General features: G+C 60.0%; 45 protein-coding genes, 1 tRNA gene and 1 pseudogene (2 of these 47 only partly in view). 31 read left to right on the top strand and 16 right to left on the bottom strand.

Going from position 1 to position 57,671, the window contains the following annotated elements; all coding sequences use genetic code 11:
• From P5689_RS06830 to P5689_RS15535, 5 genes and pseudogenes are all read left to right on the top strand, one after another.
• On the top strand, positions 1–261 hold the 3' portion of the coding sequence (locus P5689_RS06830) for a UDP-glucose/GDP-mannose dehydrogenase family protein (protein ID WP_023979898.1). Its footprint begins 1,074 nt before the window's first position; 261 of the gene's 1,335 nt are visible here — the last part of the coding sequence; the start codon falls outside the window, past its left edge; it ends in the stop codon at positions 259–261.
• 68 nt (positions 262–329) lie between these two features.
• The gene (locus P5689_RS06835) at positions 330–3,752 is read left to right on the top strand and encodes a glycosyltransferase (RefSeq protein ID WP_285532598.1); all 3,423 of its coding nucleotides are present in this window, start codon (positions 330–332) and stop codon (positions 3,750–3,752) included.
• 2 nt (positions 3,753–3,754) lie between these two features.
• Positions 3,755–4,651, top strand: coding sequence for a hypothetical protein (locus P5689_RS06840; protein WP_285532600.1), 897 nt, complete (start codon positions 3,755–3,757; stop codon positions 4,649–4,651).
• Between the two features lie 286 nt (positions 4,652–4,937).
• Positions 4,938–5,183 (top strand): annotated as a pseudogene (locus tag P5689_RS15530) (hypothetical protein); the annotation flags it as partial.
• 79 nt (positions 5,184–5,262) lie between these two features.
• Positions 5,263–5,895, top strand: a complete 633-nt coding sequence (locus P5689_RS15535) for a GNAT family N-acetyltransferase (RefSeq protein WP_352230621.1) — start codon at positions 5,263–5,265, stop codon at positions 5,893–5,895.
• Between the two features lie 63 nt (positions 5,896–5,958).
• Here the strand turns inward: P5689_RS15535 and P5689_RS06860 are convergent, their stop codons facing one another.
• From P5689_RS06860 to P5689_RS06895, 8 genes are all read right to left on the bottom strand, one after another.
• Positions 5,959–6,741, bottom strand: a complete 783-nt coding sequence (locus P5689_RS06860) for a DUF1460 domain-containing protein (protein ID WP_285532601.1) — start codon at positions 6,739–6,741, stop codon at positions 5,959–5,961.
• A 135-nt stretch (positions 6,742–6,876) separates the two neighbouring features.
• Positions 6,877–8,388 (bottom strand): sugar porter family MFS transporter, encoded by a 1,512-nt coding sequence (locus P5689_RS06865; RefSeq protein WP_285532602.1) that lies wholly within the window; start codon positions 8,386–8,388, stop codon positions 6,877–6,879.
• Positions 8,389–8,625: 237 nt separating this feature from the next.
• Positions 8,626–9,423 (bottom strand): L-iditol 2-dehydrogenase, encoded by a 798-nt coding sequence (locus P5689_RS06870; protein ID WP_285532605.1) that lies wholly within the window; start codon positions 9,421–9,423, stop codon positions 8,626–8,628.
• Positions 9,424–9,547: 124 nt separating this feature from the next.
• Positions 9,548–10,798 (bottom strand): D-tagatose-bisphosphate aldolase, class II, non-catalytic subunit, encoded by a 1,251-nt coding sequence (locus P5689_RS06875; RefSeq protein WP_285532606.1) that lies wholly within the window; start codon positions 10,796–10,798, stop codon positions 9,548–9,550.
• A complete protein-coding gene (locus P5689_RS06880; RefSeq protein WP_285532608.1) occupies positions 10,795–11,787 on the bottom strand; it encodes a sugar kinase in 993 nt (330 codons plus the stop codon). The genes P5689_RS06875 and P5689_RS06880 overlap by 4 nt, the downstream gene beginning before the upstream one ends.
• A gap of 58 nt (positions 11,788–11,845) precedes the next feature.
• On the bottom strand, positions 11,846–12,616 hold the full coding sequence (locus P5689_RS06885; RefSeq protein ID WP_285532609.1) for a DeoR/GlpR family DNA-binding transcription regulator: 771 nt from the start codon (positions 12,614–12,616) through the stop codon (positions 11,846–11,848).
• A gap of 152 nt (positions 12,617–12,768) precedes the next feature.
• The gene (locus P5689_RS06890) at positions 12,769–13,428 is read right to left on the bottom strand and encodes an NUDIX domain-containing protein (RefSeq protein WP_285532610.1); all 660 of its coding nucleotides are present in this window, start codon (positions 13,426–13,428) and stop codon (positions 12,769–12,771) included.
• A 211-nt stretch (positions 13,429–13,639) separates the two neighbouring features.
• Positions 13,640–14,179: a phosphate-starvation-inducible PsiE family protein gene (locus P5689_RS06895; protein WP_023979910.1), complete on the bottom strand. Its 540-nt coding sequence runs from the start codon at positions 14,177–14,179 to the stop codon at positions 13,640–13,642.
• Positions 14,180–14,596: 417 nt separating this feature from the next.
• On the opposite strand from P5689_RS06895, the gene P5689_RS06900 reads away from it, so the two are divergent.
• The 3 genes from P5689_RS06900 to P5689_RS06910 all read left to right on the top strand — a co-directional run bounded on the left by P5689_RS06900 (position 14,597) and on the right by P5689_RS06910 (position 18,216).
• Complete coding sequence (locus P5689_RS06900) at positions 14,597–15,547, top strand: bile acid:sodium symporter family protein (RefSeq protein WP_285532611.1); 951 nt, start codon at positions 14,597–14,599, stop codon at positions 15,545–15,547.
• 216 nt (positions 15,548–15,763) lie between these two features.
• The gene (locus P5689_RS06905; protein ID WP_285532612.1) at positions 15,764–16,954 is read left to right on the top strand and encodes a mechanosensitive ion channel family protein; all 1,191 of its coding nucleotides are present in this window, start codon (positions 15,764–15,766) and stop codon (positions 16,952–16,954) included.
• 362 nt (positions 16,955–17,316) lie between these two features.
• Positions 17,317–18,216: a sugar phosphate isomerase/epimerase family protein gene (locus P5689_RS06910; protein WP_023979913.1), complete on the top strand. Its 900-nt coding sequence runs from the start codon at positions 17,317–17,319 to the stop codon at positions 18,214–18,216.
• A gap of 45 nt (positions 18,217–18,261) precedes the next feature.
• Here P5689_RS06910 and P5689_RS06915 read toward each other — a convergent pair whose 3' ends face one another.
• Positions 18,262–19,944 carry a Na+/H+ antiporter gene (locus P5689_RS06915; RefSeq protein WP_285532614.1) on the bottom strand — a complete coding sequence of 561 codons (1,683 nt, stop codon included), beginning with the start codon at positions 19,942–19,944 and terminating at the stop codon, positions 18,262–18,264.
• A 95-nt stretch (positions 19,945–20,039) separates the two neighbouring features.
• On the opposite strand from P5689_RS06915, the gene P5689_RS06920 reads away from it, so the two are divergent.
• The 6 genes from P5689_RS06920 to P5689_RS06945 all read left to right on the top strand — a co-directional run bounded on the left by P5689_RS06920 (position 20,040) and on the right by P5689_RS06945 (position 32,249).
• Positions 20,040–21,386 (top strand): DNA repair exonuclease, encoded by a 1,347-nt coding sequence (locus tag P5689_RS06920; RefSeq protein ID WP_023979915.1) that lies wholly within the window; start codon positions 20,040–20,042, stop codon positions 21,384–21,386.
• Positions 21,383–24,826 (top strand): YhaN family protein, encoded by a 3,444-nt coding sequence (locus P5689_RS06925; protein WP_023979916.1) that lies wholly within the window; start codon positions 21,383–21,385, stop codon positions 24,824–24,826. The genes P5689_RS06920 and P5689_RS06925 overlap by 4 nt, the downstream gene beginning before the upstream one ends.
• A 10-nt stretch (positions 24,827–24,836) precedes the next feature.
• Positions 24,837–25,709, top strand: coding sequence for an SDR family oxidoreductase (locus tag P5689_RS06930; protein WP_285532615.1), 873 nt, complete (start codon positions 24,837–24,839; stop codon positions 25,707–25,709).
• 148 nt (positions 25,710–25,857) lie between these two features.
• Positions 25,858–29,166 carry an efflux RND transporter permease subunit gene (locus tag P5689_RS06935; protein ID WP_285532616.1) on the top strand — a complete coding sequence of 1,103 codons (3,309 nt, stop codon included), beginning with the start codon at positions 25,858–25,860 and terminating at the stop codon, positions 29,164–29,166.
• Positions 29,167–29,174: 8 nt separating this feature from the next.
• Positions 29,175–31,178 (top strand): S9 family peptidase, encoded by a 2,004-nt coding sequence (locus P5689_RS06940; RefSeq protein ID WP_285532617.1) that lies wholly within the window; start codon positions 29,175–29,177, stop codon positions 31,176–31,178.
• 66 nt (positions 31,179–31,244) lie between these two features.
• Positions 31,245–32,249: a L,D-transpeptidase gene (locus P5689_RS06945; RefSeq protein ID WP_285532618.1), complete on the top strand. Its 1,005-nt coding sequence runs from the start codon at positions 31,245–31,247 to the stop codon at positions 32,247–32,249.
• Positions 32,250–32,260: 11 nt separating this feature from the next.
• Here the strand turns inward: P5689_RS06945 and P5689_RS06950 are convergent, their stop codons facing one another.
• Entirely contained in the window at positions 32,261–33,181 is a 921-nt protein-coding gene (locus P5689_RS06950) for a LysR family transcriptional regulator (RefSeq protein ID WP_285532619.1), read from the bottom strand.
• Positions 33,182–33,291: 110 nt separating this feature from the next.
• On the opposite strand from P5689_RS06950, the gene P5689_RS06955 reads away from it, so the two are divergent.
• A complete protein-coding gene (locus tag P5689_RS06955) occupies positions 33,292–34,332 on the top strand; it encodes an aromatic ring-hydroxylating dioxygenase subunit alpha (protein ID WP_285532620.1) in 1,041 nt (346 codons plus the stop codon).
• A gap of 186 nt (positions 34,333–34,518) precedes the next feature.
• A complete protein-coding gene (locus P5689_RS06960) occupies positions 34,519–35,922 on the top strand; it encodes an aspartate ammonia-lyase (protein ID WP_369794259.1) in 1,404 nt (467 codons plus the stop codon).
• A 233-nt stretch (positions 35,923–36,155) separates the two neighbouring features.
• Here the strand turns inward: P5689_RS06960 and P5689_RS06965 are convergent, their stop codons facing one another.
• Positions 36,156–36,875, bottom strand: coding sequence for an MgtC/SapB family protein (locus P5689_RS06965; protein ID WP_023979924.1), 720 nt, complete (start codon positions 36,873–36,875; stop codon positions 36,156–36,158).
• Between the two features lie 236 nt (positions 36,876–37,111).
• Here P5689_RS06965 and P5689_RS06970 point away from each other — a divergent pair, with 236 nt between their 5' ends.
• Positions 37,112–38,611 (top strand): replicative DNA helicase, encoded by a 1,500-nt coding sequence (locus P5689_RS06970; protein WP_031241669.1) that lies wholly within the window; start codon positions 37,112–37,114, stop codon positions 38,609–38,611.
• A 556-nt stretch (positions 38,612–39,167) separates the two neighbouring features.
• Here P5689_RS06970 and P5689_RS06975 read toward each other — a convergent pair.
• Positions 39,168–40,037 carry an aldo/keto reductase gene (locus P5689_RS06975; protein WP_023979926.1) on the bottom strand — a complete coding sequence of 290 codons (870 nt, stop codon included), beginning with the start codon at positions 40,035–40,037 and terminating at the stop codon, positions 39,168–39,170.
• 240 nt (positions 40,038–40,277) lie between these two features.
• On the opposite strand from P5689_RS06975, the gene hisG reads away from it, so the two are divergent.
• The 10 genes from hisG (at position 40,278) to P5689_RS07025 (ending at position 47,943) form a co-directional block, all read left to right on the top strand.
• Entirely contained in the window at positions 40,278–41,012 is a 735-nt protein-coding gene (hisG, locus tag P5689_RS06980) for an ATP phosphoribosyltransferase (RefSeq protein WP_023979928.1), read from the top strand.
• Positions 41,009–42,304, top strand: a complete 1,296-nt coding sequence (gene hisD / locus P5689_RS06985) for a histidinol dehydrogenase (RefSeq protein ID WP_285532622.1) — start codon at positions 41,009–41,011, stop codon at positions 42,302–42,304. The genes hisG and hisD overlap by 4 nt, the downstream gene beginning before the upstream one ends.
• A gap of 237 nt (positions 42,305–42,541) precedes the next feature.
• Positions 42,542–42,760 (top strand): translation initiation factor IF-1, encoded by a 219-nt coding sequence (gene infA, locus P5689_RS06990; RefSeq protein WP_023979930.1) that lies wholly within the window; start codon positions 42,542–42,544, stop codon positions 42,758–42,760.
• A gap of 10 nt (positions 42,761–42,770) precedes the next feature.
• A complete protein-coding gene (locus P5689_RS06995; protein WP_023979931.1) occupies positions 42,771–43,379 on the top strand; it encodes a nucleoside triphosphate pyrophosphatase in 609 nt (202 codons plus the stop codon).
• The gene (locus tag P5689_RS07000; protein WP_285532624.1) at positions 43,376–44,464 is read left to right on the top strand and encodes a ribonuclease E/G; all 1,089 of its coding nucleotides are present in this window, start codon (positions 43,376–43,378) and stop codon (positions 44,462–44,464) included. The genes P5689_RS06995 and P5689_RS07000 overlap by 4 nt, the downstream gene beginning before the upstream one ends.
• Positions 44,461–44,646, top strand: a complete 186-nt coding sequence (locus P5689_RS07005) for a DNA gyrase inhibitor YacG (RefSeq protein ID WP_062165496.1) — start codon at positions 44,461–44,463, stop codon at positions 44,644–44,646. Before P5689_RS07000 ends, P5689_RS07005 begins: the two co-directional genes overlap by 4 nt.
• Before the next feature lie 28 nt (positions 44,647–44,674).
• Positions 44,675–44,750: transfer RNA gene (locus P5689_RS07010), tRNA-Phe, on the top strand.
• Between the two features lie 471 nt (positions 44,751–45,221).
• Complete coding sequence (locus P5689_RS07015) at positions 45,222–45,596, top strand: phosphatase (protein WP_023979934.1); 375 nt, start codon at positions 45,222–45,224, stop codon at positions 45,594–45,596.
• Entirely contained in the window at positions 45,593–47,215 is a 1,623-nt protein-coding gene (locus tag P5689_RS07020; RefSeq protein WP_023979935.1) for a hypothetical protein, read from the top strand. Before P5689_RS07015 ends, P5689_RS07020 begins: the two co-directional genes overlap by 4 nt.
• Positions 47,215–47,943: a glycosyltransferase family 2 protein gene (locus P5689_RS07025; protein ID WP_023979936.1), complete on the top strand. Its 729-nt coding sequence runs from the start codon at positions 47,215–47,217 to the stop codon at positions 47,941–47,943. The genes P5689_RS07020 and P5689_RS07025 overlap by 1 nt, the downstream gene beginning before the upstream one ends.
• A 53-nt stretch (positions 47,944–47,996) precedes the next feature.
• Here the strand turns inward: P5689_RS07025 and P5689_RS07030 are convergent, their stop codons facing one another.
• Positions 47,997–48,728 carry an SDR family NAD(P)-dependent oxidoreductase gene (locus P5689_RS07030; RefSeq protein WP_023979937.1) on the bottom strand — a complete coding sequence of 244 codons (732 nt, stop codon included), beginning with the start codon at positions 48,726–48,728 and terminating at the stop codon, positions 47,997–47,999.
• Between the two features lie 92 nt (positions 48,729–48,820).
• Positions 48,821–49,021 (bottom strand): hypothetical protein, encoded by a 201-nt coding sequence (locus P5689_RS07035; RefSeq protein WP_285532625.1) that lies wholly within the window; start codon positions 49,019–49,021, stop codon positions 48,821–48,823.
• A 145-nt stretch (positions 49,022–49,166) separates the two neighbouring features.
• On the opposite strand from P5689_RS07035, the gene P5689_RS07040 reads away from it, so the two are divergent.
• The gene (locus P5689_RS07040; RefSeq protein WP_285532626.1) at positions 49,167–50,105 is read left to right on the top strand and encodes an AraC family transcriptional regulator; all 939 of its coding nucleotides are present in this window, start codon (positions 49,167–49,169) and stop codon (positions 50,103–50,105) included.
• A gap of 105 nt (positions 50,106–50,210) precedes the next feature.
• A complete protein-coding gene (locus P5689_RS07045) occupies positions 50,211–50,426 on the top strand; it encodes a hypothetical protein (protein WP_152530281.1) in 216 nt (71 codons plus the stop codon).
• 26 nt (positions 50,427–50,452) lie between these two features.
• Here P5689_RS07045 and P5689_RS07050 read toward each other — a convergent pair whose 3' ends face one another.
• On the bottom strand, positions 50,453–52,633 hold the full coding sequence (locus P5689_RS07050; RefSeq protein ID WP_285532627.1) for a protein-disulfide reductase DsbD: 2,181 nt from the start codon (positions 52,631–52,633) through the stop codon (positions 50,453–50,455).
• Positions 52,634–52,643: 10 nt separating this feature from the next.
• Here P5689_RS07050 and hrpB point away from each other — a divergent pair, with 10 nt between their 5' ends.
• Positions 52,644–55,172 (top strand): ATP-dependent helicase HrpB, encoded by a 2,529-nt coding sequence (gene hrpB, locus P5689_RS07055; protein WP_285532628.1) that lies wholly within the window; start codon positions 52,644–52,646, stop codon positions 55,170–55,172.
• Between the two features lie 230 nt (positions 55,173–55,402).
• Positions 55,403–56,854, top strand: a complete 1,452-nt coding sequence (locus P5689_RS07060; protein WP_166930180.1) for a sugar porter family MFS transporter — start codon at positions 55,403–55,405, stop codon at positions 56,852–56,854.
• 47 nt (positions 56,855–56,901) lie between these two features.
• On the opposite strand, the gene P5689_RS07065 is transcribed toward P5689_RS07060, so the two are convergent.
• Positions 56,902–57,671, bottom strand: partial view of a TonB-dependent siderophore receptor gene (locus tag P5689_RS07065; protein ID WP_285532630.1) — the final stretch only. The gene runs 1,462 nt beyond the window's last position; only the last 770 of its 2,232 coding nucleotides appear in the window; its start codon lies beyond the right edge, outside the window; the stop codon is at positions 56,902–56,904.

Below are 57,671 nucleotides of genomic sequence, written 5' to 3' on the forward strand. Positions count from 1 at the left end.
TTCGATCCTGTCAGCATGTCTGCGGCCAAGCCACTACTACCCGCAGATGTTATTTTTGGAAAAGATGCTATCGAGACGGCAACCGGAGCCGATGCTCTGGTTGTCCTGACTGAGTGGAACGAGTTCCGTGCCCTTGATCCGCGCACTCTGCGCTCGATCATGCACGGCAACACGATTGTCGACCTGCGCAATATCTGGGATCCGCAGGCCATGGCAAAGCACGGGTTCCTTTACCAAAGCGTCGGACGACCAACCCCCTAAAGCCCAGATATCGCACTCAGCAGGCATTACGCAGCCAACGCTTCAGCTCAACCGGAGCTCGCCTTTCCATGACCGCCCCTGCCCCGACCCCACCATACATACGCTCTCTTCTCTGCCTTATCATCAAGAATGAACGGCAGGATCTGCTTGAACTGATTGCGCATCACTGCCTGATCGGCTTTGAAAGGATCGTCATCTATGACAACGAGAGTGACGACGGCACGGCTGAGGTCATTGAGGATGCCGCCAAGCATTTTCCGGTTGAGCGGATACTCTGGCAGAATAACCGCGCGCCGATACCGGGTCTGACCAAACAAGGTGCCGCTTATACGCATTGTATCACAGAATGGCGCGATCGGGCAGAATGGATATGCTTCCTGGACGGCGACGAATTCCTCATCCCACCGCCAGGTGCGCAGCTCAACGATCTGCTTGACCGACATGCAGATCAAGACGCCTTCGCGATTAACTGGATGACGTTTGGTTCATCCAATCTTGAGAGTAGCGCAGGCCGGTTGGTGCTGGAAGCTTTCACGGGACGCGGCGCCGGCGATCGTGGCGTCAATCAACACGTGAAGATATTTTTCCGCCCGAATAAAGCTGGACGCGTCCTCAACCCCCACTATGTCGTGACCGAGAAACCCGCTGTTTCGGTCGATGGCAGACCTGTTCAATGGATGACCGAAGGAGTGGTGGCACCAGGCACGATCGTACAGGGTGACTGGCGTATCCATCATTATATCATCCGCAGTCGGGAGCACTGGACACGCCGTCTTGCACGCAGGCAGCCTGGTGGCCAAGCTCGCGACTGGGAAACATTTAAGGGCAACGATGCCAGTGAGATACCTGATTACCGTGCGCTTGCCTCAGCGCGCAAGGTTCATCAACGCCTGACAGAGCTGGGCTATACTTACAGGTCGGTTCCGACAGATGGCAGTGCCCTCCCGCTCACCTCGCCAGTTCAGTGTACGATTGATGAAGTAAGTGCGACTGTCATTCGGGGCTGGGCATACAACCCGCAGCATGAAGAGCCCACCGGACTGATCTTTCGTATTGATGGCCAAGCCCTACCGGAAATTTCCTGCACCGATATTCGACCGGATGTGGCTGCCACGGAACTGCGCCGCGAGAAAGTTGGCTTCCATATGCTAATGCCGTCGCGATACCTTGATGGCAGCCCACATACCCTCACGGTAACCGACACCGATGGCCAGAGAATACTGTTCATTCACAATCAGCGGCGGCTGGAGTCCAAGAGATTCAAGGTCAACGGCGCACCTGAGGTGATCAGCATGATTGACAGCCCGGCTGATGGTTGCCTGCGAGGCTGGGTTGCAGCCGCACCACATTGTCGTCCGGGACATTTCCAGACCCGCCAGCATATCAAGATCACACACAACAATCAGATCGTAGCAACCGGCATCGCAAACATAGCCAGACCCGACGTCGCTGCCGCGCACGATATTGATCGCCACTGCGGCTTCGCGATTGAGATACCGCTCGAATTTCGCCAAGGACCTCCAAAAACCTATCGCATCAGCCTGATGCCCGAAGATATCGATTTAAACGGTAGTCCGATCACCGCCGACCTGGATAACAGTAGTTATGGCAACGTGATCGCACGCATCTCCGCCATGCTGGATGACTGCTCGGAGCATCTGCGCAGAGCTGGTCGTCGAAGCCGCAAAGAGATTCAGGATAAGATCGCAGCTGTGCGAGACTTTGCAACAGCACAGATCCCCACGAGCGGACTAAGTATCACGAACTATGAGCCTTGGTTCGTCCTGCACCAGCAATCGATCCAACAACGTAGTCGACGGCGACGTCGCAGCGGCCCACTGGTATCCATTGTCTGCCCGGTGTATCGCCCCGCCCCCGAGCATTTCCGCTCGGCCATCTTGTCCCTGATGAACCAGACCTATCAGGATATCGAAATTCTTCTTTGTGACGACGGCGGCAAGGATCAGGCCGTAATCGATGTCATGGCAGAGCTTGCCCAGAGCGATTCACGCATTCGCTTCGTCGTGAATAGTGAGAATCGGGGCATCTCCGAGACGACCAATACCTGCCTCGACATGGCGACCGGTGAATGGGTCGCTTTCTTCGATCATGATGATCTGCTTGTTCCCCACGCAATCGAGGTCATGGTTGCCGCTGACCGTACAGGCCATGCCAACCTTATCTATTCAGATGAGGACAAGATCGACGATGCGGGAAACCTCTCTGAGCCGATGCTTAAACCGGCCTGGAACTACCGATATCTGCTTGGTGTCAATTACATCAATCACCTGACTATGATCCGCAGGGACATCCTGGATAAAGCTGGGCGACTTGATAGCGCGTTCAACGGTGCACAGGACCATGACTTTCTGCTTCGCTGCATTGAGTTCTGCTCACCACGCAGCATCGTGCATGTGCCAGCCGTCCTCTACCACTGGCGCAAAACGAGTTCTTCAACCGCATCCTCCATCGAGGCTAAGCCTTACGCAATCGCAGCTGGTGTCCGCGCTGTTCAAGCCCACCTTCATCGACGAAAAATTGCAGCAACGGTTTATAGCTATGGGCCTCGCACTTTTTATCGAGTGCAGGCTGATGTCGCGCCGCAGCAGAAAGTTGCCATTGTCATCCCTTACAAGGATCAGATGCACTTCACGCGCAAATGCGTGGAACGCCTTCTCAGACATAGCAAACGCCATGACATTCATATTTTTCTCGTTAATAACGGTTCAACCACACAAGATGCCACCAAATTTGCAGATGAAGTAAAATCTAATTGTCGCGTAACAATTCTCGAATACGACATACCTTTTAACTACTCAGCAATCAATAATTTCGCAGTATCTATCGTACCGAAAGAATACGAGAACCTTATCCTCATGAACAACGACCTGTTCGTCAGCGATGATGACTGGCTCGACACTCTGATGGGGGAGATGGTTATCGATCCTACAGTGGGCATCGTCGGGGGTAAGTATCTGTTCGAAAACCGGACTGTGCAGCATTGCGGTGTTATTCTCGGTTTTGGAGGTGTGGCCGGACACGCCTTCGCTCATGAATCAGAATATTTCCCGGGCTATGGCGCCCGGGGCTTCATCACGCATCAGGTCTCTGCGGTGACTGCCGCTTGCCTTCTGATTCGTCGAGACATTTTCGACGCTATTGGGGGCTTCGATGAGAAAGACCTCACTGTCGCCTTCAACGACATTGATTTGTGTATCAAGGCGACGCAGGCTGGGTGGAAAATCATACTCACCCCGGACTTCGTGGCGGAACACCATGAATCTATCAGTCGCGGTCTTGAAGACAGCCCCAAGAAAATCGCGCGATTTGCCCGGGAACAACGCGCCATGAAGCGACGCTGGAAGAATATTCTGGGTCATGACCCATTCTTCCATCCGGCATTTGCCCGCGAGGGGCGTACGTTTCACGATCTCCACGCGCCTGCGATGGGGCAACGTCAAAAAGCCACCATACTGACGGCAGGTTCCTAGCCATGATGAAGCAACGCGCTTCACGCCGCCCCCTGATCCCGCGCCGATCCCTTTTCTGCGGCGCGGCCTGCACGGGCTTGGCAGGAATAGTTAACGCGCAAGGCCGCACGAATGCACGCAAGAACCCGATCGTTGCCTTGGGTGGTCTCCCCGGGTTTGATAAGCTAACCGATCCCGCGTCGCTTGCCAGATTGCGCGGCAATTCTCGTTTCAAACTTTACATCCACAACTCGGCGTGGCTCCGGCTGAATGATGCGCAACGACGTTCCGTCATCGCAAATAGTGGGGCAGCAGGCGTCAGCCCAGACATTGAGCTAGGTGGCTGGCCTGACCCTAAACACTGGTTCGACCACGAGTGGAAAAGGGATTATGCTTCTTTTCGCTTCCAACCCCGCCGCGGGCACGTCAATATCAACAAATGGAATACGTGGGGCGACTACACGACAATTGCCCGCGAAAACGGTTTTATTTCTTTGGCGCCGGTTGTCACTCCAAATCACGGACAATATGTGCGAGGTATGCTCTCGAGCGCCCCATACTGGAGTCTTTTCAGAGAAGCCTGCCGCCTCGGCGGCGGTGTTACGGCAGATATTCCGGTCGACTTCTATTTCCATCAACCGGAGGCGTATCGAACGTTCATTGCCGATGAGATCATCTGGGCAAAGACTTCCAATCTGTGGACCACTGCCATTCTGTCCCCGGGTGCAGCTTCACGAGATACCTTCATGAATCTATTGATGAGACAGGTCGCTGACTTGGCTGCCAGGGGTGCCTATCCAGACGAATATGTCGTCGAGAACTACAACACCATAAGCAAGCCCGGCATAGCTGAGCTCGCCGACGGTGATCTCCCCAATACACTCAATCACGCGGCCCTCTGGCTTCTCATCAACACCTGATACCTGCTAGAGGCAGGCGTTATCCTCATAATCCGGTAACCAACGATCCGCTTACGTCATGCGACGACGCGTCGCCTTGAGCATCGATAGTACCCTTGCCAACCATGCATCAATCCACCTGTCACGCTTACCTCAATCGCGGTATTGCAACTGGCCTGGCTGACACCCGGGTCATACTTTACGGTAAGTCCGGTCCCTGGAATCGCATTCTCCCCGAGGCCGTGTGGATCGGGAAATCGGAAGGGGCGCAGGCAAGGTTCAGGTTATTTCGTTTCAGGCAGACATCATGGATCACGCAATCGAGGCCGTCCGGCGTTTCAACCGCTTTTTTGTCCAGCATGTCGGTGCGCTGGATGCGCATTTTGCAGGGTCGGACATCACCCTCGCCGAAGCGCGTCTGATTTTCGAGATTGCGCGTCTGGAACACATACAGGGCACGCCCGTAACCGCCGCCGCATTGCAAAACTCCCTGCAGATCGACCGGGGGCAACTCAGCCGCATGATCGGCCGCCTGACCCGCTGTAACCTGATCCATCGCGATTGCCCTGAACATGACAGGCGTCTACGCCCGATTACACTTACCCCAGGCGGGCGTGAGATGCTCTCGGGCCTTGAGGAGCGCGTTCAGGGAGCTATTCGGACCACGCTGGCGGCCCTCGACCCCCTTTCCGCGCTACGACCTCGTGACATCGCTCACCCATGCACGTTTTCTGCTGGCACCATCAGCCGACGCGTCTTTGACCCTGCGTGCCCCCCGACCCGGGGAAGTCAGCCTTATCGCCTCCCGTCAATCAGCGCTGTATGCACAAAGCCATGGCTGGGGACACAAGCTTGAATGTCTGATTGCCGAGACGGCATCACGCTTTCTGAGCGGGTTCGACCCGACACGTGAAGCCTGCTGGGTTGCCGATCTCGATCAGGTCATGGCCGGTGCCGTTTTCCTAACCGATGAAGGCGATGGTGTTGCCCGTTTGCGATTGCTGCATGTCGAGCCGTTTGCCCGCAGGCGAGGCATTGGCGATGCACTTGTGCAGCAATGTCTCGCTTTCGCCCATGAAAAGCACTACCGGCGCGTTATCCTGTGGACCCATACTGTGCTCGAAAATGCCCGTCGTCTTTACGCAAGAAACGGTTTTTCCTGCGTTGCGACCGCACCGCATGATCTGTTTGGCGTCCCCCTGCAGGGCGAGGACTGGATTTGCGAACTGATCACGCCTGACGCACAGACAAACGAGACGCTCTGACGGTCTTGCAAGACAAGATATCAGGCCTCCTGGCCCCATCCCTCGCGCACGATATGACGCCCGTTATTCCGCTTCGGGCATACGCAGAACAAGAAAGCCCGGCTTGCCCTTCAGATAGGTTTGCAGCGGCGTATCCACGACTTTCATATTGGCCTTGAGCGATGAGGCATTACGGAACCAGAGCGTCCCGTCTTTCCAGATAGCAAGGCCGGTATGGGTTACGTCCAGACCAGGCAGGGCGGTATAAATACCGATCACATCGCCTGTATGGATTTTTCTGGCAATTTGCGGGGTAAGCGCCTCAGGCGGCAGCCATGCAATATCACGCGGGTGAATGGCGAGCCCCTTGATATAGACCCCGCCATCATCACGCTGATTCAGGTTTTTGCGCGTGACATGCGACTGCGATGACAAATCGCGCGTCATGTCACGGGCATTATGCGGTGCAAGCGCCACCCAGTCTGTCAGGAAATGCCGCCGGTTCAGATAGGTAACCTTACCATCGCGATAACGGGTTTTCTCAAGCGCTGCGACAAACCCGGCCTCGTTACTGGAAAGCGAAAGTGCGCGCACAAGATCGATGAACGTGTAGCAATCGACCCCGTCAAAACGAATGACCAAACGCTCCGGTGTGTCGACACCACCAATCAGTGTATTGGCGATATAGGGCGTCCCGAGAAACAGCGCCGAAACCGTCGAGATACGATGCGTGAAACCTGCCGGGTCGACAGGCCGCGCCGGGACCTCAGCGCCTATCTGCGCTTCAATTTGGCCCAGCCTCGCCTGATCGGCAGGCGCGAAAGCTGTGTCGGCAGCCTGCGCGCTCAAGGGCAGAGAGGTCGCCATGCAGAGTCCCGCACATATCCTGACAACCCGTCCTGTTTGCGCCGAAAAACCCATTACAGCCCCCAATTCTTTGCACGATAATCCAGTGCGACAAGCTACCAGAAAAATCCGGACCCTATGGAATCGGACCGGCTCTCAAGCCCTGCCGCTTATAGTCGTTGATCTCTGCGGACCAATGGTAACGATAGCCTTGTCGATCCTGCGGATTCTACCCGGGCTGAAACTGCCCGCCCGCAGATTGCCCTCGATATCCTCCAGCGACAAACCGGCCGTTTCCGGCACAAGGCGATAAACGAAGACAAAGGACAGGAAATTGATTCCGGCATAGATCCACATCGTTGCGCCAATGCCAACTGCCTGCACCAGAGTGAGTGCTGTTCCGGTCACGAGCAGATTACTGCCCCAGAGCATCGCCGCATGAAGCGCCGTCGCCGGGCCGCGCATACCAAGCGGAAACAGCTCTGCCCCCAGCAGCCAGCCACAGATCTGGATACCGCCCGAATTGAACATCATGAAAAGCAGGAGGAAAGCCACAGTGGCAAGCGCGCCAAAACCCTGATGACTGCCCGACATGAACGAAATGCCAAGCCCGATCAGACTGATGACCGAGCCCGGAATCATGATCAGCATCAGACGACGACGCCCGACGCGATCAACCAGAAAACACCCAGCTAGGGTGACAATGGCATAAACGAAAGCCACCCCGACGCTGGCCAGAAGGGCCGCATTTTTTCCAAACCCGGCATCGGACAGGAAGGTGGGAGAATAATAGATCATCATCTCCAGCCCGCCACATTGCGTGAAGAAAGCCACCCCAAGAGCAGCGATTAGGGCGGGGCGTGCCCAAGGCTGCGCCAACCCGGCCCAGCCGGAATTCTCGGGGTTGATCGACTGGCGGATACGCTCGATCTGGGTAAGCTCCTGATGGATATCGAGCTTCGTATGTCGCACCCGTTCAAGAATACGCGCTGCCGCTGTCAGGCCTCGCTTTTCGGCAATCCAGCGCGGGCTGGCCGGCATGAACAGCATGACCATAAAGACCAGACCTGCCGGGATGGAAGCGACCGACACCATACGGCGCCATGACCAGACATCGTGGTAATAATATCCAACGATGTTTGCCAGAACGATCCCGACCCCGATCGCCACATTGAAGGTGGTGACCCGCGTGCCACGGTACCGGCTTGGCGATAATTCGGAGATATACATGGGCACAACCTGCGTGGAACCACCTACCGCGATGCCCAGCAGGAAACGTGCAGCGACAAGGGTACCGATGCTCGGGGCCATCGAGCACAAAATCGCCCCCAGGGCGAACAGGAACAACACGACAAGGACGGTTTTCTTGCGGCCCAGATGCTCCGATGACCAGCTCGTAACCAGCGCCCCCACGACTGCGCCGGCCAGTATGGAGGCCGTCACGATTTCCTGCTGCGTGTGCGACAGCCCGAACTCACGTGTCATGAGCAAAAGCGCGCCGGAAATCACGCCGGTATCATAGCCGTAAAGCCCGCCGCATACTGCGGCGGCAAAAGAGGCCACCGCGAGAATGAGCCATGCGGACCGCCCCGGTGAGGTCTGCTCGACAATCGCCTCGATGCCAGCACGATCGGTATCACCCATGCCGGGTTGCCTCTGCTTTTTCATTCTTTTTCCCCTTCTTCAGGGCGCGCGCCATCCTTCATGCCCAGGCCTGGCAACGATCGGGATCGTTACCGGCTCGACAGCATGGGCGCAGCCCGCCGCATGGCGCGGGCCTTGTCGGCCCGCACACACGAAGCATGTCGTTTCAGTGTTCCAGAAAAATCAGACCGGGCTGAACGCTGACAGGGGGGCACACAAGCCACCCCATGCGCTCAGGAAGGCGCGATGAACAATCGCGCCTCAGCTCATCCAGTTGCCGCCATCGATATTATAGGTTTGCGAGACGATATAATCGGCATCCTTCGAGGCCAGAAACACCGCAAGCCCCCCGATCTCGTCAGGACGCGCCATACGCCCGAACGGTACCGATGCGCCGACGATCCGCTTCTTTTCACCAAGAGGCAGGTTCTCGTACTGGGCGAAGCGGCGGTCCACGTCATCCCAGTGCTCGTTATCGACCACGCCCGGTGCAATGGCATTGACGTTGATGCCGTATTTGATGAGATCGAGGCCGGTGCTCTGGGTAAGAGAAATCACGGCTGCCTTCGAGGCGCAGTAGATAGCCACCAGTGGCTCACCACGGCGCCCGGCCTGGGAGGCGAAATTGATGATCTTGCCGCCATGACCCTGCGCGATCATCTGGCGTGCGACCGCCTGAAGCGTGAAAAGCAGCCCTTCGACATTGACGGCAAACACGCGATGGTAGCTTTCGCGCGTGATCTCGACAGTCGGAGCGAGATCGAACAGACCGGCATTATTGACCAGAATATCGATACGGCCATAACGCGCGATAATCGCCGCCAGCGCGGCATCGATGGAATCCTGTCGGGTTACATCGAGTGCAACGCCAAGATGATCGGCACCGAGTTCGGCAGCGGCGCTGATCGCACCTGCCTCGTTCAGGTCACCGATAACAACGTGCGCACCTTCGCGTGCATAGCGCTCGGCAAGAGCGCGGCCGATACCGCGTGCGGCACCTGTAATGAGCGCAACACGATCCTGCAATGGCTTGCCCTGAGGGGCGGTGGTGGCATTCATGTCGTGATTCCTATGGTCATCGGATGATGACGGATGGGTAAATTGAGTCAGGTAAATTCAGACAGGTCGGACTGGCCTAGCGTGGGGGCCTTGTTTCTCCAGGTCCCCGCACCAGGCACACGATTCAAAGCGTCTCGTAACGTTCGAGCACATCGCGAACCGACTGGATCAGAAGAGCCCGAGGCTCGGCGGCAAGCGCACCCGATTTCACGCGTTCGAAAAGCCGGGGCAGATACTGGCTGATCATGGTTTCAGGAATGGATACCTGCTCCAGCGACTGGATCAGCGCTGTCACGGCCTGTTCGGCGGCCGGTTCGGGCCAGTAATAGCGAATACGGTCGCTATAGCTGAAATGGCGCAGGATACGCTGCTCCATCGCATCGCCATGATAATGGCTCTGCCAGTTGGCGGGCGCATCGAGCATGGTCTTTTCCATCGTCCCGACCAGCGACACTGCCTGAGGGTCGATGAAGCCGCGTATGGCATCCAGCCCGTAAAGCGTTTCACGCAGGGCAAAGCTCAGCTCCGGCCCGACCTTCAGGATACAGAACCCGTCCTGCTTCAGTCGTGCCAGCGCCGTGCCCGGCTGATAATCGGTCGAATGTGCCTCGAAAACCAGTCCCGGCAGACGCGCCAATGTGGCAACAAGCGCGCTGGCCTGCTCGGGCTGGTAAATGACCACATCTTCATGGCCAAACTCCACACCGGGCTGCACCACGATGCCAATCACGCGCGACCAGGCCTCCGGCACCGCCTCGCGGAAGGCGTTTTCATGCACCTGATAGGTCGCACGAACTGCGTCCGGTGTGGTGGGCGTAACGTGATCGAGGGCTTCGGTCGCCCCGCCCGGTGTAGGAATTTCCGTACCGATCACATAGACGGGCCGCCCCGGTGCGACGGATTCGGCCCGCTTGGCCAACATCACGGCCCGCTCAGCTACGATGGCATCGGGCAGATGCTCGGCCTCACCCTTGCAACCCATGCTGGCGTCGAGATGCAGCTTGGTAAATCCCGCCTCGGCAAAAGCCGCAATCATGTCGGAGGCTTTTTGCAGGGCCTGCTCTGCCGGAAGCGACTTCCACGGATTGGGACCGAGATGATCCCCGCCCAGAATGATCTGCTCACGCGCAAAGCCCAGCCGATCGGCGATACCGTATACGTAATCGCGAAAATCGACGGGCGTCATGCCGGTATAACCGCCATCCTGATTGACCTGATTGCAGGTCGCCTCAATCAGCACAGCCTTGCCACGCGATGCCGCATGAAGAAGGGCGGCCTCTATGACGAGCGGATGAGCCGAACATACCGAGGTGACAGCTGTCTTGTCGCCCTGGTCGAAACGCGCCCGCAATGTCGAGATGAGCGATCCGGTCATACTTTTTCTCCCGTGTTCTGGCCTGCAATAAGCTGGTCCAGCGCCGCGAAATCGGACGTACCTTCCATTGGGCCGAAAAACGAAACAGCCCTTGCCCCGGAGGCACAGGCATAGCGCAGCGAGTCTTCGCGCGACTTGCCGAGCAGGCGGCATGTGACATAGGTCGCGCCAAAGCAGTCGCCCGCGCCTGTGGGGTCGATTTCCTGCGCCGGGAACGGCGCACCATGGACGGTCTTGTCGGCACAAAAGCAGGTCGCGCCCTCACTGCCCTGTTTGAGCACGATTTCAGAAACGCCCATGTCGAGAATCTCGGCAATGGCGGCCTCCTGCGTCGTGCCACTGCTGAACAGGAGCAGTTCGGGACCGCTTGGCAGGAAGATGTCGCATTCCTGAAGCATCAATTGCAGGGCTGCCCGCATATCGGGGATGTCGAGCATCTCCTTGCGGATATTCGGGTCGAATGAAACGGTTCCACCCTGCGCCTTGACCTGATGCACAGCGGTCGTCACGGCATCGATGATCGGGAAGGAAAACAGTGAGGACCCCATGACATGGACATGGGTCGCGCGCTTGAGCAGTCCACGCGCTGCCTCGTGGAGGCCCGTTTGCGAGCAGGCAGACTGGCGGATGTTATAGACGAAATCGCGACTGCCATCGGGCCGGTAGCGCACAAACGCACTGCCTGTTGCAAAACTGTCCACGCTCAGAATGGCGGAAACATCGACACCATCACGCCTCAGGCGCTCGATATTGAGCGTGCCGAAATCATCACGCCCGACCGCCGAGACAATACCGCACTCCACACCCAGACGAGCGACCTGATCAATGAAGATCGCCGGTGCGCCCGAAGGGTAAGGCCCCTTGAGGGCCATCGGTTCAAGAAAACCCGTCCCCTGGGTCTCGGCCATGATCTCGACCACAATCTCACCGATTGTGATGATGCAACGCGGCGCGTCCGGGGACTGGTCCATCAGAAAACTGGATGCCATGATCGGTTATCCATCGAAGGGGAAAACAGAAGGTAAGAAAAAGGGCCCAGCGGGGTGCTCAGCCGGAGGGTGCGGTGTCATCTGCAAAAACCGACCAGTCCTCGCACAGCACCGCGCCATCGGGCGGTGTGCCCCCATGCAGAACCGACATGGTTTTGCGCCAGGCCAGAACATGACCATCCTCATCGGCCCGATCGAGACGGTCAGCCAGCAAAAAGACCTGCCGCGCCCGGATGATGGCACTCTCCAGACAGCTGCCTGTCTGATCGAGACAGGTGAAACCCCGCTTGCTGATCTGGGCTGCCGAAATGACCGCAAGATCCAGATCATAGAAAGACAAGGCATGATCGGCAGCGGGGCTGATCAGCGGGTATCCCAGCCGGTCATACTCGCCACCAAGCAACGAGACCGCCGCATCGCTGGTCCGGCTCGCCATATGGTAGGTTTCGAAGCTGTTGACGACGAAACGCAGGTTTTCGGCTGTCGCATAGACCGGCACGAAAGAAGCGGCCTGCGTGTTGTCCAGAAAAACGCACTGCCCTGGCTTGAGCCTGAAGGCGACAGCACGTGCCAGGGCCCGGGCCTCATACAGGGTGGGCCCCTCATCCAGAGGCGCATCGACAGCATAATCGTGAGCCGGCTGGGCACCGCCATTTGTTCTGATGACGAGATTCTGACTTTGCAGATAGGCAAGGTCTGACCTTATCGTCACCATGGAGACGTCGAACTGACTCGCCAGCGCCTCGGTCCGTATGAATCCGGCGCGCCTTACGGCATCGACAATTCCCAGACGGCGTTTGAGAGTCGCGCTGTTCACGCCCATCGACATAATCAAGAATCTTTCAAAACGAAAACCTATCTTTCGTTTTGTAAGTTATCATCTTTTGCTTGTCAGCAGCTAAGACAGGCCATCACAGGGTTGTGTCAGGATATGCACATTGGTCCGTTATCATCGGGTCAGCCGCCGAGCCGGAAACCACCCTATCGCCCTGCGCCTCGAACGCTCAGAAGCCCCTTGATTGCCGCATGCTGTAAAAGCAGGATCGTCTTGGCATCCAGAATACGTCCGTCATCGATCATGCGCAGGGCTTCAGGGAACGCGACTTCCATCACGTCGATTTCCTCGCCCTCTCCCTCCAGGCCGCCGCCCGGCCCAATACGCATCCCGGGCCTGTAAGCCCCGGTGAAGAAATGGATGCGCTCGGTCACCGATCCGGGGCTCATATAATAGCACCCTATGGGGGTTATCTCACCAATCTCGACTCCCATTTCCTCACCAACCTCACGGCGCATGGCGGTGGCCGGGTCATCGTGATCGAGCAGGCCACCGCAAACCTCAATCAGATCCTCACGATGCCCTGTGACATACGCTGGAAATCGGAACTGTCGGGTAAGCAGGACCACCTGCCTCTCGTCATCGTAAAGCAGGATCGCGGCCCCATCGCCACGATCATACGTCTCTCGCGTAAAGACCTGAGTCGTGCCGTTCCTGCGTCGATAGCTCAGCGTGTAACGTGTCAAAACGCCCCAGTCATTGGCCAGAAGCCGGGTCGAGAGGATCGTGATACGGTCATCTGGACATTTGCCGGGCACAACCTCGTCACCAAAGCGATCAGGCTTGTCAGGAGGCGTTCCTGTCATGGCGATCAATCCCTCTGCCCGCCTCTGCGTGTCACGGCCTGCGCCCGCAAGCTCATATCCCCTACCCTGCCCGGGATCGGACATCCGGGTGAGAACAACCTTCGCACACCCTGCCTCGCATAGGGAACTCGGGGCTGCATGGCATGGATAGGAAACAGGTCTGAGGCGGCATATCGAGGGCCGGTTGGCCGCATCGCGGCGATGGAAAGGCTCAGACTGTCTCGTGCGTCGAACCGGGATGACCGGCCCCCGGTGGCATAACGGTCGCGACAGCACCGGGAAGCATGACGCCGGGTGCTGCACTATCAGCAACAGGTTTGCGGCTGCGTACCAGCCAGTAGCAGATACCGAGAGACAGGACCGAGGCCGACAGCGCCAGAACCCCCATGACATCCACCGCGCTCAGGTCGAGCACGATGAATTTGCGTACGGTCGCCATCATGCCGATCAGCAGTACGGAACGCATCCTGACCAGGCTGTGAGAGGGTGTATCCGGTGCAACGAGAATGGAATGTTTGAACTCCAGCGCAATCAGCACTGTAAAGCAAAGGCCGAACAGCGATTGCAGGACAGCCGGGTTGGATGGAACCAGCGTTGCCGAGCGCACCATCTCGAAAACAGCATAGACGACATGCACAAGCCCAAGCGTCGCCACGGCCATGACGCAGAGCGTGAGAATCAGCATGGCGCATTCCTCGAACAGATCGAAGAGCGTTGAGACCTTGAAGAAACCGGGGATACTTTTGATCATGGGCTGTCGATAATATCTTGGTGAGGAGTAAGCCCTCACTCTTACCAGAGCCGCAAAGACACATCACCAGCAGAATAGTTGTCTTTTCGTAATATCGCCCACACGATAAGCAAATAATATCTAAAATATAAACATGATAAATTTTATGTTTTACAATCATAATATAGAGAATATATATTTATACACAAAGATCACAATAATGACCCTTTCCTGTCTGCGACCGAACCTTACAGAGCCGTCATTCTCAAGGCCTCCAGCCTTACGCGTTGCACGGTTCAGGCTTGGGACAATAGCTCCGGAGGCGGGCGCCCGGCGCTACTCTGAAGCACAACAGGCACGACCTGCATTTCCCTCCAGATGGCCGGGGCGTTTTCTCCCTCTTGCCAAAGACGGGTGTTGCGGTGGAAATCGCTCACCATGCGCAAACTCGACCCCTTTCTGCTCAGTCTGATCGCCGCCATCGTGCTGGCCACCTTCCTCCCCTGCTCGGGGCCTGTGGCGGTCATCCTGTCGAAACTGACGACATTGCTTATCGCCCTGATGTTCTTTCTGCAGGGCGCAAGACTCAAGCCCGAGGCCGTACTGGAAAGCGTACGTGACTGGCGGCTTCAGGGCAGCGTGCTTTCCTGCACGTTTTTGCTCTTTCCCGTGCTGGGCCTTGTGCTTCATGCCCTCATGCCGGGTCTGCTCAAGCCCGATATGTGGCATGGGGTGCTTTTTCTGTGCTGCCTGCCCTCAACCGTGCAGAGCTCGATTGCGCTGACTTCTATCGCGAGAGGCAATGTGCCTGCCTCGATCTGTGCAGCCACGCTGTCGAACCTGCTCGGTATCGTAGCCACGCCTGTTCTGGTTGGGCTGATCGTGCAGAAAGGCAATATCTGGTCGGCCCATGCCATCGTGGATATCGCAACCCAGCTTCTGCTGCCCTTCGGCATCGGGCAGTTGCTGCACAAGCGCCTCGGGGCCTGGGCGCACCGCAACAAGAAACTCCTCTCGCTCAGCGATCGCGGCTCCATCGTGCTGGTGGTCTATACGGCGTTCAGCCATGCCGTGGTGGAAGGGATCTGGCATCGCGTATCGCTTCCTGACCTTGCCCTGACCGCCGGGCTCGATATCGTGCTTCTGGGGCTGGTTCTGCTCCTGTCGCGCCTGATGGGCCGCGCACTTGGCTTTTCGGAAGAAAGCAGCATCTCGCTCATGCTCTGCGGCTCGAAGAAGTCGCTCGCCACCGGTGTGCCGATGGCCAATATCCTGTTTCCGATGTCCGTGGTCGGCACGGTCGTGCTGCCACTCATGATGTATCACCAGATCCAGCTTTTCGTGTGCACGTTGCTGGCTCGACGTCTGGCCTCACGTCCGGAGGTGTAACGCACAGGCGCAAGGCTGGAGCGGCGCTTCCCATCCGGGTGCCGTCATCACCCGCACGCCTTTCCTTACCGCTCTTTCATGGGAAACGCTGGCGACATCAGGGGTTAACCCTCTCATGCGCCGGTTTTGCGACATCACGGCAACGTGATAGCAAAACACCCCGTCGTTTCGAGTGAAGAAGGAAAGCCTGTGATCAAGCAAGACTATGTGCACTCCATGTCGAGACTTCTCGCATGGTTCGACTGGCTCCCGCCATCAGTAGCGTCAACACTTCTGCTGGTTGCCGCCGCGCTCATTGCCCTGCTTTTCAGTCGCCTGATTACCGAGGCGCTGCCGCGTCTGCCAGGCTTGCGTCGCATCGCCTTCATTCACGAGACAATTGCCAGGCTGCAAAACCATGTGCGCCTGCTGCTGATGATCGTGGCGGCCTCTGCAGCCCTGCCGGCCACGACGGGTTTTGCCCCCACCACCATCCAGTTTCTGGCGCATTTCTTCGCTTTTGCCGTGATCATCACCATCGGTTTCGGGCTGATCAAGGCGTTCCGCTTCGGCACTGACAAATATCTCGATCGCATCGCCAACCGCGAGCATGTGGATGATATCACGGTTCGCTCGCATCAGACCCAGATCCGCATCCTGCGTCGCCTGATCGAGATTACCTGCGGGGTGATCACCGTGGGTGCCGCGCTCATGGTGTTCGAGTCTGTGCGTCAGTATGGCGTGTCGCTGTTCGCCTCGGCGGGTGCCGCCTCGCTGGTCGTTGGTCTCTCGGCCCGTCCTGCCCTGTCCAACCTTATTGCAGGCATCCAGATTGCCATCACCCAACCCATACGCATGGAGGATATGCTCATCCTCAATGGTGACTGGGCCTATGTGGAAGAGATCAACGCGACCTATGTGGTACTGCGCACATGGGATCGCCGACGCTATATTGTTCCCATTGCCTATTTCCTTGAGAACCCGTTCCAGAACTGGACGCACAGCTCTCCCTCGCTCATCGGCTCGCTGTTTCTGTGGCTCGATTATCAGACGCCGGTCGATGAGATCCGTCGCCTCTTTCACGAAGAGCTTGAGAAATCACCCGACTGGGACCGCGACATGAGTTCGGTTGGCTGCCAGGTGGCTGACAGCAATGCGCAGGTGATCTCCATCCGCCTCATTGCGGGTGCTGTTGACGCCAATGGCATGTGGAATCTCTGCTGCGACCTGCGTGAGCGCCTGCTCAAGCGCCTGCGTGAGGAACTCCCGCAAGCCCTGCCACGTGGCCGGACGGCTATTGTGCCCGGCGCACCCGCTGAACCTGCCTGGCCTGACTCGCTGGTATCACCCCCGGTCAACCGGCCCGGTCCGGGCGGTGTCATGGGCAGTGGCCAGTATAACGGACCCGATATCCAGATACGCCGCTGAACCTGAGCACTGCGACACCGCCTTTCATCGAACAGGATCAGGCACTCGTTCCATAAGGATCAGCGCTTCATCAGCGGCGCTGATCATCACGCCACAAGCCCTGATAAAGGCTCGTCGGCGCGACCTTGGGATAAATCCTTCGTGAGACCAACACGCCTCACCGGCAGTTTCCCAGTATAACACGCCCCCCTCACGGGCCCCGGCGTGAAAAATGATGGTTTTCAATCAGTTTTTTGCCCTGCCACGACAGGCGTTCTGCCTAGGGTCTCGCAGTCGAACCCGACGCTGACACAAGCCTCTCGCCTGCGTATGCAAGGGAGCAAGCAGCCAGAGCGGGTTTGTCCTGAAGGAGGAGCCCAAAGGTGAAACTGGTTCTCGACCCCTATATGCAGCGCCATCTCTCTTTGCCCGATATCGCCCGTGCGACGGCGGGATACGGATTTGATGGCATCGAGCTCTCGCCCCGTGCCGATTTTCTGGACTGGTGGGTGATGCCGCGTGCCACGTCCCAACGCGTACGCGACTTCAGGAAAGCGCTGCGCGATAACGGAACCGAGCTCACCACGCTCCAGCCCATGTATCGCTGGTCCAGCCCGATCGAGGAAGAACGTCAGGCCGCCATGCGCTACTGGCGCCGCGCCATCGAGATTGCCTCGGAAATGGAATGCAGGATCATGGTGTCCGAGTTCGGTCGCGGCACCTCACCCGAACGCGCAGCCGGTCTGCCGCCCGGTGTCGCCACGCCCGAAACCTGCGAAGCCGCTTTCTGGCGCTCTATGGATGATCTGGTGCCCCTGCTGGAGCGCTCGGGCATCATGCTCTCTCTCGAACCGCATCCGGAAGACTGGGTCGAAACCTTCCATCCGGCCATCGATATCATCCGCAATATCGGCTCGGACGCGGTCAGGATGTCCTACATCGTGCCGCACACCTTTTTTTACGGTGAGGATATGGCGGCCATGCTGCGTGAGGCGGCAGATATTCTGGTGCACATCCGGGTGGCCGATACATTTGACCACCGCAAGTCGTCAGAGCTGCGCTACATCGTCAACCCGCCGGGCGCAAAGGTGCGGGTGCACCAGCATCTCGATATCGGGCAGGGCGAAATCGACTGGACTACGTTCTTCGACACGCTGGCCGAAATCCGTTTTGACGGGGTTCTTTCCTCCTGTGTGTTTGCCTGGGAAGACAGGGCAGAGGACTCTACGCGCTTCATGCTCAGCACCATGCGCAAGGAACTGACCCAACGCGGCATGATGTGACGATGCACGCCCCCGGCGCGGCCTACCCCAGTACCGCGCCGGATGTCAGATGTCCTTCGGCAGGCGCTGCACGCGCGAGCGCAGAAGCTGTTCCTCGAAATCGAGTTCCTGCTGCAGTTCCCATTCTGTCTGATCGTTGATTCCCCGCTCCACAAACAGCCGGTGCAGGGTCTGGCGCTGGGCCCGCAGCAGCAGCAGACGGGTCGCGAGCTCCAGCCTCTCCCGGCGCAATGACAGGCTGCGACTCATGAGCGAAGCCTGTGGCGCCTCATCGATCTGGCTCAGGCGGTTCTGATAATTCTGCTCCAGCCGGTCCAGCACATCAATCCTGAGCGCATTATCGGCTCGCTCCGCCTGGCTGTCCTGTGTGCAACGCGTCTTTTCATCATGCAGAAGGGTAACGGCCGTATGGAGCAGGGCCTGACGGGCCGTATTCTCCTCTGCCGCATGGCGCTCCATGCCGCGTTTGGGCAGAAACAGGATACAAAGCGGCATGAGTAGCCCGGCACCGACTAGCGAGATTACAATGACTCCAGCCGCGATGGTGATCAGCAGGTCACGTGAGGGAAACGCCCCCATGTCACTCCCGAGCGCAGGCAATGACAATACAGCCGCCAGTGTCACGGCCCCGCGCACCCCTGCAAAGGTGAGCAGTACGGATCCCAGAAAATCGGGCCAGACAAACGGCGTATGGCTCCATCGGGCCACGAGCCAGCGGCGCAGGATGGAGCACCAGATACCGATGAAGCGCAGCAGGGTCATGATCAGATAGATCGCGCCGATCAGGGCTAGCAATTGCAGGATGGAAACCTGCCGCTCATGCGCCATCTGCACCCCACCCCGCATCAGCGCCGGCAATTGCAGCCCGAGCAGCAGGAAGATGAGCGCATTGAATATGTAATTGACCATACCCCAGACCGTGGTGGCCTGAAGCCGCGTGGCGGTATTGGTCTCCTCGATCATGCCCATCATCTTGATGACCATGCACGCCGCAACAGAAGCCAGAATACCGGAGCAATGCACCCGCTCGGCCACGATATAGGTCACGAAAGGCAGCAGGATCATGAGCGTGATCTGCAAGGGCGGGTCATCAAAGCCGCGTCGTAGCAGAATCCGGTTGAGGCGCGCCGAGACATAGGCAATGACCGCCCCGATCGCGAGGCCACCAAACGCCACGAGCAGGAATGAATCGAAGGCCTGACGATAGGAGAATTCCCCCGTCATGGCGGCCGCCGTGGCGAAGCGGAAACAGACCAGCCCGGAAGCATCATTGAACAACGCTTCACCGGAAAGCACATGGATCATCCGCTCTGGCACATGCTTTCCCGCCAGAAGGCTCGACACCGCCACCGTATCGGTGGGTGAAAGTGCGGCGGCAAGCGCAAAACAGCAGGGCAGATCGAGCGTCGGGATCAGCCAGTGAATGGCGTAGCCACAGCAGATGGTGCTGAACACGACCAGCCCGAAGGCCAGAAAGAAGATCGTGCCGCGCAATTCATGGAATTCACGCAGTGGCATACGAAACGCATCGGCAAAAAGCAGTGGCGGCAGAAAGACCAGCATGAAAAGGTCAGGGCGCAGGCCGATCCTGACGCCCAGAAGGGCCGCCGCCACACCCAGAACGATCTGGATGAGCGGCAGGGGAATGCGGTTTTTCAGCGCTTTGGCCAGCAGACTGCTTGCCGCAGCGAACAGGAGAAGAATCAGGATATTATCGGCAGGAATCATGACTGAGGCGACTTCCGGGTGTCCCGCCGCACGGCATGCAGCGCTTCCTTCTTTCCGACGGCGCGCAACGCCCATGAATGCGCTACAATGCGGTCATGAGCTCGTTCCGCTTTCTGCACGCCGCCGATCTTCATCTCGATAGCCCACTTCGCGGGCTTGAACGTCATGACGGTTTGTCCATGGAGCGCATACGCGATGCCTCGCGACGAGCACTCGACAACATGGTGGAGATCGCCATCTCCCATGATGTGGCGTTCGTCGTCATTGCGGGGGACCTGTATGACGGCAACTGGAAAACGATCAGCACAGGACGCTACATGGCCCAGGCGCTGGGCCGGCTTATCCGGCACGGCATCCGCGTCTTTCTGCTTCAGGGCAATCATGATGCCGCTTCGATCCTGACGCGCGACCTGCCATTGCAACAGGGGATCGACCGTTTTCCCTCGCGCAAACCGGGCAGTTTTCTCATCGATTCCCTTGGCGTCGCCCTGCATGGCCAGAGTTTTGCCGATCGCCATGTCCCGCATGATATGACCCCTGCCTATCCCGCACCGGTGGAGGGATATTTCAATATCGGGGTTCTGCACACGTCACTTTCAGGTCATGGCGAGCACGAGACCTATGCCCCCTGCACGCCAGACGGATTGCGTGCCAAAGCCTATGATTACTGGGCGCTGGGCCACGTCCATGAGCGCATGATTCTCGATAACGGCACGCCCATCGTCTATCCCGGCGTGCTTCAGGGGCGTCACATACGCGAAACAGGCGAGAAAGGCGTCGTGCTCGTCACGGTCGAGAATCACCGTGTGACCTCGATCGATCCACTCCCCTGCGATGTGGTGCGCTGGGTCGAAACGCGTTTCGACTGCGCCAATCTCACCCATGAGCCTGATCTGCATCAGCATCTCGGGACCCTGTTTCAGGATATCGCCCGCGCTCATCCCGATCATCTTTGCGTGCTGCGTCTGGTCCTGTGCGGCCAGACCGCCCTGCATGACACGCTCAGGCGTCAGGGGGCGTCGCTACGCGAAACAATCCAGCATCTTGCGGCCATGAGTGGCGGCGAGATCGAGCTGGAAAAACTCGTTCTGGACACAGCCCCGCTTACCGCGCCGGGTTCAGGTACTCCCGATGGCGTCCTGCCGGATGACAGCGCCCTTTCTGCCCTGATCCATCGCGCCACGCAGGACGCGGCACTTCTGGACGATATCAGCCGCGATCTTGATCTGTGCCTCAAGACGCTGAATCTCGGTGAGATCGCGCCCGATTCCCTGCTCGATCATATCGAGCGGCGCGACTGGGCCGCGATCCTGCCGGGGCTGGAAAATGCGCTTTGTGAGAAGCTCTCCGGCCATTCGGGGAACGAGGCCTCCCATGAGGCGGAATACGATCCCAAGGGCCTCTCCACCTTGCGTGGCGGTACGCAGGGAGAGACGCCATGAGAATCGCGCAGCTTGATCTGATCCGCTATGGCCGCTTTGCCGACCGCCACTACGATTTCACGGCGTCTCAAACTGATCTGCACGTGCTGTACGGGGCGAATGAGGCAGGAAAATCCACGACACTACAGGCGATAGGCGATCTGCTTTTCGGCTTTCCGCACAACAAGGCACAGGACTGGCGTTTCGATGCTGCCCAGCTGCGCATCGGCGGTGTGATGGAGCATGACGGGCACTCTTTCGGCGCGATCCGCAAGCGCGGCACCAAGCAGACCCTTCTGGCCCCCGATGGCACGACACCGCTTGATGAAAACGGGCTCATCCGTTGTCTCGGCGGCGTGGACCGTGCAGCGTTCGAGCGCCAGTGGAGCCTCGATCATCAGCGCCTGCGCCTTGGTGGCGATGCCATGGCACGTTTTGAGGATGATCTGGGCCAGCAGCTTCTGGCCGCGGGGTTCGGGCTTGAGAACGTTCAGTCTGTGCTCGACCAGCTTGACGCTGAATCAGGTGCTCTTTGGAAGAAGAACGGACGCGGCACACGGCTCAATGCCCTGCGTACGCGCCTGACCGATGCCCGCACACGCCTGATCGCCGCAGAAAAGGACAGCCAGCGCTGGACTGCGCTCAACCGCGAATCTGATGAGGTGGCAGCGTCACTTGGCCAGATCCAGGCCCTGTTGCGCGAGACCCTGGCCGAGCGCAGTGGGCTCGAGCGCCTGACCCGGCTGCGAGGCGACCTCGAACGACATGCTGCCCTGACAGCCTCGCTGGAAGCTGAACCACTCCCGGTTTTCTCGCCCAATGATCACACCCTGTTTGACGAACAATTGGGGCGTCTTGTCGCTGCGCAGCAAAAAGCCGACCGGCTGGCGGAGCTGCGCGAAAGCCTTATCTCCATGCGGGCGGCCTGCACTCCCGATCTCGCCCTTCTATCCCATGAAGCGACAATCGACGCGCTGGAAAGGCAGGAGCGCGACCTTGCCCCGGCAAGACGTCGCTGGCCCGAGCAGGAGAAGACACTGGCCGATCTCGATTTCTCACTGCGTCGCGAAGGGCTGCGCGGAGAATACGAGGAAATTCTTTCAGCCCTTCCCACACCTGAATACCTCGCAAGGCTGCGCCCCCTCGCCCTGCGTCACGACATGCTGATCCAGCGCGAGGCCGAATCCCGTACGGCGCGTCTCGCCGCCGAGGAGCGTCTCGCCTTGGCAAAATCGCGCGCCGGCGCTGAGGAAACACGCCCGCTTTCCTCGCTGCTGATCGCCCTGCAGCAGGCTGAAAGGCGCGATGGCATCGACGCCGAACTTGCCAGCCTCGATCGTGAGAAACAGGCCGCAGAGACCTCCCTCGCCCAGTCATGGCGCGACCTCGCCCCCTGGCAAGGCACGATCGACGTGCTGCAGGGCATGGCTATCCCCGATGCCCCCTCACTGGAAGCGCAGAGCCTTTTATTCCGTGATTTCAAGAGCCGCGATGCGGCTCTGGGCGAAACACTCGACACTGTCGGTCATGCTTTGGCACGGCAAAATCTCGCCAGAACCCATCTGGAGCAACGGCAGATCGTCTCGCTCGGCGCTCTGAAAGAAGCGAGAGCCCAGCGCGACACCCTGTTCGAGGCCTTCGCCCATGATTCCCGTGACAGATCAGCACGCAGTGCCTTCATCGAGGCACGCGACCATGCCGATCATCTGGCCGACAAACGCTTCGACGAGGCTGAGGAATCGGCCAAACTCACCCAGATCGAACAGGAGATCGAGCGCCTTTCCCTCGATCGTGCGCATCTCGTCACACAGCGCGATGCCCTTGGGGCGGAAACCGAAAAGACGACCGCATCCTGGCATGAAGAATGTGCAAATCGTGCCCTGCCGGTGCTTGAGCCGGAACGGTTGCGCGGCTGGCTGGCCCTGCGTGCCACGGCACTCAGGAACCATGACGCCCTGCAGCAGGTGATCATGCGCTGGACCGAACGTACCGCCCAACACAGCACTGCGCTCGACATCCTGCGCAATGTCCTGCCTGACATGCCAGACTTCACCCTTGTCAGCGATGCGCTGGTCTGGGCTCAGGCACGCCGCCAGACCTGGCAGCATGAAGCCGATCGTCTGGCCCGCATCCGGACCGATATCGAGCAGGAACAGCGCAGCCTGGAGAGCGAACTCAGAAAAGCCCAATCCCTGCACGACGAACAGGCCGCGCTGAAAGAGGAATGGTCATTGCAGGCCGGTACCGACAGCAGCACAACGGCAATCATCCCGCTGCAATCGGTAGAAGCCATCGACCGTCTTTCGGCCCTGCGCGGTGCTGCAAGCGAAGCGGCCCGATTGCATCAGGCCCTGAAGGCCCAAAAACAGGCTGATAACGCGCTCCGCCGTGCCATTGCCGCCTTCGCCAAAAACCTGCCGGGGCATGAAGCACTCAGCCATCTCGACAGCGCAGCCTGTCTCGACCGTCTTGCCACCCTGCTGCGCACTGCCCGGACGGATCGTGACAAGGCAGCCGCTCATGATGCCGATCTGACGCGAAACCTCACAGCCCTCAACGAGGCACGGAACGCCTGCGACGTGCTGCGGCAGGCCTTCCTCTCTTTCGCCCGCAGGATGCCGGATTACGAACCCGCAACAGCGAGCGTGGATGCGGCCATGATCGAAAAGCTTCGCGTGCGGATCACGCATGAAAAAGCCCGGCAGGCAGCGCTGGATGAAAAAACAGCCCTTGAGCGCCGTATCGCTCTGGAGCGCGATGCCCCCGGTCTCGATCAGCTTCAGGAACAGGCCAGAACCCTGCCGCCCGATTTCGTAAGCCTCCGCCTCTCTGAACTCACGAGTGACTATGAAGCCACCGAGCGCCGCCGTGAGGAGAACCTCAAACGTCAGGGTGAATTCGCCAATGACATGCGCCAGATCGAACAGGCTCATAATGCCCGTGATGCCGCCCTGGATATCGAGACCTGCCGCACCGAGATGGCTAATGCCGCCGAGGCCTGGGCCAGCGCGCGTATCCAGTCGATGATCCTGAGCCATGTGGCGCGCCTTCAGCGCGACGAGAACACCAACCCCCTGTTGAAATCGGCAGAGTCCATATTTACCGCGCTGACCTGCGGGCGATATCGCAGGCTTACCATCGCCGAGGATGGCAAGGCGCCTGAACTGGCTGCGATGCTGGAAGATGAAAAACTGATCCGCCCCGGTGCCATGAGCGAAGGCACACGCGACCAGCTCTTTCTGAGCCTGCGACTTGCGGCCCTCGATCAGGCGCAGGCGCGCGGCATCACCCTGCCTTTCATTGCCGATGACCTGTTCATCACCTTCGATGAGGCCCGTGCCGAGGCCGGTTTCAGAACGCTCGCCGCGCAATCGCAGCGCAACCAGATCCTGTTTCTGACCCATCACGCCCATCTGGCTGACATGGCCGCCTCATTTGGCGCGACACGACACAGCGTATAGGCTGAGGCACATGGATTATCGTACGATCTTCATCACCGGCGCGGCCTCAGGTATCGGCCGTGCCCTTGCCCTTGCGCTCTCTGCGCCCGATTGCGTCCTCTACCTTGCCGATTGCAATGCCACCGGGCTGCAAGCCACCCGGCAGGGCTGCATGGAGAAAGGGGCAACCGCCCACATCACCTGTCTCGACGTGACGGATCGCGAGGCGATGACGCGATGGTGCGCGCAGGGTGCAGAACACGATGTCGATCTTGTTCTGGTCTGCGCCGGAGTTACCGGCGGCGTGAGCACAATGGACCAGGACGGCGCGGCTTTTGAGACAGGCGACCAGATCAGGCGCATGATGGCGGTCAATATGGATGGCGCACTCAATGCCATCCTGCCCATGATGGCGCGAATGCGCGAACAGCCCCTGCGCAAGGCGGGGCGGTTTCGCAAACAGCGCGGACAGATCTGTGCCATTGCCTCGGTGGCCGGATTAGTCTCCTATCCCGGCACCCCTTCCTACTCGGCCTCCAAGGCAGCGCTCGACCGTTTTCTTGTTGCCAGCGGGGCCTATAGCCGCCGTGCCGGTATCTATCTCTCAAGCGTGTGCTGCAGCTTTGTAGCGACCCCCATGGTCGCGCAGAACCGCTTTCCCATGCCCGGGCTGATGCGCGTCGAGAAAGCGACCACCCATATCCTGCATGGCCTCGCCAGACGCAAAAGGCGGATCATCTTCCCCTCCTGGCTGGTCCTTGGGTCGCGCTTCATGGATATGCTGCCCGTGCGTCTGGCCGAGCTGTATTATCTGCATCAGCCAACAGGCCGACCGGGCTCCATGCCGGGCATCGACAATCCGGCCTGCAAGGATATGCCCCCGCCGACCCCCAAGACCGCCTGATTGACCATCCGGATGCGGCCATCTGAAGACAGGGCGGGCATCGACACGCCCCCCCTTGCAGTGTGTCATTGTGACAAGATGACGAAAAGATAACCGGGTTACACGCTGATACGAAGTATTCCTTCGGATTTTTTGCTATGGAGGCGAAATGAATTTGTGTCGTCTCTTCATCATGCGCCCCGTGGCGACGATTCTGCTCGCCCTGTCGCTGCTCGCAGCCGGAGCCATCTGCTATCCGCTGATGCCGGTTGCCAACCTGCCCGATATCGGCTCCTCGACGATCAATATCGAGATCGAGCAGCCCGGCGCCAGCCCGGAGCAGATGGTCAGTTCCGTCACGACCCCGCTTGAGCGCTATCTCGGCCAGATTGCCGGGGTGAAGCAGATCGAGTCCGACAGCGAAAACAGTTTTGCCTATATCCGGGTCGATTTCGTGGAATCGCGCAATATCGACGGTGCCCTGCGCGACGTGCAGGCCGCTCTGCGTGCCGCACGCGCCGACCTGCCGCAGGGCACGCTCGACCGTGATCCCTATGCCTATAAGGAAGATCCGACCTCACAGCCGGTCTATCTGCTTTCCCTGACATCTGACGTGATGACGCTGCCGAAGCTTTATGATCTCGCGCAGATACGCGTCAAACCCCTGCTGGCGCAGATCAAGGGCGTGGGCCATGTGCAGGCCGTGGGCTCTGCCGACCCTGCCGTACGCGTCGATGTGAACCCTTATGCCCTCTATAAATGGGGTGTCGGTTTCGAGGACGTGCGTCAGGCGCTTGCATCGGCCAACGCCAATACGCCCAAGGGCTTCATAGACTCGGGCGGCCAGCGCTTGATGCTGGAGACAAATGACCAGGCCGAGCATGCGGCGCAGTACCGTGACCTGATCATCGGCTATCGCAACAATCTCAATCCCATCAAGCTGTCCTCCGTCGCCGAGGTGACGGACAGCGTTCAGGACCTCTATCAGGCCGGGTATTTCAACAACAAGCGCGCCATCACGCTTATCGTGCGCGGGCAGCCCAAGGCCAATACGGTCAAGATTGTCGATGCCGTGAAGGAACGCATGACCGTGCTGCGTTCGGTCCTGCCTCCCGGTGTGCAGATGGATACGGCCATTGACCTCTCATCGAGCATACGCGCCTCGATGGACGACACACAGCTGACGCTTGGCGTGTCCATCATTCTCGTGATCGGGGTGATTCTGGTCTTTCTGCGTCGCCTGCGCTCGACCATCATCCCTGCCGTTACCGTGCCGATTGCCCTTGTCGGCACGATTGCCGTCATGAAGTGGGAGCACTTCACCCTCGATATCATGTCGCTCATGGCGCTTACCATTGCGGTCGGTTTCGTAGTGGATGACGCGATCGTGGTGCTGGAAAACATCGCCCGCCATATGGAGGCGGGCATGGATCGCATGAGTGCCAGCCTGCGCGGTTCGTCGGAAATCGGCTTTACGGTCCTGTCGATCACGGCCTCGCTCATTGCGGTGTTCATCCCGCTCCTGTTCATCCCCGGTCAGGTTGGCGCGATCTTTTTCGAATTCGCCATGACTATCGTCTCGGCGCTTCTCATCTCCCTCATCCTGTCCCTCACCCTCACGCCCATGATGTGCGCCTACTGGCTGGATGTGGAGCATGAAGAACCCACAGGAAAAACGCTGCGAGACCGGGTGTTGCGGGCGATCGACTGGGCGCTGGAAGGAATCATCAGCCTCTATGGCCGGACGCTGCGTGTCGCCCTGCGCCATCACGTCCTGACCTTCCTCACCCTGCCGCTGAGCTTTATCGCGCTGGTGGCCTCCATCGTTCTCATGCCCAAGACTGGCATCCCTGCGCAGGATATCGCACTGGTGGGTGGGTCGATCAGCGGCGACGACACCATGTCGTTCAGCGAGATCACCAAGCGCATCAAGTATGTCGGTACGGTGATGAAGGATGACCCCGATGTGCTGTCTGTCACAAGCTGGAACAACAGCAGCAGTGACGGGCAGCTTTTCGCCCGGCTGAGCGACAAGCGCACCCGCACGCGCACCGACACGCAGATTGTGGAGAGCATACGCAAGAAGCTCGGTGACATGCCGGGCCTGCGCACCTCGTTCTTCTCAGCGGGCGACCCGAATGGCGGCGGCGGTCAGCATCGCAGCGGTGCCTTCCGCTATGTGCTGCGCGATCAGGATGTGGCTGAGCTGAAGCTCTGGGTGCCGCGCCTGGTGGCCAGACTGCGCAAAGAGAAGATGATGTCTTCCGTCACGACTAATATCGAGGGTCATGGCGCGTCGGTCCATGTCAAACTCCGGCGCGATACCGAGGCGCGTTATCTGGTAACACCGCAGCTCGTGGGCAATGTGCTCTATGATGCCTATGGCCAGACCGTGGCATCTCGCATCCATACCGAACTCACCACCCATTCCGTGGTGATGGAGGTGGCGCGCGCCTATCGTGAATCACCAGAACAGCTTCGCAATACGTGGATCTCCACCGCCTCCGGTACGCCTGCCGGTGCGGTGCGCTCCAACCAGATCCGTGTGCGTACAGCGGGTGGCAGCACGGCCTCGACCGCGACACAGCTCAGCCAGGCCTCATTGCGCAACGCCATTGCCAACCAGATTACCGGCAACAACTCCAACGGTTCGGCCGTGGCCTCATCGGTCGAGACCATGATCCCGCTCATCAACGTGGCGGATCTGGTCATGGAGCCGACACCGATGGAAATCGATCATCAGGATGGCATGACCTCAACCGCCATCAGCTTCGACCTGATCGATGGCAAGACCTATGAGGATGCCCGCAAGCTGATCGAGGATACACTCAGGAATATGGGTGCACCTGCCGGTCTGACAGGCGAGTTCTCGGGGCTTGCCGGTGAAACCAAGGAGATGCTGGTCAATGAGTTGCTGGCCTTCATGGCCGCGCTCTTTGCCATGTATATCGTGCTCGGGATTCTCTATGAGAGCCTGATCCATCCCTTCACCATTCTCTCCACACTGCCTTCGGCCGGTATCGGGGCCATTCTGGGGCTCTGGGTCGGAGGGGAGTCGTTCAGCCTCATCGCCATGATCGGCATGATCCTGCTGACCGGCATTGTGAAAAAGAACGCGATCCTGATGATCGATTTCGCGCTCTATGCCGAGAAGGAACTGGGGCACACCCCGCGCGAGGCCATCTATGAAGCCTGCCTTACGCGTTTCAGGCCCATTCTCATGACCACCCTTGCTGCCGCGCTGGGCGCGGTGCCGCTGATGACAGGTCATGGCTATGGGTCGGAAATGCGTCGCCCGCTGGGGATCGCGATCGTGGGCGGCATGCTCATCAGCCAGCTGCTCACGCTTTACACCACCCCGGTCGTCTATCTTTACATGGATGTCATCGGCCGCTTCGGCACGAGAACATGGCATCGCATTTTCCCGTCCCGCCCGGCAGGGCGCCCTGTTTCCACCCCCCTCTCATCCGAAAGCTGACGCCAATCATGTCGCTCCTTTCCTTGTCGCGGGTCCGCCTGCTCGGCACATCGCTGCTCTCTCTCGGGATGGGGAGCGCGGCCCTCGGCGGCGTAACCCTGGCGAGCGCGCAGGCGGCACCGCTGCATTTCTATACTGCGCCAGCGCTTTCACCCGATGGCCATTCTCTGGCCTCACTCGACAGCATGGAAGCTGTGGGAACTGCCGAGGCGGCACCGGCCAGCCTTGTGATCCGCACCCTGCCCGATGGTCACGCCACGACCGTTGCGCTGCCCTGCAAGGATTGTGCCCCCTCCAGCCCCAGCTGGAGCCCCGATGGAACCCGTCTGGCTTTCATCATCCGCCACAAGAACACGCAGAACCGTGAAATTCTGAGCGTCACAGCCGATGGCAAGACCGTAACCAGCCTGCTGAAATTCACGGGCTCGCTTCAGGACCTGCGCTACGGCCCCAAGGGGGGCCTTGCCGTTCTAGCCATTGCCAATGCCCGTCGTGACCCCGGTGCCCTGCAGGCCGGCGCGCCCGAGACGGGTGAGATCGACGCAACGGAAGACGAGCAGCGCATCGCAACCGTCGAGAAGGACGGTCTTCACTGGCAGTCGCCTGATGGTTTGTATGTCTATGAATATGACTGGCTGCCCAACAGCACCCCCGCCTTCATCGGCACAGCAGCGCCGGGCAATGGTGATGCCCATTGGTGGTCGGCACATCTGTCGCGCTTTGCCGATGTGAAAGAGCAGGTGCTGTACACCCACCCGCTTTCGCAGCAGATCGGCCTGCCGCTCGTCTCGCCCGATGGCCGGAGTGTCAGCTTCGTCGCAGGGCTGATGAGCGATTTCGGGTTCTTTGGCGGCGATGCCTTGCAGCTCGATCTGTCACAACCCAAGGCCGCGCCGGTCAATCTGACGCGCACCCTCAAGGCTACGGTAACCGGGCTGAACTGGTGTCAGGGGCGCCTGATCGCCTCGACCATTGCAGGCTCCATCACCGTCATGCGGTCCATTGATGACAAGCCGCCCCTCATGGCAAGCGCAGATGGCCTGCTCTCCAATGGGGGTGGCGAGCCCCGTCTGACCTGCGCAGGCGACCAGAGCGTCGTGATACGCCAGAGCTTCACGAGCCCGCCTGAAATCTGGGCCGGTCGCCTTGGCGCATGGCAGCAGCTCACCCACTCCAATGACGGCCAGACCGTACCCTACACCGCCTCCAACATCAGCTGGGTGAGTGACGGATTCAGGGTACAGGGCTGGCATCTTGCCCCCCGGTCACGCCCCGCCGCCATGACCCGCAACGGCAAGGTGCCGATGATCACCATCATTCATGGTGGCCCTTCATCAGCCGTCACGCCCCGCTTTCTGCGTCCCACGGGCGATGCGGCCGTGTTGCTCGATGCTGGCTACGATCTGTTTCTGCCCAATCCGCGCGGCAGTTATGGCCAGGGCGAGGCCTTCACCATGGCCAACCGCCGCGATTTCGGTCACGGCGATCTGCGCGACATCCAGCGCGGCATCGACGCGCTGGAAAAGACCGCCCCCATCGACGAAAACCGTCTGGGCGTGACCGGCTATTCCTATGGCGGGTACATGACCATGTGGATTGTGACACAGACGAACCGCTTCAAGGCCGCGGCAGCGGGTGGCGGCATCGCCAACTGGCAGTCCTATTATGGCCAGAACGGTATCGATGCCTGGATGCCGCCATTTTTCGGAGCCACGGTCTATGACGACCCGGCCATCTACGCCCATTCGTCACCCATGACTTTCATCAAGCAAGTCAGGACCCCGACCTTTATTTACGTCGGAGCCAATGATGTGGAATGTCCGCCTGCACAAAGTCTTGAATTCTACCATGCCTTGCGCGCACTCGGAATTCCGACGAGCCTTGTGATCTATCCCGGTGAAGGACACGGGATGCGCGGTCACGACCATGCGAGCGATGCACAAAAGCGCATGCTGGCGTGGTTCGGCCGCTATCTGAATGGAAGCGCTTCCGGCAAGAACGGAGCAAACTGAGCGCAGCCCTGAACGTTGCAGCCGTGAAGCTTTGGAGTTGAAATGCAGACGAGAAACAGGACCGTGATGCCCGGTTTTCTGACCCAGACAAGACTGGCCCTGCCGGGTCTGTTTCTTGGTTGCATTCTCTCTGCCAGCGCGCTCTCAGGCTGTGCCCAGGCCCAGACGAAAAACACGACTGACGCTCTTGCTGCCCCGGCGGCCCAGCCACCACTCCCCGCCCAGGCGGGAGCGGTCTCTTCCGTGCCGGATCATGCGACGACACCGCCCATCGTCATTCCGCCGCTGCCTGTCCTGTCGGAGCACGATGCCCGTCTGGAAGCCAGCCGTCTGACGCTGAGCATGAAGAAATCGGTCTCGCGCTTTACAACCTATACCCCCGAGCAGCGCCAGCGCTTTATCCGCCTTGCCCGTGCCGCCATTGCCAGCACGAATACACCCATCGACCGCCCCCAGATCCTGATGGTGGTCGATCGCAACCCCAAGGTACAGCGCCTGTGCTTTGTTCTGGCCCTGCCGGGCAATGCAGACTGGGAAACACTGGGGGGAACCCCCGTCTCGACCGGTCGCGCAGGCCGCAAATTCTATTACATCACCCCCACAGGCGTCTTCATCAACTCCCCGGACCGTCTTGGTTACCGTGCCTTGGGAACGAAAAACGAGAACGGCATACGTGGCATTGGTGCCAAAGGCATGCGCGTCTGGGATATGGGCTGGCACAACGCCGTCAAAGGCTGGCTGCCCACCCATGAGACAGGCGATATCCGGCTCGAAATCCACGCTACCGACCCTGACTTTCTGGAACAGCGCCTCGGTCATCCTGCCTCCGAGGGCTGCATACGCATTCCTGCCACCATGAACGTATTCATGGACAAGAATGGTCTGCTGGATGCGCAATATGAGCAGGCCGCCAGCTACGACACGCGTTTTCGCGCCCTGCTGCCCAAGGACCGCACACCTACGCCGATCGCGGGCGATGCTCTGGTTGTCGTCGATTCAGCCGATGCCGTTCAGGCCATTTCCTCGGCCAGTGTCGGCCATCAGCCTCTGGTCAATCACCACGAAGGCTAAGACCTGACCGCTCAGACAGCCGGAGCGGAATAGGCCAGTTCCGGCAGGCCCTGCTCGAGCGCCTGCGCCACGAGCCGCGCTGCGACAGGCAAGGATCGGGCCTGATCGACGCAGAATCCGAGCGTCAGAGGGCGTATCCGGCTGTGCTCGAGCGGCACAAAGGCAAGCGTCCCGGCCTCGATCTCTGGCAGGACATCGATATAGCTGAGCAGGCTGACCCCGACCCCGTGACGGACCAGCGCCCTGATCGCCTCGATATCATCTGAGTCACAGACCGGATTCAGTGCCAGTCCGGTTTCCTCGGCCAGCCAGGCAATTTTCTGACCCAGCGCCAGCGGCGGTCGTGGCGCGATCACAGGGTAGAGGCTGCACTGGCTGAACCGTGCCGTCTGCCCTTTGGTCAGCGGATGGCCGGGTGTCGTGACAAACCCGACGGGAAAGGCCACCGAGGCCCGCACCGCAAGGCGATGTGACACCACAGGATCGAAAACCAGCGCCAGATCTCCCTGCCCGTCGAGCAGGGCCGGCGAAATCTCGTGATTGGTCATGACACGGACGCCCAGCGTCACCCCGGGATGATGCTCGCGTATGGAGGCCACGATACGCGGGACCAGCCCCCTCGCCATTGCCTCCGGAATAAGCAGCGTCACATGGCCGCGCTTGAGCCCCTTGAGATCCTCCATACGCGTCCGGCAATCCTCGAATTCCCGCTCCCAGCGTCTGACCTGAACGAGCAGCATCTCGCCTGCTGCCGTCAGCCGAAGGCCTGACGGCAGGCGCTCGAACAAGGCAGCACCCAGACGGGCCTCACCTTGCAGGATCTGCCGGTCGATAGATGAGGCCGAGATACCGGTTGCCTCGGCCGCACGCCGGATCGACCCATGCTGCGCCACGGCCAGAAAATAACGCGAGAAACGGGAGAAAACCGGCATGATCGAGTGCTCTCTTTTTTGAAACGCCCTGTCAGAAATTTGGATATATCCTCGAACGGGGTGCACGTGACATGTCTTTGTGACGATCCACTCCTTCTGCGGGGGCTTTTATGTCCGAAACACTCGACCGCCCGGTACAGCTTCCGCGCCAGTGCAGCTTTGATGCAGCAGACTGGGCCATTCTCTCGCGCTTCTGGTATCCCGTCGCCTTGATCCGCGACATCGGCACCGCCCCTGTCGCAGCCACATTGCTGGATGAAACGCTGGTCATATATCGTGCGGGTGACGATATCGTGGTGGCACAGGATATCTGCCCGCATCGCGGTGTGCCGCTCAGCCTCGGCACGGGTGATGGCGAGACCATTGCCTGCGCCTATCACGGCTTTCGCTTTGGCGGGTCAGGGCGCTGCGTGCGTGTTCCTGCCCATCCCAGCTCTGCCATACCGGGCAAGCTGCACCTGAAAACCTTCCCTGTGCGTGAGTGCTATGGTCTGGTCTGGACGTGTCTCGCTGGCGAGACGCCCCATGACGTGCCGACCATGCCCCACTGGCATGACACAGCCTATCAACAGATCACCTGTCCCTCGATCGACATCGCCGGGTTTGCCGGTCGGCAGGTCGAGGGGTTTCTGGATGTCGCACATTTTGCCTTCGTGCATGCCGACACCTTTGCCGACCCTGAAAACCCGGTCGTTCCCCCCTATATGCCGCGGCGGACAGAGGAGGGTTTCGAGGTCGAATATCGCAGTTCGGTCGGCAATTACCCCATTGGCGTAGAAGGGCGTGCTCCTGCGGGCTTTGAATGGCTGCGACACTTCCGGACCTCCCTGCCCTTCACGGCAACGCTGGAGATCCATTTTCCGGAAGATGGCCGTCTGGTGATCATGAATGCCGCCTCACCCGTCTCTGTCCGCAAGACACGCATGTTCGCGCCGATCTGCCGCAACTTCGATACCGATATCCCCGTCGAAGCCGTCTATGACTTCAATCGCCGCGTCTTTGAGGAGGATCGTCTGCTCGTCGAGGCCCAAAAGCCCGAATGTCTGCCCCTCGACCCGACGCTTGAGGCCCATGTCATGGCCGATCGCAGTTCGATCGCCTATCGCAAGGGGCTGCGTGATCTGGGGCTGAGCCGGTTCTTCACAGCCTGACGCCATCGCCTCTGCGGTGCAACGCCCTGCATTTCCAGAAGCACGTAGGGCGCACATCGCAAGGCTGCGCAATATCCCCTGCAATGATCGCATGGCTCATGCCCCTAATGGACATGCCCCAAGTCCACCGTCTGGCTTGTCATGCACGGCATGATCATTTCCTCTGGTGACAGGATTGAGGAGACGATCATGCCAGCCACCAGAACGGAACACGACCTTCTCGGCACACGCGAGGTGCCGGCAGAGGCGTATTACGGTATCCACACGCTGCGTGCTGTCGAGAACTTTCCCATTACCGGACGACAGATCAGCGTCTATCCCGAGCTGATCAACGCCCTGGCCGCCATCAAGCAGGCGGCGGCCCAGAGCAATCATGACCTCGGCCTGCTCGATGCCTCTCGCACACGCGCCATTATTGCTGCCTGCGAGGATGTGCGCGCTGGCATGCTGCATGACCAGTTCGTGGTCGATGTCATACAGGGCGGGGCGGGCACCTCGACCAACATGAATGCCAACGAGGTCATCGCCAATCGCGCCCTCGATCATCTGGGACGGGCTAAAGGGGATTACGCAGCGCTTCACCCCATCGATCACGTCAATATGGGCCAGAGCACCAATGACGTTTATCCCACGGCCCTGCGTATTGCCGCCATTCATGGCGTGAACCATCTGACCGATGCCATGACCGTGCTCCGCAAGGCCTTCATGGCCAAGGCGACGGAATTCCATGACATTCTAAAAATGGGCCGCACCCAGCTTCAGGATGCCGTTCCCATGACGCTCGGGCAGGAATTTCACACCTATGCCGTCATGCTGGACGAGGATCAGAAGCGCCTGCAGGAGGCCATTCTTCTAATCAGCGAGATCAATCTGGGCGGCACGGCCATCGGCACCGGCATTGCGGGCCATCCCGCCTTTGCCAGAACCGTCTGCGGCCATCTGAACATGATCACCAATCTGCATCTGCTGACGGCCTCGGATCTGATCGAGGCGACACAGGATTGCGGCGCTTTCGTTCAGGTGTCGGGCGTTCTCAAGCGTTTTGCGGTCAAGATTTCCAAGATCTGCAACGATCTGCGACTGCTATCTTCTGGCCCTCGCGCCGGGCTGAACGAGATCAATCTGCCGCCCATGCAATCGGGCTCGTCGATCATGCCGGGCAAAATCAATCCCGTCATTCCGGAGGTGGTCAATCAGGTGGCCTTCGAGGTCATCGGTAATGACCTGACCGTCACCATGGCCGCCGAGGCCGGACAGCTACAGCTCAATGCCTTCGAACCCATCATTGCCCATAGTCTGTTCAAGAGCCTGACCCATCTGCACGCCGCCTGTCTGACACTCGAATCGCGCTGCATCCGTGGCATCACCGCCAATGCCGCCCAGCTTGAGGCGATGGTTACCCATTCGATCGGGCTGGTTACGGTGCTCAATCCCTTTATCGGCTACGAAACCGCCACTGCCATCGCGCTCGAAGCCCATCGTACCGGACGCGGCGTGATCGAAATCGTCCGTGAGCGCCAGCTCGTTCCCGAGGAAACCCTGACCCGTATTCTCTCCCCGGAGGGGCTTTGCCATCTGCACAGCTTCTAGGCAGTGCTTCCGCAGACATTTCTCTCAGGGCTCTGCCCTTTGGATACCTTTGATCTGCCGTCCAGAATAAGTCCCGTTTTTTCGGGCCGGAGTATGCCGTTTCTGACTTGCTCAGGCCCATCTCATCGCCTCGGGACTTTTCCGAAGTGATGCCTCTCAGCCGTTAGAATACGCGCATTAATGCCTGTTGGGCGTACGGCGCGAACTCCGCCGCCATACGCAATGACGGACGCCTAGTCCGGAGCCTCGTCCTGCTTTTCGCTCCACACCGCTTGCACGCCGGGGAGGTGCATCAAGGCTGTCACGACGTCATCCGGGGCTTTGAGGCCGTGTACGTGCACCGTCATGATCAGCCGATCGCTTTCGTCATGACGTTCCTGCGCCATATGACCCAGCGTGAAGCCGAGTTTCCTGAGCGCAGCGCAGACAGGATCGACAAAATCGATATCAGCGGCACCGCGTACACTGACCTTGAACCCGTGACGCGGGGCACGCGGGAAATGCAGAAGCCAGCCGGGTGTCAGGAACATGATCAGCAGATAACCGATTGTCGTCAGCACGGCGACGATCGTCATCCCCGCGCCGCATGCCATGCCGATAGCCGCCGTCAGCCACACAGAGGCGGCAGTAGTCAGCCCACGCACCGTATCGCGCCGCATGAAAATGACGCCACCACCGATAAAGCCGAGGCCCGACACGATCTGGGCCGCAACACGCGACGGATCGACCACCACACGGTCCGGAGTGAGCACATCATCGAAACCGTATTTGGAGATCAGCATGAACAACGCGGCGGAGACCCCAACCAGCGTATAGGTGCGAAACCCCGCTGCCTTCTGTCGATACTCACGCTCAAGCCCGATCAGCGCCGAGAGCAGAAAGGCCAGACCGAGTTCCTGCACCTGCAGCAACCCCTCTCCGGGGATATGAGCAAAAAGGGCGGGATGGGTCATGGCTTGGTCTCACAAAACGATGATGCCAGAGGGATGCACCTCCAAGGCCCGGTGCCCGGCCAGCAAGGCCAGAGACAGATACCGGCAGGCAAGGGCCTCGAACGAACCCCAGACGGCCGCCCCCCCCATTAGCCGGGCAGGGAGGGGAGAATCGACTTATTGTCCCTGGGTGGCAACACCCCATCCTCTTAACTTGATCGAATCGCCATCGGGCGTGGTAGAGGGGCGCTGTGACCATGACCGATACCCCTGTCCGAGCTATGGCCGATGACGGCCTGACTGCGCTGCTTCGGCGCACCCCTCCTGCCAATCCGGAGGCAGAGCGCGCCCTGCTGGGTGCGTTACTGACCAATAACAAGGCCTATGAGCGCGTCTCGGATTTCCTTGAGGCGGCCCATTTCGCCGACCCTCTGCATGGGCGGATTTTCGAGGCCATCGCCCGACGCATTGATCGTGGCATGCTGGCCGATCCGATCACCATGCGCGCCGAATTCGAACATTCGGGCCTGCTGGATGAGGTAGGCGGACCGCAATATCTGGGCCAGTTGCTGATGGCGATGGTCGGTATCGTGAACGCCGGTGATTACGGACGCGCCATTCACGATGCCTGGATACGCCGTCAGCTGATCGATATTGGCGAGACGGTCGTCAACAACGCCTATGGGGCGCGTGCCGATCTTGAGGGCGGCGACCAGATCGCGGCGGCGGAAGAAACGCTGTTCAAGCTTGCCACCGACAAGGGGCAGGATGGCGGTTTCGTCACCTTCGAGCGTGCCCTGACCGGCGCGTTGCAGGTCGCCGAGCAGGCCTTTCAGCGGACAGGCGATGTGAGTGGCCTGACATCGGGGCTGCGCGATTTTGACAAGAAAACCGGCGGCCTGCATCCGTCGGATCTGCTCATTCTGGCCGGGCGACCGGCCATGGGCAAAACCGCCCTGGCCACCAAGATCGCCTTCTCGGCCGCACAGGCGCTTTTGCGCGAGGCTGAAGACAAGGGCATCAAGCCGCGCGGCGCTGTCGCCATTTTCTCGCTCGAAATGTCATCGGAACAGCTGGCGACACGTATCCTCTCCGAGCAGTCCGAAGTGTCGGGTGAGAAGATTCGTCGTGGCGATATCGGCCAGCGCGAGTTCGATCGCTTCGTGCGTGTCTCGCGCGAATTGTCGGAACTGCCCCTGCATATTGACGATACTCCAGCCATTTCGCTTTCCGCCATGCGGACACGGTGCCGCCGTCTGGCACGCACCAAGGGGCTCAGCCTTGTGGTGGTTGACTACCTTCAGCTCATGCGCCCTGCTATCGGGACCAAACCCGAGAGCCGCGTGCTCGAAATCTCGATGATCACCCAGGGGCTCAAGGCCATCGCCAAGGAACTCTCGGTGCCGGTCATCGCCTTGTCCCAGCTTTCGCGTCAGGTAGAGTCGCGAGAAGACAAGCGCCCGATGCTTTCGGATCTGCGCGAATCAGGCTCGATCGAGCAGGACGCCGACGCCGTGATGTTCGTTTATCGCGATGAATATTATCTCCAGCAGCGTATGCCCAAAGACAGCGCTTACGAGAGCATGGACAAATATCAGGTCGCGATGGAGGAATGGCAGCGCAAGATGGCGCTCGTGCATAACAAGGCCGAACTGATTCTGGAAAAACAGCGTCACGGACCAACCGGTACCATCCCACTGTATTTCGAGGGCGAATTCACCCGGTTTGGCGATCTGGATACAGTACACGACGTCTGAGGGATCACGCGGGATGCGACAGGCGGCCATGCTCCATCAGCGAAGCCCGGCCCCTATCGTATTGGCCGCGTGACCGAACGACCTAACGAGACAGGTCACGGGATGTCTGCCTGAAAAGCGCGTCGTAAGCCCCACCCCCGTCATTACCCGAACTCGCTCGCCTGTCGCCTTAGGCTTCGACCCGGCAAACGGGCCGCTTTTTACTCGACGGATATCGAGCCGGAACGGAGTGCACTGTGTCAGCGCTCAGGATGCTGGGCGACACCAAGTCCTCTGCACCAGAACCCGGACGCTCATGGTACACCGGCGAAGATGGTCTGCCGCGAGAGAGGCGTTAAGTCGGGCCGCATCACCTTTGGGAGGGGACACGTGATCCCCTAACCCAGATAGAGCGAACCCAGCAAAGGCTCGCGGGGCAAGCGACCCCTGCACTGTCAGAGAAGCCGTCTACCTCGACAAGAAGCAGTTGCTCCACCTCTCAATACGAGGCCCTTATTCGCGCCCCAATGTGACGCAAGCGCCTCGTCCTGCGAGCGCCCCTGAGACAAGACCAGTCTCAGAAATCAGCTGTGAACGGGTTGGGGCCCGTGCGCCCATCCTCCCGGTCGAGGGTGGCAATGCGGCTCATATCCTCCTTATCGAGGCGGAAATCGAACACGCCGAAATTTTCATCGATGCGCTTCGGATGCGCCGATTTGGGAATGACGACATTGCCCTGATCGAGATGCCAGCGGATTGTCACCTGACCCGGCGTCTTGCCGTGCTTCTTCGCAATGCTGGTGATGATCTCGCCATCCAGCCCCGTACCGCGTCCCAGCGGGCTCCAGGCTTCGGTGCGAATATCAAGCGACTCATTGAAAGCCCGCAGCCTCTTCTGCTGGAAGGCTGGGTGCAGTTCAATCTGGTTGAGCACCGGCTTGACCCCGGTTTCCTCAATCAGACGCGTCAGATGTTCGGGCTCGAAATTGCAGACACCAATCGACCGGATACGCCCCTGCTTCTTGAGCTCGATGAGCGCCTTCCAGCTTTCGACGTACAGATCCTTCTTCGGCATGGGCCAGTGGATCAGATAGAGGTCGACCACATCGCGACGCAGCTTTTTCGCGCTGACATCAAAGGCACGCAAGGCGGCATCGTAACCCATGTCGCTGGCCCAGAGCTTGGTCGAGACATACAGATCCGGATAATCCTGCAGCGCATCGCCAACGCCGCTTTCATTGCCGTAAAACGCCGCCGTATCGACCATGCGATAGCCTGCCTTGGCGGCATAGCGCACGATTTCAGCCGTTTCGTCAGCTGGGGTCTTGTAAACACCAAGGCCGAATTGCGGGATGCGTGCCCCGTCATTGAGTTGCAGATGGACCTGTTCTTCATCGGCACGCGGGGTGGCAATGGCGAGGTCAGGGGTAAATTCGCTGCGAGACATTCAGGGCTCCTGTCATTCCCGAAAAGACGGTTCTTGCCCAATCTAGCGGATTGCGACGCTCTGGGTTGCAGGTCCGCCCGCCTTCCTGGCCATCAAGATGGTCATCACTGCGTGAGCCATACCTCCTGTCGCCAGCTCGCAAGGCCCTGCGGCCCGAGGGCTGACGGCCTGCATCCCAGTCAAAAACCTTGCGGCCGCCCGGTTCTTGACTGAGCAAGATTGTGCTACAGGAATGTCGTGATGAATGCCGTATCCGAACCCGCCTCCGAATCCCGTGACAATGCCCAGCACGCGCATCTGAACGATGCGCCGCTCGTTCTGGCACTGCCAAAGGGGCGTATCCTCAAGGCGCTGGGCCCCGTGCTTGAGCGCACAGGGCTTTTTCAGGATGGCAGCGCCATTGGCGAAGGGACACGCAGCCTGCGTTTTCCAACGCTCGACCCCAAGGTCGACGTGGTGCGCGTACGCTCTTTCGATGTCGCGACTTTTGTGGCGCATGGTGGCGCGCAGATCGGCGTTTGCGGTGCCGATGTGCTGATGGAATTCGACTATCCCGATATCTATGCGCCGCTCGATCTCGGAATTGGCGGATGCCGTATTTCCATCGCCCGCCCGGTCGGGATGGCCGGTCAGAACGGCGATCATGACAAGACCGCAGCCAGTTCGCATCTGCGTGTAGCGACCAAATATCCGACCATCACGCGACGTCATTTCGCGGCCAAAGGCATCAATGCCGAAATCGTGCATCTGCACGGCGCCATGGAACTCGCCCCCACACTCGACATGGCCAGCGTGATTGTCGATCTGGTGGATACCGGCTCGACCCTCAAGGCCAATGGCCTGCGCGAGACTGATGTCATCGCGCATGTCACGAGCCGCCTCATCGTCAATCGCGTTGCCCTGAAAACCCGACCCGACGCCATTCGTGCCCTGATCGAACGCTTTCGCGACGCCCTTCAGGAGAAAACGGCATGAAATGGCTGCAAAGCATCGACACGGATTTCGAATCCCGTCTCGCAACGCTGCTTTCTGACCGGAGCGCTGTTGAAACCAGCGTGAGCGCGCCGGTGCGCGATATCATCGCCACTATTCGTGAGCAGGGTGACACGGCTCTGTGCGACTATACGGCGCGTTTCGACCGGTTGAGCCTCGTCCCGGAAGGGCTGGCCATCACCGCAGACGAAATTGCACGCGAGGCCGACAAGGTCGATGCCGATCTGATGGAAGCGCTCAATCTCGCCGCCTCACGCATCGAAGCCTTTCATCGGGCGCAGATGCCCTCGAACCTTGCCTATCAGGACGAGGTCGGGCTGACCCTGGGCATGCGCTGGACGCCGCTCGATGCCGTGGGGCTTTATGTGCCGGGCGGCAAGGCCGCGTATCCGTCCTCTGTTCTCATGAACGCCCTGCCAGCCCGTGTGGCAGGCGTTGGCCGTATCGCCATGTGTGTGCCCTGCCCCGACGGCGTCCTGAACCCGCTCGTTCTGGCGGCTGCGCGTGTCTGCGGCGTGAGCGAGATCTATCGGGTTGGCGGTGCGCAGGCTGTAGCCGCGCTCGCCTATGGCACGAACAGTATTCGCCCCGTCGATCGCATCGTCGGTCCGGGCAATGCCTATGTCGCCGAGGCCAAGCGTCAGGTGTTCGGTCACGTGGGGATCGACTCGATTGCTGGTCCGTCCGAGGTCGTGATTGTGGCCGACAACCGCAACAACCCGCGCTTCGTGGCGCTCGATCTGCTGGCCCAGGCAGAACATGACGAACTGGCCCAGGCAGTACTCATCACAGACGATGCCGGCTTTGCACGATCTGTGCTGGACGCCGTGGAGACCGAACTCAAGACCCTCCCCCGAGCTGCCATTGCCGGGAAGTCCTGGGCCGATCATGGCGCGGTGGTGATTGTGCGCGACTGGAATGAGGCCGCTGAAATTGCCAACCGCTTCGCCTCCGAGCATCTTGAAGTCATGCTGGATGATGCCGAGCAGTTCTCCACCCTGATCCGTCATGCCGGTGCCATGTTCCTTGGTCGCAACTGCCCCGAAGCTGTCGGCGATTATGTTGGCGGGCCGAACCACGTTCTGCCCACAAGCCGCACGGCGCGTTTTGCCTCGGGCCTGTCGGTGTTTGATTTTCTCAAGCGCACCACCACGATCTCAGCCGGTGCCGATGGTCTGCGCGCTGTCGGTCCTGCAGGCGTCAGGCTGGCCAAAGCCGAGGGACTTGATGCCCATGCGCTGAGCCTGTCAGCACGACTCGACGCTCTGGGCTGAAGCCTGCCAACGGCACCGCTCCCGGTCATAGTCCCTGATCCTGCCATTCGTGACGGCAGGGCAGAAAATCCGTGACCCGGGTGACGAGGCTAACGCGCAGAGGCCAAAACGCCTCTTTTCGAGGCCAGAATCACCAAGAAACTTGACGTAACGACGTCGAGCCAGCACATACGCGGCATAATTCCATCCTGCCGGGGATTTTCCGGCCTGTATCAGAACACAGTTTCAAGGACTCAGATGTCAAAAGAAGACATGATCGAATTCAGCGGCACGGTGACCGAGCTGCTGCCAAATGCCATGTTCCGCGTCACACTCGACAACGAGCACACCATTCTGGCCCATACCAGCGGCAAGATGCGCAAGAACCGTATCCGCGTTCTGGCCGGTGACCGCGTCAATGTTGAAATGACCCCCTACGACCTGTCCAAGGGCCGCATCACCTTCCGCTTCAAGTAAGAGCGTTCGCGTGACAGACGGCACAAGGCCGGAGCTGGTTCTTGCCTCGGCATCGCCGCGACGGGTGGACCTGCTGCGACAGATCGGGCTGACCCCGGACCGCATCGACGCGGCCGATCTGGACGAATCGCCACGACAGAACGAGACGCCCCGCGCCTGCGTGGCGCGCCTGGCCCGTATGAAGGCAGAACTTGTTGCCACGCGCTGCCAGCGGGAAGCCCTTGTTCTGGCTGCTGACACGCTGGTCGCCGTCGGGCGCCGCATCCTGCCAAAGGCGGAAGACCGTGCAACGGCAGAACGCTGCCTGCGCCTGCTTTCCGGTCGTCGTCATACAGTGCTGACTGCCGTCTGCGTTATGCCTGCCGGTGGCTGGGCTGCCGGACGTGTGGTCGAACGTCTGGTCGAGACCGATGTGACGTTCTCCCGCCTGACAGAGGCGCAGATAGCGGCGCTGCTCGATCAGGGAGACTGGCAGGGCAAGGCTGGCGGCTATGCGCTTCAGGGTGCCGCAGCCTCTGTCATACGCTATGTGGGCGGTAGTCCCTCAGCCGTGATCGGCCTCCCCCTTTTCGAGACGGCCCAGATGCTGCGCGGCCAGCCCTGTCGCTTCATCGTATGATGGAATGTCGCATCGCCTGGTCACCGGGCGAGGCACGCATCGCGGTTTGCGATGAGGATAGACTTGTCGATTTTGGCCTGTGGCGCCCGGGCATGCCCGATGGCTATGGCGACATTCACGCCGTACGCGTGCAAAAATCCGCGCCCGCCCTGGGCGGCGCTTTCGTGCTCCTTGGTGACAACAGCTCCGGCTTTTTAACCGGCACCCATGCTGAAGGAGCTCTGGTCGCCGCACGCGTGACGCGCAGTGCCCAGAATGGCAAGGGGTTACGCCTCAAGCCCGTCAGCCACACACTCACGGCGACCGAACGCCCCTGCCTTGTTGCACGAGGCCCCTCACCGCTTGAAGACATCGCAGCGCGTTACCCGGACGCCGCATTGCTGTGTGACTCTCCAACCCTTATGGCCCTGATCCCTGCTGCCCTCAGGCCACGCATCACCCGTCTCAGCCACGCCTTCGACGCTGTGCTCGATGCTGAATGTGATGACCTGATGACGCCGCAGGCGGCCTTGCCCCATGGCATCAGGGCGAGCTTCAGCCCGACCCCGGCACTGACCGCCATTGATCTGGATGACCCCCATCCCGATCAACGTCGGCAGATGGACGGGTTCACGGCCAATCGTCACGCCTTTTCGGCTTTGGCGCAGCAGATACGTATGCGCAATCTCAGCGGGGCGATCCTGGTTGATCCGGCTGGAGTCCCCCTGCGCAAGCGTCCGGCGCTGGGCAGGTTTCTGGCCGAGGCGCTCGCAGGCGATCCGATGCAACCGCGCATGCTGGGCGCGACTGCGCTGGGTCTGCTGGAGATCGTCCGTACCAGGGGGCGTGCACCCTTGCATGAGTGCCTTTCCAGCCCCGGTGGCCGTGGCCTGCAGGCGCTGAGGCAAATCCTGCGCGACCGGCCAGCGAGGCCGACGGAACAGAGGGCCACCCCAACACCGGTTCTGCAGGCATCGCTGGCTGTCACACGCGCATTGGAGGCGGACAGCCAGGCCGTGGCACAGTTCTCGCTTGAATGGGGAGCACCGCTCACCCTGCACATGATGCCCGATTTTCCTGACAGCTACTGGAGTTTCACCCCATGAGCCTGTGCCCCATCTGCCAGAAACCGACGCTCCACGCCTTCAGGCCTTTTTGCAGCAAGCGCTGTGCTGATGTGGATCTCGGGCGCTGGTTCAATGAAAGCTACAGCGTTCCGGCCGTGGATGAGGATGAAGCCGAAAAAAACGGCTTTCCCCCGCTTGATCACCGTGACGGCTTGGAGTAAACCCCCTCTCACACCGTCAGGTGACGGTGCCCAAGTAGCTCAGTTGGTAGAGCATGCGACTGAAAATCGCAGTGTCACTGGTTCGATCCCGGTCTTGGGCACCATTTTTCCTCCCAAAATATAGCGCTAAGCAAATAGCGTACATCGCATCTGATATGCTTGCGCCGAGCGAATGATTTCTCGCAGAGACATTCCCCTCCCGCCTCCTCGCGCGCGGGGATAGATGCTGCGCGCACGATGCCCTCAATCTGTTTACATAAGAACGCTGAGGCATTTTCGGGCTTGGAGAGCATTCAGCGTCACCATGCCACGGTCAGACACTCGTCTCCATCCGGGCACCCTGGCCGCAGACCTGCTAGTGCGCTCCGAAGCGGGCAAAGGCACGGCTTCTTTGCAGTCATCAGTCAATCTGAACAATTCAGTATCATACAGGCAATGTTTGTGGACAAATAATGCATGATTTGTCATATAAACATCAGAAAAACAAAGTTTTTCATCTCGCTCAGTTGTCTGGCAATTTCAATTCAGACCGAATAGGTAGTTCAGTCAAGAATTTGCGGAGCTCGACCCTGGCTATGAAGCGTCTCGTTATTGATCTCGACGACACCCTCACCATCAGTAATCCTGATCTGTCATATAGCGAGAAGGAACCCAACCTTCCGCTCATTGCCAAACTGCGCGAATACAAGGCGCAGGGATTTGAAATCCTGATTCAGACAGCGCGCAACATGCGCACCTATCAGGGCGCTGTTGGCAAGATCAATGCGAATACGCTTCCCGTCATTCTTGAATGGCTGAAGAAGCACGACGTTCCCTATGACGAGATCTATGTCGGCAAGCCGTGGTGCGGCACCGAAGGGTTTTATGTCGATGACCGTGCCATTCGCCCCAGGGAATTTGTCACGCTCACGCTCGCTGAAATCAATGCATTGATCGAATCTGGCAAATGAACCCCTCTTCCTCCATCGCCCTGATCATGTCCGGGGCCTATGTCACGCAGGAACTCGTTGCAGAGTTTGGGCAACTGCCACCATCCTTTCTGCCGCTTGGCGTAGGGCGTCTCTATGACATTCAGGCTGACAGTCTGAAGGCTCAGGATCTCAATATCAGCCAGATCTATCTGGCTGTTCCCGAGAGCTATGAGGTTCCGACCTATGATCTGCACAGGCTGGAGCAGAAGGGCGTATCGTTGCTCCCGATGCCAGATGGCCTGTCCCTGGGTGAAGCCGTTGTCTATGCGATCAACGTTCTGAATGCCTATTCGGTCGGCATCCAGATCCTTCACGGCGACACGGTGCTCGGCACGATTCCAACCGGCCTCAATGTTGTCGCAAGCCACCGGGAGGGTGATGACTACTCTTGGGCGGTGATCAATCACGATGACGGCGCGATCAGCAGCCTCGAGACGATCGAGGCCACCAGCGAGGAAGACCTCGAGCGCCCGATTGCATGCGGGTTTTTCTCGTTTTCGAACGGGGTCGAACTTGTACGTGCCATCAGCCAGGCGCGTGGCAATTTCATCACGGGCCTCAATCTCTATATCAAGCGCCGCCCTCTGACCCTCAAGCAGGTCGATGGCTGGTATGATTTCGGCCATATCCAGACCTATTTCCGGTCGCGCCGCCTTGTTACCACCGCCCGCGCCTTCAATTCGCTGCAAATCACGCAAAGCACGGTTCGCAAGCTTTCTGAAGACCGCTTCAAGATGAAAGGCGAGGCCAACTGGTTCGAGTCCATCCCCGCCGCGGTGCAGCCCTATGCGGCCCGTCTGCTCGACAAGGGCGAGAATGACAGCCAGGCATTCTACACCACGGAATACCAGTACGCGCCCAACCTCTCCGAGCTCTACGTGTTTTCCTCCATCGGCCGCGTCACCTGGAAGAAGATCCTGACGAGTTGCTCGGAATTTCTCGAGCTCTGCGCCACCACCCATAGCGATGCACCGCGCGAGGCCTATTCGCGTCAGCTCATGGGTGGCAAGACTGTCGAACGCCTTGAGCGCTATGCCAGAGAGACAGGGTTCGATGTCACGCGCCCGCTGACATTCAAGGGTCGCGCCATGCCGTCGCTCATGACCATTGCCAAGGAGATCGAGGCCCTCATCACGCATGACCCGTCGGCGCGCGCAACGCTGATGCATGGTGATTTCTGCTTCAGCAATATTCTCTATAATTCGCGCAACAGCCGTATTTCCGTCATCGATCCGCGTGGTTACGTGTTTGCGGACAAGCTCGAAATCTGGGGCGATTTCCGCTATGACATCGCGAAATTCTCCCATTCCGTCGATGGGCTTTATGATTTCATTCTGGCAGGTCGTTACACCCTGGCGCAGCAATCAGAGTACGATTTCAATCTGGAGTTCGATGCCTCGCCCCAGCGCGACTGGCTGCAGAAATCCTTCGCCGAAATGAAGATTGCAGGTCTGTCTACGGCAAGCCGGGAAACGCGCGCCATCATGACATCGCTTTTCGTTTCCATGTTGCCGCTCCATTCCGACCGGCCGGACAGGCAAAAGGCATTCATCGCCAATGCCCTTCGTCTGTATGCCACGCTTGAAGGACTTGCGTGATGATCGTCATCCCCATGGCTGGCCTCTCCAGCCGCTTCACCAAAGCCGGCTATCCGGTGCCCAAATACATGCTTCCCCTGCATGGCAAGAGCGTGTTCGCCCATTCGATCGAGAGCTTTTCAGCCTATTTCGAAAGCCATCCTTTCGTGTTTATCGCCCGCACGGTGGCCGACACGGAAGCTTTCATCCGTCGCGAAATCGAGGCGCTTGGCATTCGTGATGCACGCATCGTCATTCTTGACCATGAAACTGCAGGCCAGGCCGAGACGGTGGAATTTGGCGTCAAGCAGGCTGGTATGTCTGCCGAGTCGCCACTGACCATTTTCAATATCGACACCTTCCGCCCCAATTTCCGCTTTCCCCAAGGGGCATGGTTCGGGAAGTCGGATGGCTATCTCGAAGTGTTCCGTGGGTCGGGTGCCAACTGGTCCTATGTCGGCGCAGCGGAAAACAGCGATGAGCCGCTGGCCATTCGCACAACCGAAAAACAGCCGATTTCCGATCTGTGCTGTGACGGACTGTACCATTTCGCCCGCAGCGGTGACTTCCTGAAGGCACTCGAACAGGAGCGTCTCACCCCGTCATCTCCTGAGCTTTACGTGGCGCCGCTCTACAATCATCTGATCAGGGATGGAATGAAAATCCATTATGAGGTGATTCCGCCTGAGGCGATCACCTTTTGTGGGGTCCCTGCCGAGTACGAGGCCCTTCTGGCCGAAGCCGGATAACAGGCCGTCGCATTGCCTTCTGCTCCGAAAAAGGCAGAAGGCAACATCTCTGGTCAGGCGAGCAACCCGCCATCGACCGCCAGAGACGATCCGGTGATGTAGCTCGAACGCTCATTGACCAGAAACGATACGACATGAGCGATATCCTCGATCGCGCCATAGGCTCCGGTCGCCACGAAACGGGCCAGAATTTTCGCGGCCTCGGTGTCTGACGGGTTCATGGCCGTATTCACCGGACCCGGTTCCACCACATTGATCGTGATCCCCCGATCACCCAGATCGCGCGCCACACCCTGGGCAAAACCGCGCAGGGCGGCCTTGGTGCCGGAATAGAGCGACAGACCAGGCAGCGGCGCACGACCGCCAAAAGCCGATCCCATCAGCACGATACGACCGCCGGGCTGCATATGACGCACCGCGCACATAGTTTCGATCATTGCGCCACGGACATTGAGGTTGAGCACCTTCTCGATATCGCCGGTCGTGATCTCGTCAATCGTCCCTTTGGGGTACATGCCTGCATTGCACACCAGCACATCCAGGCGGCCGAAAACGCGCACAGCTTCAGCCACTACTTTTTCATTGCCGGCAACGGTGCTGCCATCGGCCTGAATAGCCAGCGCCCTGCGACCCAGTGCCTCGACCTGCCTGATTGTCTCCTGCGCCCCGGCCATTTCACCGGGATAGGAAAAGGCGATGTCATAGCCTTCGCTGGCAAGCTGGCGGGCAATTCCGGCGCCAATTCCACGGCTTGCGCCTGTCACCAAAGCAAGTTTTGCCGTCATTGATCAGTTCTCCCATTTTGAAAAAAGGCCAGATAGACGTTCAGGCCGACATATCTGAGGGCGTCCGCAACGAAGATGAGATCCATCATCTTTCAGGCCTGGAGCAATCGGCAGGAGCGTTCGAGCGTCCTGTAATGCTGGCGCAGGTCACGCAGAATAAGGCGTTTCTGCCCAGCCGAGAGACAGATCCTGCGTCGCTCGAGCTTTCTGATCTGCTCCCGCCAGACACGATATAATTGCCTCATCTGCTGTGACTGGGCGCGGGTGGTCATGAGCCCCTTTGCGGGTGACATGGCGTGATCTGGCATGGCAGGCCTCTGATGCAGTGAAACTCCCGTCCTTGCGGAACAGGCAGACCATGCGCGTCCACACCGCAGACCCGTTATCTCTCGAATCCACAAAACTTGCCTTATCGTCTCGCAGTCCCATACTGAGGTGATGAGTCAACAAGCTGACGCAACCATGCTGGGCGACGTGCAGTCCCTCGTGCGCGCCCATTGTCCGCGCAAAAGCACCCGCACGGCTGTCGATTTCCTGACGCTGTATCGCTCGGAAACCGCGACCGACCCTCTGCTGGTCGTCTATGAGCCGCGCCTGTACATCATCATTCAGGGGGCGAAGAGGATCAGGATTCACAAGAGCAGCTTCGACTACGACCAGAACCACTATCTCGTCGCGACGGTCGATCTGCCTCTTTCGGGGCACATCACACACGCCACGCCCGAGGCGCCTTATCTCGCCGCCTGTATCGCCTTCACGCCTGAGGAAATCGCCAATGTGATTGCCGAAACACGGGCTGACCCGGGCCTCAGATCCCCTCTGCACACCAGTCTTGGCCTGAGTGCCGTGACCCCCGATCTGCTCGACGCCCTGCGCCGTCTGCTCATCGCCCTCGGCAATGATGACGACCGTACCTTTCTGGCACCCATGCTCAAGCGGGAGATCATCTATCGCGCCCTGCAGGGTGATCAACGCCACGTCCTGCACGAGATTGCCGACCAGAAAAGCGATGCATCCCGCATCAACCGGGCGCTCGCCCATATGCGCGCCCATTTCATGGAAGAGACCGAGGCCTCGACCCTTCCCGGTCTTGCAGGGATGGGGCGATCAACGTTCTATCGCAAGTTTCAGGAGGTTACGGGGCTATCGCCCGTGCAATATCGCAAGCGCCTGCGCCTTCAGGAAGCACGGCGCCTGATGCTGTATGAAAACCGCCTTGCCGCCGATGCCGGTTTTGCTGTGGGCTATGAAAGCCCGTCGCAGTTCACCCGCGAATACCGGTCGATTTTCGGTATGCCACCCCATCAGGATGTGACGCGCATACGCGCCATCGGTATCGAGCGATATCGGGAGTTGAATGAGGCTGTCTGGGTGTAATCCGCTTGCGGGCTTGCCGTTATCGGCTCAGCCCTTAGAATCGGAAAGATCGCGCAGGGGCCCTGACAGTCCCACGGTGCGACACGAGAACAGCCAAGGTGTCTCATGAGAACTCTCCCCCTGCTCGCTGCCATGCTGTTGCTAGCCTGCTGCACCCATCCCCACCCACCAGAGGACGACACCCGCGCCGGACTCCTGCGTCCAGTGACAGGGACGGGTACCGGGTCAGGCGGCAAATCCGTCAGCATGAAGGGACCATCCGGCCATGGTCCGCATGGTCACATGTATATGGGCTCGGGCTTTGGTGCTTCCACGCCCTGACGCATGGATGACCGGGGCTGGCGATCCTATTTGAGAACGTCCAGCACCTCGGAAACAGTCAGGATCTGCGGCAGGATCACACCCTCCTTGTGGGGGGCATAATAGACATAGAGCGGCACGCCATCGCGCTCATGCGCACGAAGATAGGCGCTGATGGTCTCGTCACGATTGGTCCAGTCCCCCTTCATGTATGTCACGCCCCGCGCAGCGAAGGCCTTCTGCACGGGCGCCGCCTGCAGGGCAACGCGCTCATTGACCATGCAGGTGATGCACCACGCCGCCGTCATGTCGATAAAGACAGGCTTGCCAGCATCGCGCAGCGAGGCGAGCCGATCGGGTGAATAGGCCACGGCGCCATTTTCGCTATGAGCGACAAAGCTGGGTGAAGCTGCCTCGCTATCGGCAACGCGCACAAGACTGGCGCCCGCCAGAAGCACGACAATAACGGCCACAGCCCGACCGATAACGACCCAGGGGGTTGCACCCCTGATCATCGCCTCGCGTTGCGTTAGGCCGAACAGCCAGGCTGCCAGCCCAAGCGCAACCGCGCCGCCCAGCCCGACTGGCAGGATCATGGCGCCACGCTGCACACAGGCAACCCAGAAAAGCCAGACTGCGGTTCCCAGAAGCGGGAAGGCAAGAACCTGCTTGAGAATGGCCATCCAGGCACCGGGCTTAGGCATATGCCGGGCCAGAAACGGAATGGTCGCAATCGCGACATAAGGCGATGCCAGACCGAACCCCATGGCGAGGAACAGCATGAGTCCTGCCCATGCCGGTCCACCCAGAGCCGCCGCAATGGCAGCCCCCATGAACGGGGCCGTGCAGGGCGTGGCCACAACCACAGCCAGCAGCCCCGTCAGCATGTCGCCCCATATGCCATGGCGTGGCGTGACATCCTGACCGAGGCGTCCTGCCGTTACCTCGAAAACACCAAGCAGGTTCAGGGCCATCATGACAAGCAGCCAGGCTACACCGAGCACGAAAACAGGAGACTGGAACTGAAAACCCCACCCCACCGCCGAGCCTACGCTGCGCAGCACGATCATAGCGACACCCAGCGCGGCAAAACTGCCCATCACGCCGGTCATATAAGCAAGCGCACTGCTGATCTGCTCATGGCGATGCGACCCGCCCAGACGGGCAAGCGAGAACGCCTTCATGGCCAGAACCGGGAACACGCACGGCATCAGATTGAGAATCAGCCCACCCAGAAAGGCAAAGATCACCAGTTGCCAAAGCGCCGTATGCGAGGGAGCCGCCGCAGACGAGGCCACTCCCGCGACGGGAAGAGTCACGCCCGCACCCGCACGCTGCCCGGCCGCCTCCGTGCCGGGGCTGGTGCTGACCCACAGAGCCGTCTGCTGCCCCGCCTGATCCTGAAGCACCACGATACCATCAAGCGTCGTGGGCTTATGCGCTGCATCGATCCAGTGAAGGCCAAGCGACACCTTGCCCTGACTGACCTCCAGCTTCTGCGGCGCAACCTGATCGATCACGCCGGTTACAGAGGGCATGAACCAGGCCCGGCTGACGCTCTCGCCCGACAGCCCCTGACCACTCAGGGTCAGCGTGGCGTCTGATGTCGTTGTCGCGGCAAAAGGTGACGGCATGGGGCTTGCCTGCGCCGCCTTGACGAATAGCGGCCCCTCGGCGGCACTGTTGGGCGCCGCATTGCCTGAAGGCAGGGTCAGGCTGAAATCACCCGATTCAGGCACACAGGTTGCCGCACATACCAGCCATTCCGCATGGGCCTTGAGTGTCACCTCACCCGCCTTGCCCTCCAGCTTCAGGGTCTGGGGCAAAAGCACGTCACCCGTATAGGCATAGGACATCAGCCCCCCTTCGCTGATGCGTACGGGGGTGGGAAAGCTGATCGACTCGCTCTGGCCGGTCATGGCTCCGCTGGCCGTGGTTTTCAGTGTCGGGGGTTCGCCCGCATCACCGGCATTGAGCCAGTAGGTATGCCATCCCGGCTTAAGCTTAAGACGCAGCCCGACATGCAGATCCCCCCCGGCCGTGACGCTGTCGCGGTCAGTCACCAGGGTGGCGGTGTCATGGGCCGAGGTGACGGGGGCACTCTCGGCAGCAAAGGCAGGAGCAGAACCGAAAGCGAGCAGGGTGAGGACAACAGGAGACAGCTTGCGCAGCATGAGACCAATCGCTGTGAAGGAAGAGAATTGCCGACCGCCCCGCGGACGCGCCATAGAAGTCATTATGACCGGTCCCCTATTGCCCGCCAATCTCATTTCGCTTCCCGTTCTTCCTGTCTGTGCAGCCCTGCCCGAGCTTCAGGCCGTGCTCGATGCCGGACGCAATGCCGTACTGGTTGCGCCGCCCGGCGCAGGCAAGACCACTTTGGTGCCGCTTCATCTTTTACAAGCCCCCTGGCGCGAGGAAGGGCGCCTGATTGTCGTCGAGCCCCGGCGTGTTGCCGTGCGTGGGGCCGCCCATCGCATGGCCGCCCTGCTGGGCGAAGCCACAGGCCAGACAGTCGGTTATCGCACGCGCACGGATTCGGCTATGAGCGCGGCCACCAGAATCGAGGTGGTGACAGAAGGGCTGCTGCTGCGACGCCTGCTGACCGACCCGCTGCTTGAGGGCGTGTCGGCCATTCTGTTCGACGAGGTGCATGAACGCTCGCTCGATCTCGATACAGCGCTTGGTTTCGCGCTCGATCTGCAACGCACCATGCGCCCCGAACTCCGTCTTGTGGCCATGTCGGCCACAACGGATGGGCGCGCCTTCACCTCTTTGCTCGATGGCGTCCTGGTCGAGAGCGAAGGCCGCGCCTTTCCGCTGGACATACGTCACGCCAGAAGGGACATCGCAGCCCTGCGCGAACTGCCCGATGTCATGGCGCGCACCATACGCAGCCTGCTGGCTGAGGAGGAAGGCGATATTCTGGCCTTCCTGCCCGGTGTCGGCGAAATCAGGCGCTGTGCGGCAGCGCTGGCGGATGCTCCGGCACTGATCGTCCCCCTCTATGGCGAACTCGATACCCGCGAGCAGGATCTGGCCCTCAAACCAGCCGAAAGGCGCAAGGTGGTGCTGTCCACCTCGATTGCAGAAACCTCGCTCACCGTACCTGGCGTCCGTATCGTGGTGGATGGCGGATTTGCCCGTGCGCCGCGTCTCGATGCGGGGTCCGGCCTGTCACGGCTCGAGACCATGCGCATCTCGCGGGCCACGGCGACACAGCGTGCCGGGCGCGCCGGCCGCGAGGCACCAGGCATTGCGGTACGTCTGTGGACAGAAGCCACTGGCCGCGCCCTGATTGCCCATTATCTGCCCGAAATCCAGACCAGCGACCTGACCGGCCATTGCCTTGACCTTGCTGCATGGCACGAAGTCATGGGCACGCCCCCAGCCGCTGTGCCTTTACTCGATACACCGCCAGCCGGTGCCTTTCAGGCCGGCTGCGCCCTGCTTACGGCGCTCGGGGCACTGAATGAGGCAGAAAAGATCACGCCGCTGGGCGCCGCCATGGCACGGCTCGGCGCACAGCCCCGTCTGGCTGCGATGATGTGCGCAGCCCGTACCCCACCCGAAAAGGCCACCGCCGCCGCCCTCGCCGCCCTTCTGGAAGAACGCGACCCCCTACGCCCGCGTATCGTCCCCGGTCAGCGCAGCCCCTCGGTACCCGCCGATATCCAGACGCGTCTCGGCCTGATCGAGGGCGCCGAGCATCACCCCCATGCCGACCGGGCGAGCCTTGCCCGTATCCGGCAATCCGCCCAGCGCTATCAGAAGCGCCTCGGGCTGAGCCAGCGTCTTGCGCCCGACCCCGCCAGCGCGTCGGCCCTGCTTGCCGCAGGCTTTCCGGATCGCGTAGCCATGGCCGCGGGCGAAACGGGACGATATCGCCTGTCGGGGGGAGGATCGGCCCGACTGAGCGCCATCGACCCGCTGGCGCGCGAAACCCTGATCGTCGCCCCTGCCCTTCATGTGCGTACGGCAACCGAAATCTGCCTCGCCGCCCCGCTCGATCTCGATAACCTGCCTGCAACCTTGCTGGCCCGTACGGAGGAACAGGTCGAGACCGCGCTTGATACGACAACCGGCAACGTGATCGCCCGCAGAAGGCTGCGCCTTGGCAATCTGGTACTGCGCGACCGTTCTGCCCCGGCAAAGCCGGAGGAGGTGCAGGCGCTGTTGCTGTCACGCATACGCGCCGATCTGGCTGGCAGCCTCACCTGGTCCGACTCATGCCAGCAATTTCGTGCCCGGCTCGCCCTGGCAAGGGCCCATCTCGATGAGACCCTGCCTGCCGCCGATGACGAAACCCTTGCCGCCACTCTCGATGAGTGGCTGCTCCCCTATATCGATGGCATGACGAAGCTCAGCCAGATACAGGCGCTGGACCTGCTGCCCCTCCTGCGGCAACGCCTCGACTACACCCAGCTCAAACAGCTCGATCAGGCTTTACCGACGAGCCTCACCCTGCCCGGCGCGCAGCCCGCCATCGATTATCGCGATGCCACGCCCACGATCTCGGCCCGTGCCCAGGCCTTCTACGGGCTGAAGGAGACGCCACGCATCGCCAATGGGCGCATCAAGCTGCAATTTGCCCTGTTGTCACCTGCGGGTCGCCCGCAGGCCATCACTGCCGATATCGCCGCCTTCTGGACCACGGGCTGGGCCGACATGCGACGCGACATGCGTGGTCGTTACCCGAAACATGACTGGCCGGAAAATCCCGCGACAGCCAGCCCGCCCCCGCCTAGGCGTCCACGCGACACCTGAGCGCCTCACGCGATTCGTCACACAGAACGTGACTATCGAACCACGAAAATGTTACGCGTGACGCTATGATACCCGATTCACCTGACGAATCCTGTGATTTGTCCGCGCTACGCTGGTTGAAATCACACCTCGAGAACCTTTCGTAACGAAATCTTGTCTTTCGTATCGAAAATATTTCTCACACCACTTGGGCACGGATCGCCTGGATGATCCGCGTCTGAGAGGCCATCATGCGTTCGACTCACCCGGCAGGTACGTCCGGCACAGCCCTTGAAAACAACACCCACTCAGGGCAGGCGGGGCACCGACGCGTGTTCATCGCGTCCTGCGTGGCAGGTCTGGCGGGTATTCTCTTCGGCTATGATCAGGGCATCATTTCTGCGGCACTCCTGACACTGGGTGACAGCTTCACTCTCGGCACGCTGGGCAAACAGGCTATTGCCGCAGGCATGGTTGCCGGTGCCTTGCTGGGATGCATGGCCGCAGGGCCGCTATCAGACCGACTGGGACGTCGCATGGTGGTCGGGCTGTCGGGGGCGCTGTTCCTGCTTGGCTCTATCGGCTCGGCAATGGCCATGTCCCCTACGGAACTGACGCTCATGCGGTTGCTGCTTGGTCTGGCCGTCGGTGCCGCCAGCCAGATCGTGCCCGTCTATATCGCTGAACTGGCACCAGCTTCACGACGGGGGCGGCTCGTCCTGCTGTTTCAGCTGGCCATCGTTAGCGGCGTCCTTATCAGTTCGCTGATCGGCTGGTGGCTGAGCGGCAGCCCCTTGCTCATCCGACTGCTCGACCGGGGAGGAGACTGGCGCATGATGGTGCTCATCGGTGCCATTCCCGCGCTGATGCTGCTGGTCGGCCTCATTTTCCTGCCCGAAAGCCCGCGCTTTCTTGCCGCAAAGGGCCGACGGGACGAGGCCATCGCGATTTTGCGCAGCCTCCGGGGCCCCGGTGAGGACCCCGAGGCCGAAATGCGTGACATTGAGGGTGCCGCGCAGGAACAGGGGAGCTGGCGCCTGCTTTTCTCGCCTCGGCTCCGCCCGGCCCTGATTGCCGGAACCGGCTTGGCCATGTTCAGTCAGGTAACCGGCACAAATGCCGTCCTGACCTATGCCCCGACCATCCTTTCCGGCGCGGGGTTCGACCGCAATTCTGCCCTGCTCATTTCGCTAGCCATTGGCGTGGCCATCACCGTTGCGACGGTGTTCGGGTTCTGGGCCGTGGATCACTGGGGGCGTCGTCGCCTCATGCTGCGCGTGCTGCCCGGGTCGATCCTTGCCCTGATCGTTCTGGCTGTCGTGTTCTTCGGTGGCGACCCGCAGGGTATGGGGCGCTTTTTCGCGGTAGCTGGCCTGATTCTGTATGTGCTTTGCACGTTGGGGAGCATCAATGCCTCGCTCTGGCTGGTAGGTGCCGAGGTCTTTCCGCTCGCTGTGCGCGGCAAGGGCATGGGCCTTGTCACCGTCTCGCACTGGTCTTTCGATCTGCTGATCTCGATGGTGACCCTGTCCATCATCTCGATGATCAGCGTATCGGGCACCTTCCTTCTCTTTGCAGCCCTGACCACTCTTGCCTGGATCTTCATCGAGCGCCGTATTCCCGAAACAAAGGGCCGCTCGCTGGAAGCCATTGAACGCAGTCTGAATGAGGGTGACTTCCTTTCGCGAAAGACGACCCACTGAGCGAGGGGCATGAAGGCGACCCGTCGGGATGTTACCGTCGCTATGCCTTACCAGCGCTGCAACAGGGTCACGAATACCGCGCGCCCGGGCGCCCAGGCGCAGGCAACATCGCGGGTGCACATGGCTACATATTTGCGATTGGCGATATTGGTGCCGTTGAACTGCACCCGCGTGCGCCCCCGGTCGATATGGGCCTGCAAATCCCATACGAGCTGCGAAGGCACGGAAAATGTGAGGGGAATGGAGCCCGCAGTATTACCCGTGTAGCGCATGCCCGCCCCGAGACCGGCCTGCCAGAGCGCCGAAAAGGCAACGTCACGCTTGAGGAACAGCGACGCCATATGGGAGGGAATTGCCACAGGCCGCTGCCCAACCTGCGCTGCCACTGTCGAGCGCATCACACGCGGATCCTGATAGGTAAAGCTTGCGATGAAATCGATCCTGTAGGGTAAACGACCTACACCTTCGAACTCGAAGCCGCGTGTTCTCTGCCGCCCGGTCTGCACGCTGAAAGACGAATTGGCCGGATCGGCTGTCAGGACATTATCCTGCACCAGATTGAAGAAATCAGCCGTAAGCATGAAATTATCCACACCACGCAGGGGTTTGACCGGCTTGTATTTGACACCTGCCTCGATCTGCTTGCCTGTGGTCGGCACGAAGGCCGAACCACCGAATGTCGTCCCGACCTGGGGCTGGAATGACGTCGCGTAGGAAACATAGGGGTTGAGCCCTATGGAAGACTGATAGACCAGCCCGACCCGCCCCGTGAAAGCGTTGTTGTTTTGCGGTGTCCGCCCGCCATTGAGATTATTGA

The organism is Asaia sp. HumB, assembly GCF_030263835.1.
Classification (GTDB): domain Bacteria; phylum Pseudomonadota; class Alphaproteobacteria; order Acetobacterales; family Acetobacteraceae; genus Asaia; species Asaia bogorensis.

Coding starts and splice junctions, on each gene's coding strand:
- P5689_RS06835 (WP_285532598.1), top strand. CDS start 330: ATGACCGCCCCTGCCCCGACCCCACCATACATACGCTCTCTTCTCTGC.
- P5689_RS06840 (WP_285532600.1), top strand. CDS start 3,755: ATGATGAAGCAACGCGCTTCACGCCGCCCCCTGATCCCGCGCCGATCC.
- P5689_RS06860 (WP_285532601.1), bottom strand. CDS start 6,741: ATGGCGACCTCTCTGCCCTTGAGCGCGCAGGCTGCCGACACAGCTTTC.
- P5689_RS06865 (WP_285532602.1), bottom strand. CDS start 8,388: ATGAAAAAGCAGAGGCAACCCGGCATGGGTGATACCGATCGTGCTGGC.
- P5689_RS06870 (WP_285532605.1), bottom strand. CDS start 9,423: ATGAATGCCACCACCGCCCCTCAGGGCAAGCCATTGCAGGATCGTGTT.
- P5689_RS06875 (WP_285532606.1), bottom strand. CDS start 10,798: ATGACCGGATCGCTCATCTCGACATTGCGGGCGCGTTTCGACCAGGGC.
- P5689_RS06880 (WP_285532608.1), bottom strand. CDS start 11,787: ATGGCATCCAGTTTTCTGATGGACCAGTCCCCGGACGCGCCGCGTTGC.
- P5689_RS06885 (WP_285532609.1), bottom strand. CDS start 12,616: ATGTCGATGGGCGTGAACAGCGCGACTCTCAAACGCCGTCTGGGAATT.
- P5689_RS06890 (WP_285532610.1), bottom strand. CDS start 13,428: ATGACAGGAACGCCTCCTGACAAGCCTGATCGCTTTGGTGACGAGGTT.
- P5689_RS06895 (WP_023979910.1), bottom strand. CDS start 14,179: ATGATCAAAAGTATCCCCGGTTTCTTCAAGGTCTCAACGCTCTTCGAT.
- P5689_RS06900 (WP_285532611.1), top strand. CDS start 14,597: ATGCGCAAACTCGACCCCTTTCTGCTCAGTCTGATCGCCGCCATCGTG.
- P5689_RS06905 (WP_285532612.1), top strand. CDS start 15,764: ATGTCGAGACTTCTCGCATGGTTCGACTGGCTCCCGCCATCAGTAGCG.
- P5689_RS06915 (WP_285532614.1), bottom strand. CDS start 19,944: ATGATTCCTGCCGATAATATCCTGATTCTTCTCCTGTTCGCTGCGGCA.
- P5689_RS06920 (WP_023979915.1), top strand. CDS start 20,040: ATGAGCTCGTTCCGCTTTCTGCACGCCGCCGATCTTCATCTCGATAGC.
- P5689_RS06925 (WP_023979916.1), top strand. CDS start 21,383: ATGAGAATCGCGCAGCTTGATCTGATCCGCTATGGCCGCTTTGCCGAC.
- P5689_RS06930 (WP_285532615.1), top strand. CDS start 24,837: ATGGATTATCGTACGATCTTCATCACCGGCGCGGCCTCAGGTATCGGC.
- P5689_RS06935 (WP_285532616.1), top strand. CDS start 25,858: ATGAATTTGTGTCGTCTCTTCATCATGCGCCCCGTGGCGACGATTCTG.
- P5689_RS06940 (WP_285532617.1), top strand. CDS start 29,175: ATGTCGCTCCTTTCCTTGTCGCGGGTCCGCCTGCTCGGCACATCGCTG.
- P5689_RS06945 (WP_285532618.1), top strand. CDS start 31,245: ATGCCCGGTTTTCTGACCCAGACAAGACTGGCCCTGCCGGGTCTGTTT.
- P5689_RS06950 (WP_285532619.1), bottom strand. CDS start 33,181: ATGCCGGTTTTCTCCCGTTTCTCGCGTTATTTTCTGGCCGTGGCGCAG.
- P5689_RS06955 (WP_285532620.1), top strand. CDS start 33,292: ATGTCCGAAACACTCGACCGCCCGGTACAGCTTCCGCGCCAGTGCAGC.
- P5689_RS06965 (WP_023979924.1), bottom strand. CDS start 36,875: ATGACCCATCCCGCCCTTTTTGCTCATATCCCCGGAGAGGGGTTGCTG.
- P5689_RS06970 (WP_031241669.1), top strand. CDS start 37,112: ATGACCGATACCCCTGTCCGAGCTATGGCCGATGACGGCCTGACTGCG.
- P5689_RS06975 (WP_023979926.1), bottom strand. CDS start 40,037: ATGTCTCGCAGCGAATTTACCCCTGACCTCGCCATTGCCACCCCGCGT.
- hisG (WP_023979928.1), top strand. CDS start 40,278: ATGAATGCCGTATCCGAACCCGCCTCCGAATCCCGTGACAATGCCCAG.
- hisD (WP_285532622.1), top strand. CDS start 41,009: ATGAAATGGCTGCAAAGCATCGACACGGATTTCGAATCCCGTCTCGCA.
- infA (WP_023979930.1), top strand. CDS start 42,542: ATGTCAAAAGAAGACATGATCGAATTCAGCGGCACGGTGACCGAGCTG.
- P5689_RS07000 (WP_285532624.1), top strand. CDS start 43,376: ATGATGGAATGTCGCATCGCCTGGTCACCGGGCGAGGCACGCATCGCG.
- P5689_RS07005 (WP_062165496.1), top strand. CDS start 44,461: ATGAGCCTGTGCCCCATCTGCCAGAAACCGACGCTCCACGCCTTCAGG.
- P5689_RS07015 (WP_023979934.1), top strand. CDS start 45,222: ATGAAGCGTCTCGTTATTGATCTCGACGACACCCTCACCATCAGTAAT.
- P5689_RS07020 (WP_023979935.1), top strand. CDS start 45,593: ATGAACCCCTCTTCCTCCATCGCCCTGATCATGTCCGGGGCCTATGTC.
- P5689_RS07025 (WP_023979936.1), top strand. CDS start 47,215: ATGATCGTCATCCCCATGGCTGGCCTCTCCAGCCGCTTCACCAAAGCC.
- P5689_RS07030 (WP_023979937.1), bottom strand. CDS start 48,728: ATGACGGCAAAACTTGCTTTGGTGACAGGCGCAAGCCGTGGAATTGGC.
- P5689_RS07035 (WP_285532625.1), bottom strand. CDS start 49,021: ATGTCACCCGCAAAGGGGCTCATGACCACCCGCGCCCAGTCACAGCAG.
- P5689_RS07040 (WP_285532626.1), top strand. CDS start 49,167: ATGAGTCAACAAGCTGACGCAACCATGCTGGGCGACGTGCAGTCCCTC.
- P5689_RS07045 (WP_152530281.1), top strand. CDS start 50,211: ATGAGAACTCTCCCCCTGCTCGCTGCCATGCTGTTGCTAGCCTGCTGC.
- P5689_RS07050 (WP_285532627.1), bottom strand. CDS start 52,633: ATGGCGCGTCCGCGGGGCGGTCGGCAATTCTCTTCCTTCACAGCGATT.
- hrpB (WP_285532628.1), top strand. CDS start 52,644: ATGACCGGTCCCCTATTGCCCGCCAATCTCATTTCGCTTCCCGTTCTT.
- P5689_RS07060 (WP_166930180.1), top strand. CDS start 55,403: ATGCGTTCGACTCACCCGGCAGGTACGTCCGGCACAGCCCTTGAAAAC.